Source organism: Pantoea sp. DY-5, from assembly GCF_019795955.1.
Lineage (GTDB): Bacteria > Pseudomonadota > Gammaproteobacteria > Enterobacterales > Enterobacteriaceae > Pantoea > Pantoea leporis.
The window spans coordinates 115,344-173,014 of record NZ_JAIMIE010000002.1; the positions used below are offsets into that span (position 1 = coordinate 115,344).

General features: G+C 58.0%; 46 protein-coding genes and 1 other RNA gene (2 of these 47 cut by a window edge). 9 read left to right on the top strand and 38 right to left on the bottom strand.

Features of this window, described 5'->3' with window-relative positions; genetic code table 11:
* The 11 genes from aas to K5Y30_RS08815 form a co-directional block, all read right to left on the bottom strand.
* Positions 1–323: the beginning of a bifunctional acyl-ACP--phospholipid O-acyltransferase/long-chain-fatty-acid--ACP ligase gene (gene aas, locus K5Y30_RS08765; protein ID WP_222211037.1), read on the bottom strand. 1,828 nt of this gene lie to the left of the window's left edge; the window shows 323 of its 2,151 coding nt (coding positions 1–323); its start codon is at positions 321–323; its stop codon lies beyond the left edge, outside the window.
* 486 nt (positions 324–809) lie between these two features.
* Positions 810–2,213 carry an efflux transporter outer membrane subunit gene (locus K5Y30_RS08770; RefSeq protein WP_222211039.1) on the bottom strand — a complete coding sequence of 468 codons (1,404 nt, stop codon included), beginning with the start codon at positions 2,211–2,213 and terminating at the stop codon, positions 810–812.
* Entirely contained in the window at positions 2,214–5,318 is a 3,105-nt protein-coding gene (locus K5Y30_RS08775; RefSeq protein ID WP_222211041.1) for an efflux RND transporter permease subunit, read from the bottom strand.
* The gene (locus tag K5Y30_RS08780) at positions 5,315–8,467 is read right to left on the bottom strand and encodes an MdtB/MuxB family multidrug efflux RND transporter permease subunit (RefSeq protein WP_222211043.1); all 3,153 of its coding nucleotides are present in this window, start codon (positions 8,465–8,467) and stop codon (positions 5,315–5,317) included. Before K5Y30_RS08780 ends, K5Y30_RS08775 begins: the two co-directional genes overlap by 4 nt.
* A complete protein-coding gene (locus K5Y30_RS08785) occupies positions 8,464–9,711 on the bottom strand; it encodes an MdtA/MuxA family multidrug efflux RND transporter periplasmic adaptor subunit (protein WP_222211045.1) in 1,248 nt (415 codons plus the stop codon). Before K5Y30_RS08785 ends, K5Y30_RS08780 begins: the two co-directional genes overlap by 4 nt.
* Positions 9,712–9,853: 142 nt before the next feature.
* The gene (locus K5Y30_RS08790) at positions 9,854–11,254 is read right to left on the bottom strand and encodes an efflux transporter outer membrane subunit (RefSeq protein WP_222211047.1); all 1,401 of its coding nucleotides are present in this window, start codon (positions 11,252–11,254) and stop codon (positions 9,854–9,856) included.
* Positions 11,241–14,378, bottom strand: coding sequence for an efflux RND transporter permease subunit (locus K5Y30_RS08795; protein ID WP_222211049.1), 3,138 nt, complete (start codon positions 14,376–14,378; stop codon positions 11,241–11,243). Before K5Y30_RS08795 ends, K5Y30_RS08790 begins: the two co-directional genes overlap by 14 nt.
* 9 nt (positions 14,379–14,387) lie before the next feature.
* Complete coding sequence (locus K5Y30_RS08800; RefSeq protein ID WP_222211051.1) at positions 14,388–15,524, bottom strand: efflux RND transporter periplasmic adaptor subunit; 1,137 nt, start codon at positions 15,522–15,524, stop codon at positions 14,388–14,390.
* A 291-nt stretch (positions 15,525–15,815) separates the two neighbouring features.
* A complete protein-coding gene (locus K5Y30_RS08805) occupies positions 15,816–16,004 on the bottom strand; it encodes a hypothetical protein (RefSeq protein WP_061719884.1) in 189 nt (62 codons plus the stop codon).
* A 405-nt stretch (positions 16,005–16,409) separates the two neighbouring features.
* A complete protein-coding gene (locus K5Y30_RS08810; protein ID WP_101761978.1) occupies positions 16,410–18,140 on the bottom strand; it encodes a penicillin-binding transpeptidase domain-containing protein in 1,731 nt (576 codons plus the stop codon).
* 273 nt (positions 18,141–18,413) lie between these two features.
* Positions 18,414–20,675: a molybdopterin-dependent oxidoreductase gene (locus tag K5Y30_RS08815; RefSeq protein ID WP_222211053.1), complete on the bottom strand. Its 2,262-nt coding sequence runs from the start codon at positions 20,673–20,675 to the stop codon at positions 18,414–18,416.
* 196 nt (positions 20,676–20,871) lie between these two features.
* Between K5Y30_RS08815 and galR the strand changes: the two genes are divergently transcribed.
* Positions 20,872–21,873 carry an HTH-type transcriptional regulator GalR gene (galR, locus tag K5Y30_RS08820; RefSeq protein ID WP_036649453.1) on the top strand — a complete coding sequence of 334 codons (1,002 nt, stop codon included), beginning with the start codon at positions 20,872–20,874 and terminating at the stop codon, positions 21,871–21,873.
* 151 nt (positions 21,874–22,024) lie between these two features.
* Here the strand turns inward: galR and K5Y30_RS08825 are convergent, their stop codons facing one another.
* A complete protein-coding gene (locus tag K5Y30_RS08825; RefSeq protein WP_222211055.1) occupies positions 22,025–22,474 on the bottom strand; it encodes a GNAT family N-acetyltransferase in 450 nt (149 codons plus the stop codon).
* Positions 22,474–23,727, bottom strand: coding sequence for a diaminopimelate decarboxylase (gene lysA, locus K5Y30_RS08830; protein WP_222211057.1), 1,254 nt, complete (start codon positions 23,725–23,727; stop codon positions 22,474–22,476). The genes K5Y30_RS08825 and lysA overlap by 1 nt, the downstream gene beginning before the upstream one ends.
* Positions 23,728–23,837: 110 nt before the next feature.
* On the opposite strand from lysA, the gene K5Y30_RS08835 reads away from it, so the two are divergent.
* Positions 23,838–24,758: a LysR family transcriptional regulator gene (locus tag K5Y30_RS08835; protein ID WP_222211059.1), complete on the top strand. Its 921-nt coding sequence runs from the start codon at positions 23,838–23,840 to the stop codon at positions 24,756–24,758.
* Here K5Y30_RS08835 and K5Y30_RS08840 read toward each other — a convergent pair.
* A complete protein-coding gene (locus K5Y30_RS08840; RefSeq protein ID WP_101761973.1) occupies positions 24,755–25,918 on the bottom strand; it encodes an MFS transporter in 1,164 nt (387 codons plus the stop codon). The genes K5Y30_RS08835 and K5Y30_RS08840 overlap by 4 nt on opposite strands.
* Before the next feature lie 362 nt (positions 25,919–26,280).
* On the opposite strand from K5Y30_RS08840, the gene K5Y30_RS08845 reads away from it, so the two are divergent.
* Positions 26,281–26,907 carry a hypothetical protein gene (locus tag K5Y30_RS08845; protein ID WP_101761972.1) on the top strand — a complete coding sequence of 209 codons (627 nt, stop codon included), beginning with the start codon at positions 26,281–26,283 and terminating at the stop codon, positions 26,905–26,907.
* Positions 26,908–27,065: 158 nt separating this feature from the next.
* Here the strand turns inward: K5Y30_RS08845 and K5Y30_RS08850 are convergent, their stop codons facing one another.
* From K5Y30_RS08850 to prfB, 9 genes are all read right to left on the bottom strand, one after another.
* On the bottom strand, positions 27,066–27,737 hold the full coding sequence (locus K5Y30_RS08850; RefSeq protein ID WP_222211061.1) for a DUF1989 domain-containing protein: 672 nt from the start codon (positions 27,735–27,737) through the stop codon (positions 27,066–27,068).
* Positions 27,738–27,750: 13 nt separating this feature from the next.
* Positions 27,751–28,416 carry an amino acid ABC transporter permease gene (locus K5Y30_RS08855; protein WP_222185537.1) on the bottom strand — a complete coding sequence of 222 codons (666 nt, stop codon included), beginning with the start codon at positions 28,414–28,416 and terminating at the stop codon, positions 27,751–27,753.
* A complete protein-coding gene (locus K5Y30_RS08860) occupies positions 28,416–29,066 on the bottom strand; it encodes an amino acid ABC transporter permease (protein WP_008108217.1) in 651 nt (216 codons plus the stop codon). The genes K5Y30_RS08855 and K5Y30_RS08860 overlap by 1 nt, the downstream gene beginning before the upstream one ends.
* 3 nt (positions 29,067–29,069) lie before the next feature.
* Positions 29,070–29,717 (bottom strand): urea carboxylase-associated family protein, encoded by a 648-nt coding sequence (locus tag K5Y30_RS08865; RefSeq protein WP_222211063.1) that lies wholly within the window; start codon positions 29,715–29,717, stop codon positions 29,070–29,072.
* The gene (locus tag K5Y30_RS08870; protein ID WP_192236476.1) at positions 29,701–30,333 is read right to left on the bottom strand and encodes a DUF1989 domain-containing protein; all 633 of its coding nucleotides are present in this window, start codon (positions 30,331–30,333) and stop codon (positions 29,701–29,703) included. Before K5Y30_RS08870 ends, K5Y30_RS08865 begins: the two co-directional genes overlap by 17 nt.
* A gap of 2 nt (positions 30,334–30,335) precedes the next feature.
* Positions 30,336–31,172: a transporter substrate-binding domain-containing protein gene (locus tag K5Y30_RS08875; RefSeq protein ID WP_222211064.1), complete on the bottom strand. Its 837-nt coding sequence runs from the start codon at positions 31,170–31,172 to the stop codon at positions 30,336–30,338.
* Positions 31,173–31,434: 262 nt separating this feature from the next.
* The gene (locus K5Y30_RS08880; protein WP_192236472.1) at positions 31,435–32,286 is read right to left on the bottom strand and encodes a MurR/RpiR family transcriptional regulator; all 852 of its coding nucleotides are present in this window, start codon (positions 32,284–32,286) and stop codon (positions 31,435–31,437) included.
* Positions 32,287–32,536: 250 nt separating this feature from the next.
* Positions 32,537–34,057, bottom strand: a complete 1,521-nt coding sequence (gene lysS, locus K5Y30_RS08885) for a lysine--tRNA ligase (protein WP_222211066.1) — start codon at positions 34,055–34,057, stop codon at positions 32,537–32,539.
* A 9-nt stretch (positions 34,058–34,066) separates the two neighbouring features.
* Positions 34,067–35,165, bottom strand: a protein-coding gene (gene prfB / locus K5Y30_RS08890) for a peptide chain release factor 2 (RefSeq protein WP_102135998.1) whose coding sequence is annotated in 2 segments (ribosomal slippage) — positions 34,067–35,089 and positions 35,091–35,165 — 1,098 coding nt in all. Because the reading frame shifts where the segments join, the coding sequence is not laid out codon by codon here.
* A gap of 554 nt (positions 35,166–35,719) precedes the next feature.
* Here prfB and K5Y30_RS08895 point away from each other — a divergent pair.
* Complete coding sequence (locus tag K5Y30_RS08895) at positions 35,720–38,482, top strand: autotransporter domain-containing protein (protein WP_222211068.1); 2,763 nt, start codon at positions 35,720–35,722, stop codon at positions 38,480–38,482.
* A 774-nt stretch (positions 38,483–39,256) separates the two neighbouring features.
* Here the strand turns inward: K5Y30_RS08895 and recJ are convergent.
* From recJ to xerD, 3 genes are read right to left on the bottom strand one after another with little or no spacing between them, the layout of a single operon-like run.
* A complete protein-coding gene (recJ, locus tag K5Y30_RS08900) occupies positions 39,257–40,984 on the bottom strand; it encodes a single-stranded-DNA-specific exonuclease RecJ (protein ID WP_222211070.1) in 1,728 nt (575 codons plus the stop codon).
* 6 nt (positions 40,985–40,990) lie between these two features.
* On the bottom strand, positions 40,991–41,704 hold the full coding sequence (gene dsbC, locus K5Y30_RS08905; RefSeq protein WP_101761962.1) for a bifunctional protein-disulfide isomerase/oxidoreductase DsbC: 714 nt from the start codon (positions 41,702–41,704) through the stop codon (positions 40,991–40,993).
* A gap of 22 nt (positions 41,705–41,726) precedes the next feature.
* Positions 41,727–42,620: a site-specific tyrosine recombinase XerD gene (gene xerD, locus K5Y30_RS08910; protein ID WP_008108233.1), complete on the bottom strand. Its 894-nt coding sequence runs from the start codon at positions 42,618–42,620 to the stop codon at positions 41,727–41,729.
* Positions 42,621–42,720: 100 nt separating this feature from the next.
* On the opposite strand from xerD, the gene fldB reads away from it, so the two are divergent.
* Positions 42,721–43,239, top strand: a complete 519-nt coding sequence (gene fldB, locus K5Y30_RS08915; protein ID WP_101761960.1) for a flavodoxin FldB — start codon at positions 42,721–42,723, stop codon at positions 43,237–43,239.
* On the opposite strand, the gene K5Y30_RS08920 is transcribed toward fldB, so the two are convergent.
* Both K5Y30_RS08920 and sdhE read right to left on the bottom strand, forming a co-directional pair.
* Entirely contained in the window at positions 43,236–43,595 is a 360-nt protein-coding gene (locus K5Y30_RS08920; protein WP_354467272.1) for a protein YgfX, read from the bottom strand. The two genes, fldB and K5Y30_RS08920, sit on opposite strands and share 4 nt — an antisense overlap.
* 34 nt (positions 43,596–43,629) lie before the next feature.
* Entirely contained in the window at positions 43,630–43,896 is a 267-nt protein-coding gene (gene sdhE, locus K5Y30_RS08925; protein ID WP_101761958.1) for an FAD assembly factor SdhE, read from the bottom strand.
* Positions 43,897–44,114: 218 nt separating this feature from the next.
* Between sdhE and ygfZ the strand changes: the two genes are divergently transcribed.
* Entirely contained in the window at positions 44,115–45,098 is a 984-nt protein-coding gene (gene ygfZ, locus K5Y30_RS08930; protein ID WP_222211072.1) for a tRNA-modifying protein YgfZ, read from the top strand.
* Positions 45,099–45,158: 60 nt separating this feature from the next.
* On the opposite strand, the gene K5Y30_RS08935 is transcribed toward ygfZ, so the two are convergent.
* The 9 genes from K5Y30_RS08935 to K5Y30_RS08975 form a co-directional block, all read right to left on the bottom strand.
* Positions 45,159–45,812, bottom strand: coding sequence for a hemolysin III family protein (locus K5Y30_RS08935; RefSeq protein ID WP_222211074.1), 654 nt, complete (start codon positions 45,810–45,812; stop codon positions 45,159–45,161).
* 207 nt (positions 45,813–46,019) lie between these two features.
* Positions 46,020–46,763 carry an SDR family oxidoreductase gene (locus K5Y30_RS08940; RefSeq protein WP_222185532.1) on the bottom strand — a complete coding sequence of 248 codons (744 nt, stop codon included), beginning with the start codon at positions 46,761–46,763 and terminating at the stop codon, positions 46,020–46,022.
* Between the two features lie 185 nt (positions 46,764–46,948).
* Positions 46,949–49,822 (bottom strand): aminomethyl-transferring glycine dehydrogenase, encoded by a 2,874-nt coding sequence (gene gcvP, locus K5Y30_RS08945; protein ID WP_210082042.1) that lies wholly within the window; start codon positions 49,820–49,822, stop codon positions 46,949–46,951.
* 99 nt (positions 49,823–49,921) lie between these two features.
* The gene (gene gcvH, locus K5Y30_RS08950; protein WP_110867991.1) at positions 49,922–50,308 is read right to left on the bottom strand and encodes a glycine cleavage system protein GcvH; all 387 of its coding nucleotides are present in this window, start codon (positions 50,306–50,308) and stop codon (positions 49,922–49,924) included.
* Positions 50,309–50,331: 23 nt separating this feature from the next.
* Positions 50,332–51,429, bottom strand: a complete 1,098-nt coding sequence (gene gcvT / locus K5Y30_RS08955) for a glycine cleavage system aminomethyltransferase GcvT (RefSeq protein ID WP_222211076.1) — start codon at positions 51,427–51,429, stop codon at positions 50,332–50,334.
* Between the two features lie 422 nt (positions 51,430–51,851).
* The gene (gene ubiI, locus K5Y30_RS08960; protein WP_222211078.1) at positions 51,852–53,054 is read right to left on the bottom strand and encodes an FAD-dependent 2-octaprenylphenol hydroxylase; all 1,203 of its coding nucleotides are present in this window, start codon (positions 53,052–53,054) and stop codon (positions 51,852–51,854) included.
* A gap of 20 nt (positions 53,055–53,074) precedes the next feature.
* The gene (gene ubiH, locus K5Y30_RS08965) at positions 53,075–54,253 is read right to left on the bottom strand and encodes a 2-octaprenyl-6-methoxyphenyl hydroxylase (protein ID WP_222211080.1); all 1,179 of its coding nucleotides are present in this window, start codon (positions 54,251–54,253) and stop codon (positions 53,075–53,077) included.
* Positions 54,250–55,572, bottom strand: coding sequence for a Xaa-Pro aminopeptidase (pepP, locus tag K5Y30_RS08970; protein WP_222211082.1), 1,323 nt, complete (start codon positions 55,570–55,572; stop codon positions 54,250–54,252). Before pepP ends, ubiH begins: the two co-directional genes overlap by 4 nt.
* A 50-nt stretch (positions 55,573–55,622) precedes the next feature.
* The gene (locus K5Y30_RS08975; protein ID WP_101761948.1) at positions 55,623–56,204 is read right to left on the bottom strand and encodes a YecA family protein; all 582 of its coding nucleotides are present in this window, start codon (positions 56,202–56,204) and stop codon (positions 55,623–55,625) included.
* Positions 56,205–56,374: 170 nt separating this feature from the next.
* Here K5Y30_RS08975 and zapA point away from each other — a divergent pair, with 170 nt between their 5' ends.
* The 3 genes from zapA (at position 56,375) to K5Y30_RS08990 (ending at position 57,605) form a co-directional block, all read left to right on the top strand.
* Positions 56,375–56,704 carry a cell division protein ZapA gene (gene zapA / locus K5Y30_RS08980; protein ID WP_007890288.1) on the top strand — a complete coding sequence of 110 codons (330 nt, stop codon included), beginning with the start codon at positions 56,375–56,377 and terminating at the stop codon, positions 56,702–56,704.
* 40 nt (positions 56,705–56,744) lie between these two features.
* A non-coding RNA gene (gene ssrS / locus K5Y30_RS08985) (6S RNA) lies at positions 56,745–56,928 on the top strand.
* 80 nt (positions 56,929–57,008) lie between these two features.
* A complete protein-coding gene (locus K5Y30_RS08990) occupies positions 57,009–57,605 on the top strand; it encodes a 5-formyltetrahydrofolate cyclo-ligase (RefSeq protein WP_137386396.1) in 597 nt (198 codons plus the stop codon).
* Positions 57,606–57,643: 38 nt separating this feature from the next.
* On the opposite strand, the gene serA is transcribed toward K5Y30_RS08990, so the two are convergent.
* On the bottom strand, positions 57,644–57,671 hold the 3' end of the coding sequence (gene serA, locus K5Y30_RS08995; RefSeq protein ID WP_222185525.1) for a phosphoglycerate dehydrogenase. 1,211 nt of this gene lie beyond the right edge of the window; only the last 28 of its 1,239 coding nucleotides appear in the window; its start codon lies off the right edge, out of view — the gene reads right to left on this strand; its stop codon occupies positions 57,644–57,646.

Below are 57,671 nucleotides of genomic sequence, written 5' to 3' on the forward strand. Positions count from 1 at the left end.
ATGCGCCCTTCCGGGAAGATCACCACCGGACGGCCCTGATTGATCATACGCACCAGATGTTTGATCGACATCGGCTTGGTGGGATCGAGCGGAACGAAGTCGATGATCGGCTTCAGCAGACGCATAAACCATTGATCGCTGATCGATGAATAGACCGCGAACACCGGTTTGATCGGCAGAAACAGCGCCAGTAATACCCCATCCAGAAACGACGTGTGATTGGGGGTGATCAGCACTTTCTCTTTATGCAGTGCCGCGAGGTCGCCGCGCAGTTCCACGCGCCACAGCAGGCGGAACAGGAAACGGAAAAAAGTGAGTAGCATGCCAGCTCCTTAGCAGTCTTAAAAATGGCTCTTACGATGCAGGATCTGGGGATTTTCGACAAGTGGCGTGGTGATTTAAACGCAATAGCAGTCGTAGGGCCGCTATTCATGGCGTAATGCTTGTCAGTTAAGCCAACGATGAGTGCGCAGGCCGGGGCCACTTGTGGTCCGGCCTGCTCCGAAGCTTCAGCGAGTGCTGCTAAAAAGGGCTCATTTGCCAGAGGCGCTGGCGCGTCAGCTGCGGCAAAGGGCCATTCGCAGAGCTGAGGCTTTTACGTTGGGCCAGGAGCCTCACGCAGGGATGCGTGAGGCAGTTCGGGGCGGCCAGGACGGCCGATCCACGAACGATCCGTTGGCACGACGTGGAAGCCGAAGGCACCGCGTTAGCGGCGCGAGGACGGCCCGTGACGCAGCAGATGTGTCAGAGCCCGCACCAAAAATGCTTTCTTAACTAACAAGCATTACGCCATTCATGGCGACCTGGTTTTACCGCGTATCCGCCTGCCAGCCACCGCCCAGCGCGGCGATCAGGCCGACGCTGCTGACCCACTGCGTGCTCTGCAGCGACAGCAAACTCTGCTGCGCGCTCAGGCTGCTGTTTTCGGTGGTGGCGACGTCGAGATAGTCGATCATTCCGGCGTCATACTGATTGCGCGTTACGCGCGCCGATTCCTGCGCCGCGTCGGTGGCGCGCTGCTGTGCAGCGATTTCGCCCTGCAAAGTATTCAGCTGCACCAGATAATCTTCCACTTCGCCCATGCCGGTCAGCACCGACTGGCGATAGCTGGCAACGCTGGCATCATAGGCGGCGCGTGCCTGTTCGACTTTCGCTGAGGTGGCGCCGAAATCTAACAGCGTACCGCTCAGCTCCGGCCCCAAAGACCAGACGCGATTGGGCAGCGAGAACAAACTGTTGATCGCCGATGAACTCACGCCGCCGCTGGCGCTCAGCGTCAAATCGGGATAGTAGCCGGCAATCGCCACGCCGACCGCCGCATTCGCCGCCGCCACGTTGCGCTCGGCGTAGGCGATATCGGGACGGCGCTGCAACAGCTGCGACGGCACGCTGTTCGGGATCGCGGGCAGCGCGGCCTCCAGCTTCGCCACCGGCAAGGAGAAATCCGCCGGTGCGCGGCCCAGCAGCAGCGCAATGGCGTGCTCCATCTGCGCACGCTGCCACTGGTAATCCTGCGCCGAGGCGCGGGCGCTCTCCAGCTGCATCTGCGCCTGCGCTAAGGTGGCGCGTGATTCGCTGCCCGCCGCGTATTTGTTTTCAATCACCGTCAGATAGCGTTGATAGGCCGCGATACTGCGCTGATAGAGCGCGATTTTCTCGTCGATGATGCGCAGCTGGAAATAGTCCTGCGCCAGTTCGGACTGCGCGCTCAAGGTGATATTCGCCAGCTCGGCTTTGCTGGCTTCGGCGCTGGCATGGTTCTCCTCCAGCGTGCGCCGCAGTTTGCCCCACACATCCAGCTCCCAGCTGGCGCTGAGATCGGCGGCATGGCTGTTGCTGACGCTGCGTTGTCCGGTGGCGCTGGCGCGGCTGCCGCTGCGCGTGCTGCTGGCGTCGTAGCTTACCGACGGCAACAACTCCGCGCGTGATTGCCCCGCCAGCGCCTGCGCTTCGCGGTACTGCGCGGCGTAGCTGGCAACGTTCTGGTTGGAGATGCGCACCTGCTTCAGCAGGCTATCCAGCGTGGCATCGTGATACACCAGCCACCATTCACCTTTGCTGTTTGCATCCTGCGGCGTCGCCTGCGTCCAGCCTTTGGCTTCTTTGAAATGGGTCGGCATCGCCGTGCTCGGGCGCTGATAATCGGGGCCAACCGCGCAGCCTGCCAGCAGCATCACGGTGAGCAACGGCGTAATTTTCAGGGACATTTTCATCTATCGGGATTCCACATGACGCAACCGCAGCCACTGACGTTGCGTGGCGCGGCTCAAACGATCGAGCCAGAGATAAACCACCGGCGTAGTAAACAGCGTCAGCAACTGGCTCAGCGCCAAACCACCGGCAATCGCCAGCCCGAGCGGGCTACGTAAGTCGGCATCGCCGCCGCTGCCCAGCGCCAGCGGCAGCGCGCCAAAGAACGCCGCCAGCGTGGTCATCATGATCGGCCGGAAACGCATCAAACAGGCTTGGGTGATCGCCTGCTGCGGCGTCATGCCTTTGCTGCGTTCGGCGTGAATCGCAAAGTCGATCATCATGATGGCGTTCTTTTTCACGATACCAATCAGCAGGATGATGCCGATCAGCGCGATCACCGTCAGCTGCGTGTTGGTCAGCAGCAGCAACAGCAGCGCGCCCACGCCCGCCGACGGCAGCGTTGAGAGAATGGTGATCGGATGGATGTAACTCTCATACAGCACGCCGAGCACGATATACACCGCCGCCAGCGCCGCGATAATCAGCCACGGCATGGTGGCGGTAAGCTGGGCGAATGCGGCGGCGGTGCCGGCAAAACCGGCCTGAATGCTGGAGGGTAAACCGAGCTGCGCCATCGCCTGCTTAATCAGCGCCTGCGCCTGCTCCAGCGACACGCCGTCGTTAAGATTAAACGCCACGGTGCTGGTGGCGGATTGGCCCTGATGCGCCACCGACAGCGGCGCGTTGCCGCCTTTGAAGCTAGCGAACGCGGCGAGCGGCACGCGATCGCCGCTGTCATTAATCACATACAACTGCTGCAGAATCGCCGGATCGCGCGTGTAGCTATCCTGCAGCGACATCACCACATGATACTGATTGAGCGTGTGATAGAGCGTGGCGACCTGGCGCTGGCTGAAGGCGTTATTTAGCATGGTGTCGAGCATCTGCACGTTAACGCCAAGCCGTTGGGCGCGGTCGCGATCGATGTTGATCACCACTTCCTGACCGCCGGTTTGCGCATCAGAATCGACGCTATTCAGCTGCGGGATCGCCGCCAGCGCCGCCTGCACTTTGGGCGTCCACTCACGCAGCAGATCGAGATCGTCGGCCTGCAAGCTGTATTGATAGGTGGCGTTGGCGCTACGTCCACCGATGTGCAGATCCTGCGCCGCCATCAGGAACATCTGCGCGCCAGCGATATGGCTGGTTTTCATACTCAGGCGGTTCGCCACTTCGGTGGCGGTGGCATCGCGCTTGTCAAAATCCTTCAGGCGCACAAAGAAGTTGGCGCTGTTGCGCGAGCCGAACATGCCGCTGCCCATCGACGACATCACGCTCTCTACCGCCGGATCCGACTGGATGATGTGGGTGAACTGCAGCATTTTCGGCTTCATCGCCTGGAAGGAGATGTTCTGATCGGCGCGCAGCGCGCCCATCAGCAGGCCGGTATCCTGATTGGGGAAGAAGCCTTTCTGCACCACGGAAAACAGGAACAGGTTGAGCAGCACGGTCAGCACCAGACTAAACATCGTCAGCTTTTGGTGCGCCATCACCCAGGTTAACCCGCGCGAATAAGCCGCCAGCAACGCGTTAAGTTGGTTTTCGATAAACTGATACAGCGGATGCGGGCGTTGAGTGACTTTGGGTTTCGGCTTCAGCAGGCGCGCGCACAGCATCGGCGTCAGGCTCAGCGAGACAAACATCGAAATCAGCAGCGATACCGTCAGCGTGACGGCAAATTCGCGGAACAAGCGTCCGACGATGCTGCCCATCAGCAAAATCGGGATGAACACCGCAATCAGCGACATGGTCATCGACAGCACGGTAAAACTCACTTCCTGCGCGCCACGCAGCGCCGCACGCAGCGGACTGAGCCCTTCTTCGATATGGCGCGTGATATTTTCCAGCACCACAATCGCGTCATCGACGACAAAGCCGGTGGCGATAATCAGCGCCATCAGCGACAGGTTATCGAGGCTGTAACCCAGCAGATACATCACCGCGCAGGTGCCAATCAGCGAGACCGGCAGCGCCAGCGCCGGGATAATCACCGCCTGCACGTTGCGCAGAAACACAAACACCACAGCGATCACCAGCAGCATCGCCACCAGCAGCGTCTCTTCGGTGTCATACAGCGAGGCGCGCACCGTCGGCGAGCGATCCACCACCACTTTCAGTTGCGTATCGGCGGGCAGATTTTTTTCCAGCGCCGGCAGCTGCGCTTTGATGGCATCAATGGTGTCGAGCATGTTGGCACCGGCCTGGCGCTTAATGCCCACCATCACCGATGGCATGGCATTGAGGAAACCGGCCTGATACTGATCTTCAACCGAGTCATACACGGTGGCGACATCATGCAGCCGCACCGCTTTGCCCCCTTGATACGTAACGATCAGATCCTGATACTGCGCGGCTTTATCCAGCTGGCCGTTGCTGTCCACCCCCCATGACTGGCTGCTGCCCTGCAAAATCCCTTTCGGCTTATTGCTGGTGCTGTTGGCGATGGCGCTGCGCACCGTATCCAGCGAAATGCCATACTGCGTCAGCTTCAGCGGCTGCAGATCGATGCGCACCGCCGGTAAGGCGCTGCCCATCAGCGACACTTCGCCCACGCCTTTCACCTGGCCCATCGCCTGCTCGATTTTGCTTTCGGCCAGATCGTAGAGTTCGCCCGGCGTGCGCGTGGCGGACGTCAGCGCCAGCATCACAATCGGCGCATCCGATGGATTGGCTTTGCGATAGGTCGGCAGCGACTCCATGGCGCTCGGCAGCAAACTGCGTGCGGCGTTGATCGCCGCCTGCACGTCACGCGCCGCGCCGTTGATGTCGCGATCGAGATCAAACTGCAAAATCACGCTGGTCGATCCCTGCGAACTGGTCGAGGTCATCTCGGTGACGCCGGCAATCTGCCCCAGCGAACGCTCCAGCGGCGTAGCGACGGTGGCTGCCATGGTTTCCGGGCTGGCACCGGCCAGGCTGGCGCTCACCATAATGGTAGGGAAATCCACCTGCGGCAGCGGCGCCACCGGCAGCAGCCGATAGCCCAACGCGCCCAGCAGCAGGATCGCCAGCGTCAGCAGTAACGTGGCAACCGGGCGGAAGATAAACAGTCGGGTGAGGTTCATCGCTCGCCCCGCGCCTGCTGCTGCTTGCGCTGCATGTAGCGCTTGCCGCGCTGCGCGATGCCATCAAACCACAGGTAAATCACCGGCGTGGAGAACAGCGTCAGCACCTGGCTGACAATCAAACCGCCAACAATCACCAGACCGAGCGGCTGCCGCAGCTCGGCACCGGAGCCGGACGCCAGCATCAGCGGCAGCGCACCGAGCAGCGCCGCCATGGTGGTCATCAGAATCGGGCGGAAGCGCAGCAAACAGGCCTGATGAATCGCGTCCCGCGCGCTCATGTGCTGCTTGTTTTCCGCCTCCAGCGCGAAGTCGATCATCATAATCGCGTTCTTCTTGACGATACCGATCAGCAGAATCACGCCAATCAGCGCGATCAGGCTGAATTCGCTGCCCGCCAGCAGCAGCGTCAACAGCGCGCCGACCGCCGCCGACGGCAGCGTCGAGAGAATGGTCACCGGATGGATAAAGCTCTCATAGAGAATGCCGAGCACCACGTACATGGTGATTAATGCCGCCAGAATCAGCCACAGCGTGTTGCCGGTGGCGCTTTGGAATGCCGAGGTTTCGCCCTGATAACGCAAGGTGATGCTCGACGGCAAATTGAGCTGCTGCGTTACTGTGGCAATCGCCTTCTGCCCATCTTCCAGCGAATAGCCTTTATTGAGATTGAACGACACCATCACCGCCGGGAACTGATTGAGGCGCATGTGCATCAGCGAACCGGTGCGCTGGTGAATGGTGGCGATGGACGTGAGCTTCACCATGCCGGTGGTGGTTGTGGTGGTGTCATCCGTGGTGGAAGCGCTGCTGCTCGCGCTGGTCACCGGCAAATAGACATCATCAAACGAAGCGGGCGATTGCTGATACTGCGGCGCCACTTCCAGCACCACGCGATACTGATTGGCCTGGGTAAAGATGGTGGAGACCAGACGCTGACCGAAGCTGTTGTACAACGCGGTATCGACGTCGGCGGCGGTAATGCCGTAGCGCGCCGCTTTATCGCGGTTCAGCTCGACGTAAGCCACGCGGCCCTGATCCTGCAGGTTACTCACCACGCCGTTAAACTCCGGATGCTGCTGCAAGGCGGCGACCATCTTTGGCGTCCAGCGCACCAGGTTTTCGCTGTCGGCATCATCCAGCGTAAATTGATACTGGCTCGGCGACACCTGATCGTTAACGGTCAAATCCTGCGCCGGTTGCAGATAGAGCTGAATGCCCGCCACCTGCTGCGCCGCCTGTTGCAGCTGTTTGATCACCACGTCGGCTTTGTCGTCGCGCTGGTCAAACGACTTGAGGTTGATCTGGATACGCCCGCTATTCAGGCTGGTGTTGCTGCCATCAATGCCGATGGTTGAGGACAAACTCTCCACCGACGGATTTTGCAGAATCACTTTCGCCAGCGCCTGCTGCCGCTTCGACATCTCGCTAAACGACACATCCTGCGACGCCACGGTGACGCCCTGAATCAGCCCGGTATCCTGCGTCGGGAAGAAGCCTTTCGGGATGGCGATATACAGCAGCGCGGTGAGCGCAAAGGTCGCCAGCGCCACCAGCAACGTCAGCTTCTGATGGTTCAGCACCACCGTCAGCATGCGGTCGTAGCCGCGCACCAGCTTGTCGAACAGTTCGCCGCCTTTACGCGAGAAGCGCGACTGTTTTTCTGGCGGAATGTGCTGCAACAGATAGGCGCACAGCATTGGCGTTAGGGTTAGTGACACCACCATCGACACCAGAATCGACACCGCCAGCGTGATGGCAAATTCGCGGAACAACCGCCCAACCACGTCGCCCATAAACAGCAGCGGGATCAGCACGGCAATCAGTGAGAAGGTCAGCGAGATGATGGTGAAGCCAATCTGCTGCGAGCCTTTCAGCGCCGCCTGCATCGGCGTTTCGCCCTCTTCCAGCCGCCGTGAAATGTTCTCCACCACCACAATCGCATCGTCGATAACGAAGCCGGTGGCGATGGTCAGCGCCATCAGCGACAGATTATTCAGGCTGAAGTCGGCCAGATACATCACGCCGAAGGTGCCAATCAGCGACAGCGGCACCGCCACGCTGGGAATCAGCGTCGCCGCCACGTTGCGCAGGAACAGAAACGTCACCATCACCACCAGCGCCACCGACAGCATCAGCTCAAACTGCACGTCGCTGATGGAGGCGCGAATGGTTTGCGTGCGATCCGACAAGATGCTCATCTTCACGCCGTCCGGCAGCGCCGCCTGCAGCTTCGGCAGCTGCGCTTTGATGCTGTCCACCACCTGAATCACGTTGGCGCCCGGCTGGCGCTGCACGCTGATCACAATCGCCGGACTGTTGTTGGCCCACGCCGACTGGAAGCTGTTCTCCGGTCCCTGTTCGATATGCGCGATATCTTTTAGCCGCAGCGCCGCACCGTTTTGGTAAGTGATGATCAAATTGCCGTACTCATCGGCGGTGCGCAGCTGATCGTTGGCGTCGATGGTCACCGAGTGATATTTGCCGTCGAAGCCGCCTTTCGAGCCGTTCACGTTGCTGTTGCCGATCAGCGTGTTGACGTCCTCCAGCGACAGCTGGTGCGCCGCCAGCGCTTTCGGGTCCATCTGCACGCGAATCGCCGGTTGATGGCCGCCCGCCAGCGTCACCATGCCGACGCCGTTAATCTGCGACAGCTTGAGCGCCACGCGTGTGTTCACCAGATCCTGCACCTGCGTCAGCGGCAGCGTGTCGGAACTTACCGCCAGCGTAATCACGGCGGTATCGGCTGGGTTAACCTTTTTATAGGTCGGCGGATTGGGCAGATCGCTCGGCAGCAAGTTATTGGCAGCATTGATCGCCGCCTGCACTTCCTGCTCGGCGACATCCAGCGACAGATCGAGGCTGAACTTCAGCGTGACGATCGACGATCCGCTTGAACTGGTCGACGTCATCTGGCTCAGCCCGGCCATTTGACCGAGCTGGCGCTCCAGCGGCGAGGTGACAGAAGACGCCATCACATCCGGGCTGGCACCGGGATAGAGCGTGGTGACCTGAATGGTTGGGTAATCCACCTGCGGCAGCGCCGAGGTGGAGAGAAAACGGTAGGAGAAGATCCCGGCGATCAGCACGCCGACCATCAGCAAAATGGTGGCGACCGGACGCTGGATAAACAGGCGAGACGGATTCATTTGGCCTCGGCGGTCGCGGTGGTTTTACTCTCATCCGCCAGCTGCACTTTGCTGCCGTTGGTCAGGCGATCGATGCCTTCGGTGACCAGACGATCGCCCGGTTCCACCCCGTTGAGAATCGCCTGCTGATCTTCACCAAACGTTGGCCCGGTGGTGACCGCTTTACGCGTCACGGTGTTGTCTTGGTTGATGACAAACACGAAGCTGCCGTCGCTGCTCAGCTGCAGCGCCTGCGCCGGGATCACCGTGACATTTTTCAGGATGTTGGTTTGCAGCCGCAGATTGACGAACTGGTTAGCGAACAGCGATTCGTCTTCATTTGGGAAGGTGGCTTTCAGCTCAATGGTGCCGGTCGCGGTATCGATCTGGTTGCTGATGAACTTCACCTCGCCCTGCGCCAGCGCGCGGCTGTTGTCCTGATCAAAGGCGGTGGCGGGCAGACTTTGCCCGCCGTGCAGCGCGTTGGTCAGCTGCGGAATGTTGCCCTGCGGCACGCTAAAGGTCACGGCGGCGGGCTGCATCTGCGTCACCACCACGATGCCAGTGGTATCGGTGGTTTGCACCATATTGCCGGGATCGACCAGACGCAAACCGACGCGTCCGCTGATTGGCGAGGTGATGCGCGCATACTCGATATCCAGTTTGGCGCTGGCGATCTGCGCTTCATCAGCGGCGACCGCGCCTTTGTACTGGCCAACGGTGGCGGTTTGGGTATCGAGATCCTGGCGCGACAGCGAATCCTGCGCCGCCAGTTTCTGATAACGCACCAGCGTTAACTGCGCGCTCTTCAGCAACGCCTGGTTCTGATTGAGATCGCCCTGATACTGCGCCAGCGTGGCCTGATAGCTGCGCGGATCGATCTGCGCCAGCAGCTGGCCGGCGCTGACTTTCTGCCCTTCGGTGAAGAACACTTTTTCCAGCTGTCCGGCGACGCGGCTGGTGACGGTGACGCTGGCGTTAGGGATCACCGTGCCGAGCGCGTTGAGGTATTCCGGCACATCCGCGCAGCTGGCGACGCCGCTGTGCACCAGCGTAGCACCGCCCATCATCGTCGCCATGCCCGGCGGGCCGCCCGCGCCACCGCGATGACCGCCGCGTGCGCCCGGCGGCTTTCCGCCGCCCGGCATGCCGCCATGACCGCCGACCACGCGCCAGATCACGCCCGCCACAATCAATAGCACAAGCAACAACAGGAGCCATTTCAGCCAGCGAGAAAACGGGGAGCGGGAAGCGTTGTTAGTCATCAGGATCTTCAGGTTAGCCAGAAAACGGAAAATCCCCTGTAAAACAGGGGACTATTTCAAGGGGAAATCATCACTACGCGCATTATCGGTTGAATGCCCGCGCGAATTCCATACGCGAACCGTAAGGGTTTCGTTAAGGTGATTAAGATTTCCAGCCGCCGCCTAACGCCTTGTACAGGGTGATTTTCTGGCTCAATTGCCCCAAATGCGCACTGATCAGCGACTGCTGCGCACTGTAAAGCGATCGCTGGGCCACTAACACATTGAGATAATTGTCGACGCCTTGCTTGAAGCGCAATGTGGAGTAATCGTAGTCGCGCTGATTGGCGCCAACCTCCTGTTGCAGCGCCGTCAGCTGATCCTGCCAGGTATCCTGACCGGCCAGCGCATCGTTCACCTCTTTAAACGCGGTCTGGATCGCCTTCTCATAGTCAGCAATATCAATGCGTTTCTCGATATGCGCGATATTCAGGTTGGCCTGGTTTTTACCACCGTCAAAAATCGGCAGGTTAATCGATGGCATGAATGACCATGCGCCGGTGCCGCCGCCCAGCAGGCTGCCAAGCGAGCTGCTGGTGGAGCCGCCGGACGCGGTCAGCGTGATGCTCGGTAAGAAGGCGGCACGCGCCGCGCCGATATTGGCATTGGCCGCCTTCAGCGTGTGCTCCGCCGCCATGATATCCGGGCGACGCGTCAGCAGATCCGACGGTAAGCCAGCGGGCGTGGCCGGGAACTGCCAGTTGGCGTCCAGCGTGGCGTGCGACAGCAGCGTGGCGGGCAGATCGGTGCCGACCAGCAAGCGCAGCGCATCCACATCCTGGCGCACCTGCCGCGTGTAACTCGCCACGTCCGCCTGCGCCGCCCGCACCGTGCTTTCGGCCTGCGCCAGATCCTGATCGCTGCTGGCACCGCCGTCGTAGCTGAGCTTGGTCAGGCGATACGATTCCTGCTGGCTTTGCGCGGTGTGTTGCGCCAGATGCAGCAGATCGTTATCCGAACTCAGCGTCAGCCACGCCGTCGCCACTTCAGCGATCAGTGAAATGCGCGTGGCGCGTTCGGTGGCGGCGCTCGACAGATAGGTTTCCTGCGCCTGATCGCTCAGGCTTTGCATGCGGCCGAAGAAATCCAGCTCCCACGAGGTGACGCTCAAGCCGCTGTTCAGCTCGTGATAGGTCACCGCGCCGCTGGTTTTGGTGTTGTAGAGATTGGCCGGTTCATGCGCCGAAGTCTGGCTGGCCGTGGCGTTGATCGACGGCATCAGCGCCGCGCGCTGCACCGTGACGCCCTGCTGCGCCTCTTGCACGTTCAGCGCCGCCACGCGCAGGTCGCGGTTGTTATCGAGCGACAGCTGGATCAGGTTGCGCAGCGTGGCATCGGTGAAGAAGTTCTGCCACGGCAAATCGGCGACGTTGCCGACGGGCGTCGCCTGATCGTATTTAACGTCCACCGGCAGTGCCGGGCGCTGATAGTGCGGTGCCAGCGTACAACCGGCCAATGCCAGCGCGAGCGGCAACAGCGCCAGACGGAAATTATTCATGTTCATTTTTAACCCCCTCTGCGGATGTTTGTTTTTTACGCGCAAAGAATTGCGAAACCACCACGTAGAACATCGGCACAAAGAAGATGGCGAGGAAAGTCGCGGTGATCATACCGCCCGCCACCGCCGTACCAATCGAGTGCTGGCTGCCTGCGCCCGCACCGTTGGAGATGGTCAGCGGCAGCACGCCGAGAATAAACGCCATTGAGGTCATGATAATCGGACGGATACGCAGCCGCGCCGCTTCTACCGCCGCTTCCACCAGCGTTTTGCCCTCGCGCTCATGCAGCTCTTTGGCGAATTCGACGATCAGGATGGCGTTTTTCGCCGCCAGCCCCACGGTGGTCAGCAGGCCAACCTGGAAGAAAACATCGTTCTGCAGGCCGCGCAGCAGCACCGCGCTAATGGTGCCGAGGATGCCGAGCGGCACCACCATGATCACCGAGAACGGAATCGACCAGCTCTCGTACAGCGCCGCCAGACACAGGAACACCACCAGAATCGAGATCAGATACAACTGCGTGGTTTGGCTGCCGGATGCCTGCTCCTCATACGAAATGCCGTACCACTGCACGCGGAAACCGTGCGGCAGCTGCTTCGCCAGCTGCTCCACCGCCTTCATCGCTTCACCGGTACTCTGGCCCGGCGCGGGCGATCCGAGGATCTCCTCAGCGGTTAAGCCGTTAAAGCGTTCAAAGTGCGGCGAGCCGTACACCCATTTGCCCGAGGCGAAGGCGGAGAATGGCACCATGGTGCCGCTGCTGTTGCGGAAGTACCATTTGTCGAGATCCGACGGTGTGACGCGCGAGTCCGCTTTACCCATCAGATAGACCTCTTTCACGCGGCCGTTATACATGAACTGATCGATGTAGCTGGAGCCCCACGCCACCGACAAAGTGTTGTTGATGTCGGTCATGCTCAGGCCGAGCGCGCTGGCCTTCTCATCATTGATCTCCAGCTGATACTGCGGCTCATCTTCCAGCCCGTTAAGACGGACCTGCGCCAGATGTGGATCGTTGTTCGCCAACGTAATCAACTGATGCGCGGCATCCATCATCTGCTGATGGCTGTGCGCGCCGGTATCCTGCAGATAGAGATCGAAACCGGTGGCGTTGCCCAGCTCCATCACCGCCGGCGGCACCATGGCGAAGATTTTGGCGTTCTGGTAGTTGGCGAAGTGCGCCATCACGCGGTTCGCCAGGTCCTGCACGCTTTGCCCGCTGTGCGTGCGGTCGCCCCAATCTTTCAGGCGCACAAAAGCCATGGCGTTGCTCTGGCCGCGACCGGCAAAGTTAAAGCCCGCCACGCCAAAGGTGGTGGTCACCACCGACGCTTCGTTCTGTTGCAGATAGGCGTTGAGATCGTTGATCACCTGCTGAGTGCGCTGCGATGACGAGTTCACCGGCAGCGTGATCTGCACCATCATCAAGCCCTGATCTTCACCCGGCAGGAAGGTGGTTGGTACGCGGGTGAACAAAAAGCCCGTCACGCCGACGATCACCAGATAGATCACCAGGAACAGGCCGCGACGGGAAATCACTTTGCTGACGCCGTGGGTGTAGTGCATCGCCCCGCTGTCGAACTTGCGATTAAACCAACCGGCGAATCCGGTGGTTTTATGCTCCGCCGCCGCCGGTTTCAGCAAGGTGGCGCATAGCGCAGGCGTGAAGATCAGCGCCATGATCACCGACAGCGCCATCGCCGAGACGATGGTGACCGAGAACTGGCGGTAAATGACACCGGTCGATCCGGAGAAGAACGCCATCGGCAGCAGCACTGCCGACAGCACCAGCGCAATGCCAAACAGCGCGCCCTGAATCTGCTGCATCGATTTAATGGTGGCGGCTTTCGGGTCGAGCTGCTCTTCGTGCATTACGCGCTCAACGTTCTCCACCACCACAATGGCGTCATCCACCAGCAGCCCGATGGCCAGCACCATACCGAACATGGTGAGGGTGTTAATGCTGTAACCAAACGCCGACAGAATGCCGAAGGTGCCCAGCAGCACCACCGGCACCACCAGCGTGGTGATCAGCGTGGCGCGCAGGTTTTGCAGGAAGATCAGCATCACGAAGAACACCAGCACCACCGCTTCGATCAGCGTTTTCACCACCTCTTCAATCGAGGCGCTGACCACCGGCGAGGTGTCGTACGGATACTGAATCTCGACGTTATCCGGCAGCGAATCTTTCAGGTCGGCGATGGTTTGGCGCACCGCCTTGGCGGTATCCAGTTCATTGGCACCGGTTGCCAGACGCAACGCGATACCGGCGGCCGGTTTGCCGTTCATGGTGGCATCGATGCCGTAGCTTTGCGGCCCGAGCGCGACGCTGGCCACATCTTTCAGCCGCACCTGCGAGCCGTCGCTGTTCACCTTCAGCAGCACATTCTCAAACTGCTGCACGGTGGTGAAACGGGTTTTGCCGAGGATCGTCGCCTGGGTTTTTGCGCCCTGAATGGTCGGCAAACCGCCCAGTGAACCGGACGACACCTGCACGTTCTGGTTATCAATCGCCGTGGTAACATCGCTCGGCATCAGGTTGTATTTGTACAATTTGGCCGGATCGAGCCAGATGCGCATCGCGTATTCGGATCCCAGCACCATGAAGTCGCCGACGCCCGGCGTACGCGAGATCGGATCTTCCAGTTTCGACACCAGCAGGTCGGCCAGATCGCCGTTAGTCAGCTTGCCGTCTTTGGCGATCAGCCCGATGACCATCATGAAGTTTTTCTGGTACTTACGGATGCGGATACCTTGCTGCGTGACATCGGTGGGCAGCTGCGACTCCGCTAGCGACACGCGATCCTGCACCTGAACCTGGGCGATATCGGGATTGATGCCCTGATTAAAGGTGGCGATGATCTGCGCGCTGCCGTCCGAGGCGCTGCTCGACTCCAGATAACGCAAACCATCCAGGCCATTCAACTGCTGCTCAATGACCTGCACCACGGTGTTTTGCGTGGTTTCGGCGCTGGCACCAGGATAGGTTACCGAGATGGAGACCGCTGGCGCGGAGATATTGGGATATTGATTGACCGGCAAACTGATGGCGGCAATCGCGCCGACCAGCATCACGATAATGGCGATAACCCAGGCGAAGATTGGACGTTCTATAAAAAACTTCGACATGCCGCCCCCTTATTGCGCCGCTGCGTCAGTCATCGAAAGACTCACCGCATTGGCGGATGGCGTGTCGTTGGTGTTGGCGGCGGTGGTGGTCACTTTCACCCCGCTGCGCACGCTTTGCAGGTTGTTCACCACCACGTTTTCCCCTTGCTGCAAGCCCGAGGTCACCAGCCATTCTCCTTTAATCATCTCGCCGGTGTGGATACTGCGCTGCTCGATGGTGTTGTCGCTTTTCACCACAAAGACATACGGCTGACCTTTGGTGTCATGCATGATCGACTCTTGCGGCAGCAGAATGCCTTGCTGCTGAATGCCCTGCGGGAAGCTGGCATGCACGTACATGCCAGGCAGCAGTTCGTTATTCGGGTTCGGGAATACCGCGCGCAGCACCACGGTGCCGGTGGCGGTATCGACGTTCACTTCCGAGAACGCCAGCTTGCCCTGCTCGGCGTACTGGCTGTTATCTTCCAGCGACAAGACCACGGCGGCGGTGTTGTCAGCCACTTTGGCTATTTTGCCGTCGGCCAGCGCGCGGCGCAGGCGCAGCAGATCGGTGGAGGATTCGCTGACATCGACATAGATCGGATCAAGCTGAGTGATGGTGGCGAGATAATCGGTTTGCCCGTTGGTGACCAGCGCACCGGCGGTGTACAGCGAGCGGCTAATGTGGCCGGAGATCGGTGCTTTCACCAGCGTGTAGTCGAGATTCACTTTGGCGGTTTCCACATCGGCCTGCGCTTCACGCGCGGCGGCGACCGCATCATCGTAGGTTTGCTGGCTGATGGCGTGCGCGTTGGCCAGCGGCTGATAGCGCTTCACCACCATCGCATCGTTCTGCCAGGTCGCCATCGCTTTGTCGTAGGCCGCTTTATAGGTGGCAGGATCGATTTGATACAGCGGCTGGCCGGCTTTCACTTCACCGCCCTCGGTAAACAGGATTTTTTCAATTACGCCGCTCACCTGCGGACGCACCTGCGCAGTTCTCACCGCCGTGGTGCGGCCTGGCAATTGGCTGACAAGCGTAACGGGTTGCGCTTTCAGGTTGAAAGCCCCCACTTGCGGGGTGGCGGATGCGGCGGGCTTTGCTCCGCCCTGGTCACAGGCTGCCAGTAAAAACACCACGCTGGCAGAAAGAAGTTTCAGGCGCATAGTTGTTCTCTAAAAGATAGGAGGGGAATAGTCACGAAGGTAATGACTCAAAAAGCCATTGTAGGGAGGCGGGTTAAGCGGGGTTGTTAAGGTTGCGTAAAATATATTTTCCAAAGGAAAATGGTAAACCTTTCGTGCCATAAATGGTTGGGATTTTTAGCGTTTTGCGGGTTTTGATGGCGATTCCGTCCGTGCATATCGCACCCGTAGGGTCGCCATTCATGGTGACCGTTCCGAAGGCCGCACAGTACGGCCATTGGCAAGGTCGTCATGAATGACGACCCTACGGGGTTAACCTTTGGGTTCGATGCCGCGACGGCGCAGCTCGCGGCGCGCCAGCTCTTTTAACCAGCACGACAGCGTGACGTTGTCGTCGTCGGTCACACTGCGCAGCTGCTCGTGCAGCTCCGGGTGAATACGTAACTGAAACGCCGAAGAACGGCCCTCGCCTTTTGGCGTGCGGTCTTTGGTTTTTGGCATCGCGGGTTGGCCTCAACGAGTCGCAATAAAAAATCGCCCCTTAAAGCGCTACCAACACCGTAAGGGGCTAGCGAACCGCCATGGAATGCGACATCGCGGTGCGTTACCTACAGGTTACACAACCCGATATTTTTATGTTGCCGGGGAAGTGTTAAGACTCAGACAAGAGGTGTGAGCGAGTTCGCACGGTAGTAAATTACAGGCAAAAAAAACCCACGCATCTGCGTGGGTCGGTGTAATAACAGGGTACTGCCAAAGCAGCTTGTTTCACACCCATCAATACCTCTGGGATGTCCATACTCGCACCGATGAGCCGATGAAAGACAGGTGCAAAAAGCAACGGTGTTTGGGGAAGTGAAACGAGGTGTGAATATTCTCCACACCTCACTTACACTTTTGATTTAACTAAGATTTGTCTGAGGAAGGTTTACTGTAGATTGCATCCGGTGCCACGTTCATGTGCTTGAGGACCGGGCCCATGATGTTGCCGAAGATCGGTGCCGCCACCGAGCCACCAAAGTGATCGCCAGCGGTGGGATGGTTGATCATCACTACCAGCGCCACTTCCGGATGGCTGGCGGGCGCGATGCCGGCGGTGTAGTTGATATAACCGCCATCGTACTTGCCGCTGGTGCCCATCTTCTCTGCGGTACCGGTTTTGGTCGCCAGACGATAACCCGGCACCGCCGCTCTCACCCCGGTGCCGCCCGGCAGTACGTCGCTCTCCAGCATATGCACCACGGTTTGCACCACCTGCGGATTCGCCACCTGTTTGCCTAACACCGGCGGCGTTACCTTGGTGATCGACAGCGGACGATAGACGCCGTACGAACCGAGCGTGGCGTATTCACGCGCAATCTGCAGCGGCGTGACGCGCAGGCCGTAGCCAAAGGCAAAGGTGGCGCGTTCGATATCGGCCCAGCGCTCGCGGTGCAGCGGGAAGTACCCCACGCTCTCACCGGTCAATCCCAGCCCGGTAGGTTTACCCAAGCCAAATGCCTGATAGGTATTAACCAGCGCTTCAGCGGGCATCGCCAGCGCAATGTGCGAGACGCCGATGTCACTCGATTTCTGCAAAATGCCGGTCATGGTGAGGCGCGGCCAGTGACCAACGTCGCGAATTAAGTGGCCGTTGACGCTGTACGGCGTGGTATCGATCACCGAATCGGCGCGCACCAGATGGCGCTCCAGCCCTTCCATCACCACCAGCGGTTTCACCGTGGAGCCGGGTTCGTAGCTGTCGTTGATCGCCGAGTTACGCATCTGCGCCGGCGTGGCGTTTTCGTAATTGTTCGGGTTGAACGACGGATAAGAGGCCATTGCCAGGATTTCGCCAGTATCGATTTTCACCAATACCGCCGCGCCCGAATCCGCTTTGTTAAGCAGCACGCCGTCGCGCAGCTTGCTATAGAGCGTGAATTGGTCGAATTTGTCGATGCTGAGCTGCACGGTTGGCGGCTGCTGTGGCGGCTGGTAATCGATCATCGCAATGATGTTGCCTTCACCGTCCTGACGATAAACCTCTTTGCCCGGATCGCCCTGCAGCACATGGTCGAAGCCCTTCTCGATGCCGTTCAGACCGTTGCTGTCGGCCCCCACGATACCAATCAGCGGCGCAGCCGCTTCACTCATCGGATAGAAGCGGCTGTCGTTATATACCGAGCTGATGCCTTTCAGTTTCAGCTCGGCGATATCTTTGGCGATGCCGAGTTCGATTTTGCGGCCCAGATAGAGGAAGCGTTTTTTCGGGTTGGCGGTGATGGCCGCGCGCAGATCTTCCGGACGCTGATTGAGCGCGGCCGCCAGATAAGCCCATTTGGCGCTGGTGAAATCGGGATTCGCCTCCAGCACGCGCATTGGATCGGCGATGATGTCACGTGCCGGAACGCTCAGCGCTAACGCCTGGCCGTCGCGATCCAGCAAGGTGCCACGGTTAGTTGGCAACGTTACGGTACGCAGCGAGCGCTGATCGGCTTCGTGCTCCAGCATCGGATGCTTGATCAGCTGCAGGTCACCAACGCAAATCAGCAACAGCACCAAACAGCAGAAAACGCCAAGGCAGATCAGGCGAAAACGAAACGGGTTAAAGGGCGCTTTTATCTGGTCTTTTCCCAGAAATTTTTTTATTTGAGGCATGGCAATCCGCTGCTGTAAGTGAATCTGAAGCTTATTGCTTGCAGTTATAAAGAAACGTAAAGCGAGTTGACAGGAAAACTGTGTTTCGATTCGTTAAGCAAAAAAAAACCTGCGCATCTGCGCAGGTCGGTGTAATCAAGAAAACTTTTTGATGTTCACCCATCAATACCTCTGGGACCCTGACTGTAGCAAGGTGGCACGCTGGGAAACCATCGCCTAAACGCAACAGTTACCGGCAAAATGTAACCAGCGATGAGATTATTCGTTGCCCATTCACATCAGATGTTTTTTGATTTCCACCAGGCAACTCATGGCGTTAGGGCCCTGCGTTAACGACGAGGTGCCGATATCCAATGTCAGGACATTCGGGTTGCCGGCGTGATCCCACGGCTGCCAGGCGCGACCAAATCCAGGATCGAACCAGGCGCCGGTGGCGATGATCACCACGCCCGGCGTTAAGCCGTCGGTCAGGCGCACCCCGGCCAGCATGCGCCCGCGCGCGTTGCTCACCTCAATCTCATCGCCATCCTGAATATCACGCGCTGCCGCATCCTGCGGATGCATATACAGCGTCTCATGTCCGGCGGTTTTGTTGCCTTGCACCGTGGCGGTGGCGTCCATCTGGCTGTGCAGACGATCGGATGGCTGAATCGAGATCATATGCAGCGGGAACTGTGAACTGAGCGGCGCGCCCAGCCACTCTTGCGGCTCGCGCCACTCGGGATGTCCGGCGAAATCTTCCAGCTGATAATCGGCAATAGTTTGGCAGAACAGCTCAATCTTGCCGCTGGCGGTTTGAATTGGATGCGTTTCTGGGTTAGCGCGGAAATCATCCATAAACACGAACGGCTTGCCGCCTTCGGGAATCTCGACAAAACCGCGCTCCCAGAATTCCCCGAACTCCGGGAACGGAATATCACGGCGCGCATGCGCTACCGCGCACTGCTGATACAGATGCTCGATCCACTGCATCTCATTGCGCCCTTCGGTGAACACATCACGATAGCCGAGGCGATCGGCGATATCAGCGAAGATGTCGAAATCATTGCGCGCCTGATGCTGCGGCTTGATGGCCTGATGCATCGCCAGCACGAAGCGATCGCGCGACGATCCGCCGATGTCGTTGCGCTCCAGCGTGGTGGTGGCGGGCAACACGATATCCGCCATCTGCGCCGCCGGCGTCCAGACGATATCCTGCACAATCACAGTATCCGGGCGCTGCCAGCCTTCCACCAGACGATTGAGCTGCTGATGATGATGGAACGGATTGCCGCCCGCCCAGTGCACCAAATGGATATCCGGATAGTGCTGGGTTTCACCCTGGAATGCGTACGGCTGGCCGGGATTGAGCAGCATGTCGCTGATGCGCGCCACCGGAATCGACAAATTGCCCGGATTCGGGCCGGTGCTCATCATGGGTGCCGGGCCATCCTGACGCGGATTGCCGACGCTGTTCATCGAGCCATGACCAAAGGAGAAACCGCCGCCCGGCAAGCCCGGCTGACCGAGCATTGACGACAGCGCAATCATCATCCAGTACGGCTGCTCGCCGCGATGGGCGCGCTGTACCGAATAGGAGCAGGTAATAAAGCTGCGTTTGCCGATCAGCTGCTGCGCCAGCAAAGCAATGCGCGCCGCCGGAATGCCGGTAATGCTGCTGGCCCACTCAGGCGTTTTGGCGATGCCATCGCTTTCACCGAGCAGATAGCCGCGCAGCTGCGGCCAGCCGGTACAGTGGCTGGCGAGGAAGCTTTCATCCAGCGCGTTATGCCTGGTGATTTCAAAACCCAGCGCCAGCATCAGCGCCACGTCGGTGTTCGGGCGAATCGGAATCCACTCGGCATTGACGAACGCCGGGCAGTCATCGCGCATTGGGCTGATGTTAATGATTGGCGTGCCTTTGGCGCTGAGCTGCTCCAGCGCCGGTTTCAGGCTGTGCTGCCCTGCGCCGCCGGACGCCACCTGCGCGTTTTTCAGCGCCAGGCCGCCGAAGGCGATAAAGATGTCGGCGTGCTGCACCACTTCCGGCCAGTCGGTGACGCGGCCGGTGAGCGGCATGTAGGTGCCAATCACGTACGGCAGGAAGAACTGCGCCGCGCCCCAGCTGTAGTTACCTTGCTGATCGACGCCGCCGCCGCCCTGAAAATAGAAGCGACGGATCAGCGTGCGCGCGTGGTTGACGCGTCCCGCCGATGACCAGCCGTAAGAGCCGTTGAAAATGCCCGCTGCGCCGTAGCGATCGCGCACGCGGCGATTCTCTTCCGCCACTAAATCCAGCGCGGTATCCCAATCCACCGCCACGAAGTCTTCCCGACCGCGCAAGGTGCGATCGCTGTTCTCGCGCGACTTCAACCATGAACGGCGCACCATCGGCTGGCGAATACGCTTATCCGAATAGACCAGTTCAGGAATGGTGTTAAGCATCGGCGAGGGATCGGCATCGGCGAAGAAGGGTTCACAGCCAATCAGGCGATCGTTTTCGGTGACGGCAGTGAATGCGCCCCAGTGCGCCAGGTGTGGCACGCGAGTTTTCATGGTTTTTGGTCCGGCAGGCAGGTGTGATTATGTCTGGCAGCATAACATGAGCCTGTAACCGAGCTAAAGTGCGGCTGTGAGCGCCTGATTTTCCGTGCTTTTGCGACAGCGCTGGCATTCTGCCGGGTTGCTACAGGGTGGGTTTTCCGTAACACTGGTGGCATGTGTAAACGTTTTCCCGGATGTCGATAATCGCATGGCTACCATTAAGGATGTTGCCCGTATGGCTGGGGTGTCGGTTGCGACCGTCTCCCGCGTCATCAATAATTCGCCCAAAGCCAGCGAGAGTTCTCGCCTCGCCGTTACGGCGGCAATGGAGCAGTTGCAGTATCACCCGAACGCCAACGCACGCGCCCTGGCGCAGCAATCCACCGAAACCCTGGGTTTAGTGGTGGGCGATGTTTCCGACCCGTTTTTTGGCGCGATGGTCAAAGCGGTGGATGAAGTTGCGGGCCAGACCGGCAACTTTTTGCTGATTGGTAACGGTTACCACAATGAGCAAAAAGAGCGTCAGGCGATTGAGCAACTGATGCGCCATCGCTGCGCCGCCTTAGTGGTGCACGCCAAGAAAATCCCCGATGACGATTTAGAGATGCTGATGAAGCAGGTGCCGGGCATGGTGCTGCTGAATCGCCTGCTGAAAGGCTTTGAACATCGCTGCATCGCGCTGGATGACCGCTACGGCGCGTGGCTGGCAACGCGCCATCTGATTCAGCAAGGCCACACGCAAATCGCCTTTATTTGCTCCACTCACACCATTTCCGATGCCGAAGATCGTCTGCAAGGCTATTACGACGCGCTGAAAGAGCACGGTTTGCCGTGTAACGACCGTTTGGTGGCGTGGGGCGAACCGGACGAAGTGGGCGGCGAACAGGCGATGACCGAATTGATGGGACGCGGCAAGCAGTTCACGGCGGTGGCCTGCTACAACGATTCGATGGCCGCCGGTGCGCTGGCGGTGCTGAGTGACAACGGCATTCGCGTGCCGGAAGAGATGTCGCTGATTGGCTTCGATGATGTGTTGGTGTCGCGCTATGTGCGCCCGCGTTTGACGACGGTGCGTTATCCGATTGTCACGATGGCGCAACAGGCGGCGCAACTGGCGCTGGCGTTAGCCAATGGCAGCGAGATGCCGGAAGTGACCAATATGTTTAGCCCCACGCTGGTAAGACGGCATTCGGTGAGTGGGCCGGGTTAAATCCTGGTGCGCGCTTTCCCTCACCCTAACCCTCTCCCGCAAGCGGGAGAGGGAATGATTAGGTGGAGTGAACCTCGGATTTACAGCTTGCTCGGGCTGCTCCTTCTCCCGCTTGCGGGAGAAGGCTGGGATGAGGGACAACGCGCACCCATCACAAATCCCGCGAATACACCTTCACCCGCACATCCGGGAACTCCAGCGCGTCGCATTGATACTGCCAGCCAAAACGTTCGTAATAGCCGCCAAAGGTGGACCATAACCACAGCTTGTCATGACCGCGCTGCTGCGCGAAATCGACCACATGCTGCTGCAGCGCTTTGCTCAATCCCTTGCCGCGCGCGGACTCCTCAACAAACAGCGCCGCCACCCACGGCGTGAGATCCTGACGGCTGATCAAATCGCAGCGCCAGAATCCCACCGTGCCGAGCGGTATGTCGCCGTCGAGCGCCACAAAGGTCACCGGAAAGTCGGTGCCGTTGAGGCTGCTGCGCACAATGCTGTGGTAAAACTCACGCGACGTACCGTCACCAAACGCCTGCCACAGCCAGTCGGTGATCTGCGTGGCGTGATGCGGCACCTCGCTGAGCGCGACGATCTTCATCAAATCAGCTCCAGCGCCAGCAGCTCCTGAATGGTCTGCGCACGACGAATTTCACGCACTGCGCCATTCTCGAACAGCACTTCCGGAATCAGTGGACGGCTGTTGTAGTTCGACGACATCGATGCGCCGTACGCGCCGGTATCGTGGAACACCAGATAATCGCCGACCTGCGCCACAGGCAGCGCACGGGTTTCCACTTTGCCACCTTCGAGCTGCGTGAACACGTCGCCCGATTCACACAGCGGACCGGCCACTACGCTCTCCACGGTGGCGTCGCCCAGCGCGCGGCCATCGACCGGCAGCAGAGAAATGTGGTGATAGCTGCCGTACATTGACGGACGCATTAAATCGCTGAAACCGGCATCGACCAGCACAAAGTGACGGCTGCCCATCTCTTTTACCGCGCGTACCTGTGACACCAGCACACCCGATTCAGCAACCAGGAAGCGGCCTGGCTCAATCTCCAGTTTCACCGCATGACCGAGGTGCGCAGCGATACGCTCACGCGCGCCGTTCCACAAGCCGTAATAGTGCTGGGTATCAATGGCTTCCTCGTCAAAACGATACGGAATCGACAAACCGCCACCGGCAGAAATCGCTTCCAAATCCTGCCCAAACGCCACCACCTGATCGACCATCGCGTCACACACCTGCTGCAGATGGCCATAATCCACGCCGGAACCGATGTGCATATGCAGGCCGACCAGACGCAGGCCGTGCTGCTGAATCGCCGCCAGCGCCAGCGGCAGATCGCTGTGCCAGATGCCGTGTTTACTGTTCTCACCGCCGGTGTTGGTTTTCTGGCTGTGACCGTGACCAAAACCCGGATTGATGCGCAGCCACACCGCGTGGCCCGGTGACAGCTCGCCCAGTTGATGCAGCATATCCACCGAACCGGCATTGACCGGCACTTTCAGCTCGGCGATACGCGTCAGGGTTGGCTGATCAAACACATCGGCGGTGAAGACGATATCTTCGCCGCCCGGCTGATAACCGGCGGCAATAGCACGCTCGATTTCACCCAGCGACACCGAATCGACTTTGACACCCGCCGCACGCATCAGACGCAAAATGTGGATGTTGGAGCAGGCTTTTTGCGCAAAACGCACCACGTCGAAGGCGCCGAGCTGCGCAATGCGCTGCTGAATAATCGCCGCATCATAAGCCCAGAATGGGCCGGCATAACGCTGCGCCAGCGGCAGTAAGTTGGCGGCAGTTAACGCGGTTTCGGTGTTGTTGAGTGGGCGTGGCATGTCAATTCTCCTGTGTCATTGAGGCTATTTAGCCACAGCGCATCAATTCAGAAAAATATCTGTTTTAGCGACGTCTATACAAATATGATATGGGTTATCTGGAGGAGACAATGGCAAAAATTAACTGGCGACATATCGAAATTTTTCACGCGGTGATGACCAGCGGCAACCTGACGCAGGCCGCGACGCTGCTGCACACTTCGCAGCCTACGGTGAGCCGCGAACTGGCGCGCCTTGAGCAGCAGCTCGGCCTGCAGCTGTTCGAACGGGTGCGCGGCCGCCTGCAGCCCACGGTACAAGGCTTGCGGCTGTACGAAGAGGTGCAGCGCTCGTGGTACGGGCTAGATCGCATCATGGATGCCGCCGAAGGATTGCGTCAGTTTCGTCAGGGTGAATTGTCGATCGCCTGCCTGCCCGTGTTTTCGCAGTCGCTGTTGCCGCCGCTGCTGCAGCCCTTTCTTCAGCGCTATCCGCAGGTTAGCCTGAATATCATTCCGCAGGAGTCGCCGCTGCTGGAAGAGTGGCTGTCGGCACAGCGTTACGATCTCGGCCTGACCGAAACCCAACACGCACCGGCGGGCACCGAACGCTTGCCGCTGCTGACCTGTGACGAAGTGTGCGTGCTGCCGCCACAGCATCCGCTGTGTCAGCGCGAGGTGCTGACGCCGCAGGATTTCCATGGTGAAAACTACGTCAGCCTGTCGCGCAGCGATAGCTATCGCCAGCTGCTGGATTCCCTGTTTCATGAGCAGAATGTGGAGCGTCGTCTGGTGCTGGAGACGCACAGCGCGGCGTCAGTGTGCGCGATGGTGCGCGCGGGCGTGGGGATTTCGATTGTGAATCCGCTGACGGCGCTGGATTACGCCGACAGCGGTGTGGTGATGCGTCGCTTCAGTATTGCCGTGCCCTTCATCGTGAGTCTGGTGCGGCCGCAGCATCGACCGGCTTCGGCGCTGGTCGATCACTTCTGCGACCACCTGCAACGGCACGTGGCGGCGTTTCCACAACGTATTGCCGAGCGGCTGGCTTAAGCGTTGACCGCTTCGCCCTGCCCGCCCGCTTTGCGGAAGGTGATCAGGCAGATCACCAATCCGACCGCGGCCAGCGCAGCAGCGGCAACCGGCACCGACGTCAGGCCGTACCCTTTCTCGATCACCGCGCCACCGACCCACGCGCCGAGCGCATTGCCGACGTTGAAGGCGGAGATATTCAGCGTAGAGACCAGATTCGGCGCATCTTTGCCGTGGCGCACCACGTTAATCTGCAAGCCCGGCACGGTGGCGAAGGTCGCCATCGCCCACAGGAACAGCGTGATTTCCGCCAGCCACAGCGCATGGCTGGTCCAGCTGAACAGCAGCGAGAACACTGCAATCAGCACAAAGCTGAGGATCAGGCTGAACGACACTTTCCAGTCGGCCAGCTTGCCGCCGAGGATGTTGCCGACGGTCAGACCCGCGCCAATCAGGAACAGCGTCCAGCTAACACCTCGATCCGAGATACCGGTCACCTGCAACAGCAGCGGGGCAATGTAGCTAAACAGCGCAAACATCGCCGCCGCAAAGAATACCGTCATCAGCAGCGACAGCCACAGTTTGCCGTTGGCCAGCGCGCTGATTTCACTTGCCAGATGCACCGGCTTCTCTTCTTTGTTGGTCGGCAGGCTCACCATCAGCGCGATAAAGGCGAAGATGCCGATGATCGCCACGCCCCAGAAGGTGGCGCGCCAGCCAAACATCTGACCAAACCAGGTGCCGAGCGGCACGCCGAGCACGTTGGCCAGCGTCAAACCGGTGAACATCAGCGCCACGGCAGAAGCTTGTTTACCTGGTGCGACCAGGCTCGCCGCCACCACTGCACCGATGCCGAAGAACGCACCGTGACACAGCGCCGTCACCACACGCGCCAGCATCAGCAGGTTGTAGGTGTAGGCCAATGCACAGAGCACGTTACCGATGATGAAGATGATCATCAGCAGAATCAGAGTACGTTTACGCGGCAGTTTGGCGGTCAGCAACGCCATGATCGGCGCGCCAATAGCAACGCCCAGCGCGTAGCCGCTGATCAGCCATCCCGCAGAAGGAATGGTCACTTGCAGATCGCCCGCCACCTCGGGCAGCAATCCCATAATGACGAATTCCGTGGTGCCGATGGCGAACGCACTCAGCGCCAGCGCCAGTAATGCAACAGGCATAACACACTCTCCCAATAATTTTTTGCAGGCGGGCCGCACTGCGAACGCAGTACGGTGACAACAGACGCTTATTAAAATTTGAACTGCGTCACATTGTTATTAAAGCATAGCCCTTCCATGCCAACCACCCTGCGCGCCGCAAGACTATTTTGCGCCTGTAGCAATAATCCCTGCGCGCGAAAATGTCACTGACTAACAATTGAGACAGATGGAGGTTTCCGCGCTACGCTTGAGAAGGATGTGATCGTTATCACAGTGAGTCAGCTTTTGGCGCAAAATCAAACAGTAAAGGATGGACGTGCACTGCCGATACCTCAATGGATTGCCCGGTTATGGGGTGTCAAAAATCGAGGGGAAAGCGTATGCGATGGCTCATCGCGCTAACGGTTGGCTGCCTAAGCGGCTGCTCTGTTGGGCATTACGAATACAGCAAAGAAGCAGCAAAACGCGTCGATATGACCGTCACCGGCATTCCAACGGTGCTGGGCATTGGTGCGCTTGGCACCACCATTCCTCTCACGCCCGAATACAGCCTGACGGCGGCCCACGTGGCGAAGTATTCACTCTATCGGGTGAAAGCCTGGCATCCCGAATGCGATATCGCCGTGGTGTACCATAAAAACAGCGAAGCCAATTTGCCGCCGCCGTTCCGCAATAGCCATATCGGCGACGACGTGAATCTGTATGGCTACAGCTTTATTTCCGCGATGCCGGTAGCGTCAAGCGGCAAGAATCTGATCAATACCACGCTGGCGAATGACTGGAACAAAGCCAGCTGTGTGGTGGTGGCGGCCAATGCCGGCGTGGTGAAAGGCATGTCCGGCGGCGCGGTGTATAACGCCAGCGATGATACGCTGGCGGGGGTGATTGTCGGTTACAGCAGCCAGATTGATGACAATAAAAGCGGCAAAACGCTGTTTAAGAATGTGGCGCTGTATGTGCCGTACGCCCGGTTTCAGGCGTGGCTGGATGGGGTGGTGAAGTCTTAGATCGTGCTGGCTGTCCCCCTCCTCGGTCCTCCCCCATAAATGGGGGAGGAAGATGCTGCAATATGATAGTTGGGAGCTGCATGTGGCAGCGTCTCCTTCCCCCATTCATGGGGGAAGGCCGGGATGGGGGACAGCGTGCACAGGGACAGCATGCACCATCAAGCCGGAACCCACGCCCCCTGCAACTGCACTTGCGGGAATCCGCCGGTCAGAATACGCAGCTCGGCATCGCGCGGGGTGTTGTCGCCCTGCCCCTGAATGCTGACGATATCCTGCGGACAGGCGGAAAACGCCACAAAACAATCCATCTCGGCGCGCAGCACAATATAGTCGCCCGGCTTCGTCACCACCGGCAGCGTCTTCAGCGTAATGCCATCCGGCTGCACCTGAATATTCATAAAGATATTAAACGAGGCCAGATTGCCGTGCGGCAGCGTCACGCCCAGCTCACGCATGCCTTCAAACAGATTGTCATGGCAGTTGCGATGCGGTTCGGTGCAGCCGAGCAGCTCATAACGACGTGCGTCGCAGGCCGCCATAAAGGAGTCATGCACGCCTGGCGAGGTATCCGCCACCAGCGTCAAAATCGGGTGGCGCTGGCTGGTGATAAAGCTGTCGCCCACTTTGGGATTGAGACGCTGATTCCACACGCGCGTCGCCTCCATACACATATATTCACACACATCCTCAGCGTTGTACGCCCAGCAATCCACCACCTGGGTGCCGTGCAGGTTAATCACCTGCACCGCTTCACCTTGCTTCAGCCGCACCGCTTTACCGTAGCGCGCCGGGATGGTTATCGCTTCACGATGCTGAAATTCAACCGACATGTTGTTCTCCTGATTAATGCTGCATGGCACGACGATAGCGCGTCATGCGAGATTCAAGGCCGCGCGCCAGCCAGTCGATGACGCTGTTGAGCAGCCAGTAACAGAGCGCCACCGTAAGATAGATCTCCAGCGGCGCGTAGGTATCCGAAATCGCCTGTTTGGCGGCGTACATAAATTCCTGCACCGAGACAATCGACAGCAGCGCGGAGTCTTTAATCAAACCGATCATTAGCCCGACCAGCGGCGACAGCATCTGCGGCAGCGTTTGCGGCAGCACCACGTCGCGCAGTTGTTCGCTGCGGCTCAGGCCGAGCACGCGGCACGCTTCCCACTGCCCTTTTGGCAGCGCATCAATGGCGGAGCGGATCACCTGCGCAATGTAAGGCGCGTAATAGAGCGTCAATGCCAGCACGCCCACCACCGGCGATGACAGCGTGATGTCATATTCCGGCAGCACAAAATAGAGCAGATAGATCACCACCAGCAGCGGCAGTGCAAGGGTTAAGCCGCTGTAAAGATTGAGCAACCGTAACCAGAACCGCGATGCGCGCATCAGCAATACGGCCAGCAGCGCGCCCCACAGCAGCGAGCAGAGCGCCGCCACCAGACAGAGCTGTAAGGTGGCGAGCAGGCCGTCACCGAGCGACGGCAAAGAGGTGATAATTGCCTGCCAATCCATTACGCCAACCTCCGTTTCGCTTCTAAACGGCGCGCCGCCGCAATTAACGGCATGGCGATCAGCAGATAACCGGCCGCCACCAGCAGCAGCACCTGCGTGGCTTCGTAGGTGCGGGCGATGACGATCTGTCCGGCGTAGGTCAGTTCGGTCAGCGCCACCACCGACGCCAGCGGCGTGGTTTTCAGCAGAATGGTGAACTCATTCACCAGCATCGGCAGACTGGCGCGCATCACCTGTGGATTGATGACGTACCACCACGTCAGCAAGCGGCTCAGACCCAGCGTGCGCGACGCTTCCAGCTGTCCGCGCGTCACCAGGCTGCGATTCACGCGCAGGATTTCCGCCACGTACGCGCCGCTGTTGAGGCCAATGGCAATCACCGCCGCCAGCATCGGCTGACCGCCCAATCCCAGCCGCGGCAAGGTGAAAAACACCACAAACAGTTGCACAATCGCTGGCGTTCCGCGCATTACGCTGACATAAAAACGCCCGATGGCGCGCCAGATCCAGGCACGGCGCAGCTGCAGGAAGCAGCCGAGCTGCCCCATCACCACGCTGACTAACGATGCCAGCACGGTGAGCACCAGCGTCATCAGCAGGCCGTGTCCGAGTTCCGGCAGCGCGGCCACTACCTGTTGATCCAGCCCCATGCGTTACTCCGCGTTAAAGTCGTGCAGGTTTTCCGCCACCGACAGCAGCAGCGGCGCGGGACGATCGTTGCCCTCAATGCCGGTGTTGCAGGCGGAGACGATGAACTGCGTGTCCACCACCACGCGACAGGTAATGCTGTCACCGGCTTTGGTCAGATTGGTTTCCGGCAGAATCTCGCCTTCCCGCGTCAGCTTGACGTGCATAAACAGGTTGATGGGATCCGGCAGCTTCGGCACCACCATGCCCAGACGTGCCAGCTCGCCGCGCAGCGCATCGAGGCAACCTTCGCCCTGATAGCCGCGCTCAGCGAGAAACGCTGTGGTGGACGCCGGCAGCAGCAGGTCGTGACGCTTCACGCTATCTTTGCCCAGCACCATCATTGGACGGCGACGGTTATTCACCAGACGCATGCCGGAACCGAGCAGGTAGCTGTTGCTAAACACCCGCGTGTGATGCACCGACAGCCACACGGCGGGATCGGCCAGGCTAAAGCCAAACAGCGAAGCCACCGCGCCGTCGCCCTGAGCGGTGATGCGCAGTAACTGGCCACGCAGCACGCGAATCGAACCGATGCTGCCCGCTGCAACCTGCACCGGTTCAGCCAGCGTGCGCACGGCGGTTTCTTCATAACTTTCACGCATTAACAGCATGATTCATCTCCTGAGCGTGAAAATGGTCGCTGACCACGATGTCGATTGGCGTCACCTGCAGGCCGTTGCCGGGAATAATGTCCTGCGGGCAGGATGAGACCGCGCAGATCAGATCGCACAGCGCTTCAAAGGTGATGCTATCGCCCGCTTTGCTGTTGGGATCGGTCACTTCCATGCGGCCATCGGCGGTGACCGGGCCGTTCTGAAATAGGTTGAACGGTTCCGGCAGCGAGAAATAGGTAACGCCAAACGCCTTCATCCCCTCCAGCAGGTTATCGACGCAGTTGCGATGCCCTTCGACACCGAAATCAATGCTGAAACGGGTGCGATCGCAGGCCGGCACGTTGGCGTCGTGGATGCCGATGCTGTCGGCAAGAATGCGCAGCATCGGGCGGTTTTCACTCGACCACAGCGCGTCGCCCGGCTTGAAGAACAGCGAGCGCAGCTGTTGGCGCGTGTGCACCGGCGACAGCTTCTCGTTCAGGTCATCGGCGTTCACCGCGACAAAATCGGCCGCCTGCTGCCCTTCGCTATCAATCACGGTAATAAACTGGCCCTTGCGCACGCGGAAGGTTTTGCCAAAGCCGGCAGGCACCGTCAGGTTAGAGTGGCACATAATTACTCCTGCGGAATGAAGTCGCTGGCGGGCACGGTAAAGGTGGTGCCGAGATACTGCTGCTGCAGTTTGGTCAGTTCGCCATCTTTCTGCATCGCCAGGATGTGGTCGCTAATGGCTTTGTTCAGGCTGCCATCTTCTTTACGTGTCGCCCAGCCCATCCACTGCGACGGGCCGACTTCGCCCACCTGCGCCACTTTGCCGGCATATTTTTTTGCTACCGGCGCCAGTACCGAGATGTCGTCATAAACGAAGTCGGCGCGTTTGGTCATCAGCGTGCTGACGGTTTGATCGAGTGAATCGACGTTGATGATGGTGATCGGTTTTTTACCCTCTTTCTTCAACTGCTCGTTGAAGCCCTTCAGCAGTTGCTCTGGCACGCTGGCGGTTTTCACCGCGCCGCGCAGACCCGACAAGCTTTCCGGACTCAGGGTTTTGCCGCTGAAGGTTTTTGCTTCGGCTTCACGCACCAGCACGCCGTTGACGGTTTTGCTGTACGGCACGGTAAACAGCACTTTTTTCGCGCGTTCTGCCGTGACGTTGAGGGATGAACCTTCGGCATTGAAAGAGCCCGAAATCAGGCCCGGCAGAATGCCGCTGAAGGCGGTTTTCTGAAACTCCAGTTTCACACCGAGATCGTTGGCAAAGGATTGCATGATCGCCACGCTGTAACCGGTGATCTCACCTTTGTCATTGGTGTATTCGTAGGGAGGAAAGGTTGGATCGATACCGACGGTAATTTTGCCGCTGCTTTTGATGTCGGCCAGCGTATCGGCTTGTGCCTGCGCCATGGTGCCGACGGAGAGAAGTGCGGCAATCAGCAGTGCTGTTTTTTTCATTATGGTGTTTCCCTGGTGTTGGTGAAATGTCATTTTCTACTGAGCATATTTTGTGCCAGCTTTTTCACTACCATGCAGGGAGACCTGATAAAAACCATATTTTATTGAATAAAATCAAATGGAAACATTTGTTTCTTAATTTTTATTTTTAGTTTCTATGGTTTCACACACGGTAAGACGGGGAAAACTGGATGGGTGGGCACTGGGCAGAATTGCACCGTTTTGGTGATTTTTCTGGCGCACAATGCGCCAGCAAGGCGCATTATTCCAGTTCGTCGAGGGATTGGTGCAGCGCTTCGATTTGCGCGAGATGATCGTTGCTGGCTTTACCCATTTGCCGGGCCACCAGTGAACAGAGCAGATTACACACGCCAGAGAGCGCGGCGGTGCTGTCGAAAATCAGGCTGCTGTCGGTGTGACAGCGGATTACCCACTGCGCATGGCGCGCCGGTTTGCCGGAGAGCACGTCGGCGATATACAACATCGGCACGTTGCGCTCGGCCAGCGCGTTCATCGCCGCCTCCAGCGCGGGCATGCGACGACGCAGACCGACGCAGATCACCACATCCTCGGCGGTCAACGCCGCTATATGTTCCGCCAGCGAATCGCCGGGACGCGGCAGCAGACGCACATCGGAGTGAATATGGATCAGGTCTCGATAGATCAGATGCGCGATGGTTTGGCTGTGGCGCCAACCCATTACCACCACGCGGCGCGCCTGGCTGATGGCGCTGACCGCCTGCTGCAGCTGTTCGCTGTCCAGCGTGCGATAGCTGTTGACCAGGTTGGCGATCTCTCTTTCCAGATGCTGCTGCATGATGCTCGCCAGCGGCGACGCGCTAGGTGCCGGTTGCAGATAGAGCGGTGAACCGCTGCTTTGCATGTCACGCGCCTGGCGACGTGCGGCTTCATAACTTTCATAGCCGAGATGGCGGAAGAAGCGCGTGGTGGTGGCTTTGGACACGCCCGCGCTGTGTGCCAGTTCGGTGGCGGTGTTCATGGCTAACTGGCCTGGTGCGGCGAGTAGCACATCGGCAAGTCGCTGCTCGTGGCTGGAGAGTTGATCCCAGTGCTGACGAATCCGGCCCTCTAACGTTGCCGCTTTTGCACTCATGGTGATTCCCTGAAAAAGAAAAAAACCATCCTGCACAGAGCGTGCCGGGTTGTCATCAGGAATTTTGTGTTGGGGGGAGAATGTGCTGGCTGTCCCCCATCCCGGCCTTCCCCCGCTAGCGGGGGAAGGAGATGCTGCCACATGCAGCTTCAGAACTCACATTTTGCAGCATCTTCCTCCCCCATTTATGGGGGAGGACCGAGGAGGGGGACAGCGAGCACGGACCGGGATGGGGGACTGCGGCGAAATACTACTTACCGGTCGGGCGCAGTGCCGGGAACAGGATCACGTCGCGGATGGTGTGGCTGTTGGTGAACAGCATCACCATACGGTCGATACCAATACCCAAACCAGCGGTTGGCGGCAGGCCGTGCTCCAGCGCGGTGACGTAGTCTTCGTCGTAGAACATCGCTTCATCATCGCCAGACTCTTTCGCATTCACCTGCTGCAGGAAACGCTCAGCCTGATCTTCTGCATCGTTGAGCTCTGAGAAGCCGTTACCGATTTCGCGGCCGCCGATGAAGAACTCAAAGCGGTCAGTGATTTCCGGGTTCTCGTCGTTACGACGCGCCAGCGGCGATACTTCAGCCGGGTATTCGGTGATGAAGGTTGGCTGAATCAGGTGCGCTTCAGCGGTCTCTTCGAAGATCTCTGTAACGACGCGGCCCAGGCCCCAGCTCTTCTCAACTTTGATGTGCAGCGATTGGGCAATCGCTACCGCTTTATCAAAGTCTTCCAGATCGCTCAGGTCAGTTTCCGGACGGTATTTCTTGATCGCTTCACGCATGGTGAGCTTCTCGAACGGCTTACCGAAATCGAAGCTGTGATCGCCATACGGCACTTCCGTGGTGCCCAGCACATCCTGCGCCAGCGTACGGAACAGGCTTTCGGTCAGTTCGATCAGATCTTTGTAATCCGCATATGCCATATAGAGTTCCATCATGGTGAACTCTGGGTTATGGCGTGGCGAAATCCCTTCGTTACGGAAGTTACGGTTGATCTCGAATACGCGATCAAAACCGCCAACCACCAGACGCTTCAGATACAGCTCTGGCGCAATACGCAGGTACATATCGATATCAAGCGCATTATGATGGGTGATGAACGGACGCGCAGACGCGCCGCCCGGAATCACCTGCATCATCGGGGTTTCCACTTCCATAAAATCGCGGTTAACCATGAACTGACGAATGCCAGCCATGATTTGCGAGCGAATTTTGAAGGTTTTGCGCGAATCGTCGTTGGAGATCAGATCGAGATAACGCTGACGATAACGGGTTTCCTGATCGGCCAGGCCGTGGAATTTGTCCGGCAGCGGACGCAGCGCTTTGGTCAGCAGACGCAGCTCAGTGATGTGGATCGACAGCTCACCGGTTTTGGTTTTGAACAGCTTACCGCGCGCACCGAGGATATCGCCGAGATCCCATTTCTTGAACTGCTCGTTGTAGACGCCTTCTGGCAGATCGTCGCGTGAGACGTAGATCTGAATCTGGCCGCCGACATCCTGCAGGGTCGCGAATGACGCTTTACCCATGATGCGGCGCGTCATCATACGACCGGCCACGCTCACTTCAACGCCCAGCGCTTCCAGCTCTTCATTCTCTTTCTCGTCATAGCTGGCGTGCAGCACATCGGACGTGGTATCACGGCGGAAATCGTTAGGAAACGCCACGCCTTTTTCACGCAGCGCGCTGAGTTTTTCGCGACGCGCTTTCAGTTCGTTGTTTAACTCAAGGGCGGCATCAGCGCTCTGCGGTTGTTGTTCAGACATGTCGGTTCCTTATAGCCCTGCTTTTAAACTTGCTTCAATAAAACGATCGATATCGCCATCCAGCACCGCTTGGGTGTTGCGGGTTTCTACGCTGGTACGCAGATCCTTGATGCGTGAATCGTCGAGAACATAAGAACGGATCTGGCTGCCCCAGCCGATATCAGATTTGTTATCTTCCGCTGCCTGCTTGTCCGCGTTTTTCTTCTGCATCTCATATTCGTACAGCTTGGCGCGTAACTGCTTGAAGGCCTGATCTTTGTTCTTGTGCTGTGAACGGTCGTTCTGGCACTGCACCACAATGTTGGTCGGCAAGTGGGTAATACGCACCGCAGACTCGGTTTTGTTAACGTGCTGGCCACCCGCACCGGAGGCGCGGTAAACGTCGATACGCAGATCGGCAGGATTGATATCGATATCGATGTTGTCATCCACTTCCGGGTAGATAAACACCGAACTGAATGAGGTGTGACGACGGCCGCCGGAATCGAACGGGCTCTTGCGCACCAGGCGATGAACGCCGGTTTCGGTACGCAGCCAGCCAAACGCGTAGTCGCCGATGATTTTAATGGTGGCGGATTTGGTTCCGGCCACTTCACCGTCTGACTCTTCGATAATTTCGGTTTTATAGCCTTTGGCTTCCGCCCAGCGCAGATACATACGCAGCAGCATGCTGGCCCAATCCTGCGCTTCGGTGCCGCCGGAACCGGCCTGAATGTCCATGTAGCAGTCGGCGCTGTCATATTCGCCAGAGAACATACGACGGAATTCCAGTTCGCCCAGCTTCACTTCCAGTGCATCAAGCTCGGCAACCGCTTCGTTGAAAGTCTCTTCGTCGTCAGCTTCCACCGCCAGATCAAGCAGGCCCTGCACATCTTCCAGGCCCTGACGCATGTGATCTAAAGTTTCCACTACCGCTTCCAGTGAAGCACGTTCTTTACCCAGCGCTTGCGCGCGCTCAGGTTCGTTCCAGACGTCAGGCTGCTCCAGCTCGGCGTTTACTTCTTCGAGGCGTTCTTTCTTGGCATCGTAGTCAAAGATACCCCCGAAGAACGTCGCTGCGCTCACTGAGGTCCTGGATACGATTTTTGACCGGATTAATTTCAAACATGGCTTTTCAGTCTTTTTTGACGATTCGGTGAAAGGAGATAAAAACTAACGCGCTAGTTTACCCGAAAGTGTGCGCACTTTGTAGCATTGCACGCCGCCTGAGTGAGCGCGCCTCCGCCGTAAGAAAAAAAGTTCTTATCCTTCTGGAAAGCTTTACCCGCTACGCTTTCCCAAACACCTCCGCAAATACCTCGCCTTCAGAACCTTCTTAGGAATTTTCCTGCAAAAATTAGGCAATTGGCGCCAGATGACGTCATTAAAGATCATGATTTATAACGATAAATCATTAAGAATTGTCTTGTGAGAAATTTCCTGCAAGAAAGCAGACACGTCTCAAATAACGCCATTAAGCAGCTGATATTCAGCCTATCGATTTATTAGCACCCTTTTATCATTTTGCTCAGTGACTATCCCCCCGATGGACATCACTGACGTCCAGACCGTTTGTCACCACGATCGCCAGGAATGCGCAGCTTCGACAGGGAATGACACAGTAATCAGCGCCCGTAAACGTGAGCGGGCACAACATGTCCTGAGAGACATGAAGGAGTATCGATGTTTATTCCCGGTTTGCGCACTTCACCGCGCCTGCTTGCCTTGTTAATGCCTTTGTTACTTGCCGCCTGCGGAGGCGGCGGCGGCGGCGGAGGTGGCGGTAGCGCGGCAACCTCGCCCACCACCGGCACGCCTGAGACACCCACGCCAGCTCAGCCCAGCGCTTCAGGCAATGCCAGCAAAGTCGGCATTGTTGATTCAGGGTTATCGCCCGATCGCAGTGAAATCAATTATGCCAACGTGCAGTTCACCAGCTACGTCGGCGGCGGCAGCAGTTTGAATGATAATCAGGGCATTAACGGCCACGGCACCGTGGTGGCGCTGACGTTATTGGGCCTGTCGCCGGGCAGCTCGCTGTATGTGGCGCAGGCATCGCAGAACAATATCTTTCAATACGACGATACCGCGCGTGCGGTGAGCGGCCTGCTGAGCCAGGGCGTGCGGGTTTTCAATATGTCGTACGCCTCCAGCGAGCGCTTAACCACCGCGCAGGCGCTATCCGATGCGCAGCCGCACTATCAGGTGCTGGTGCAAAGCATGCGAGAGATTGCGGCGGCTAACGGTTTGGCGGTGGTGATCACCGGCAATGGCGGCACTGCAACACCGTCGCCTAATGCGCAGCTGCCGCTGATTTATCAGGACAGCGCGTTGCAAAAAAACATGCTGGCCGTTACCGGCGTGATGGACAGCACCTCATACGACACGGCGAACCGCGCGGCGTTAACCGGGCCGTTTGATGCCTGCGGCAACGCTGCGGCATGGTGCCTGAGCGCGCCGGGATACAGCGATTATCGCTTTCAGAACGCCGATGGCAGCTGGGTGAATGCGCGTAGCTACGGCACCTCGTTTGCTGCACCGCGCGCCGCAGCGGCGGCTTCGCAAGTGTTGCAGCGCTTTCCGTGGATGAGCGGCTACAACCTGCAGCAAACGTTGCTGACCACCGCCACTTATCGCAGTGATGCTTACGCAGGCGCTGCGGATAGCGCAAACGGGCGGCCTTACAACAACACCTTCGGCTGGGGCGACCTCAACCAGGCGAAAGCGCTCAACGGTCCGGCAATGTTCTGGGCCAATGATTTTCACGCCAGCCTGGATGCGGGTAGCTATGTCTTCTCGAATGCCATCAGCGGCGATCGTGGCCTGATACTCGACGGCGCCAATAATGGCGGCGTGCTGCGGTTAACCGCTAACAACAGTTACCTCGGCCAGACCAGCGTTGCCGCCAATACGTTGCTGATTGAGGGTGCGATTGCTGGCAGTGCCAACGTCAGCGGCAGTGGCACTTTAGGTGGCAGCGGTGTGATTGGCGGCAGCTTACTCAATCAGGGAACGGTCAACGGCGGCTTGCAGGTGCAAGGCGATTACCAGCAACGCAGCAGTGGCGTGCTGAATATCGCGCTGAACAGCCCGCTGCGTGTCGCGGGTCATTCGACGCTGGACGGCACGCTTAACCTCGCGCCACCGTCATCGACCTATGTGGTGAAACAGCAGGAAACGCTGCTGACCAGCGATGCAGGCGTCAGCGGCCAGTTTAGTCAGGTCAATACTGGCGTGTTTCTTGATGGTTCGGTCAGCTACAACGCCAACAGCGTCACCGGCCAGCTGACGCGTAAAAACACCGCAGCAGCAGCGGCAGCGCTAGGCATGAACGGCGCCAGCACCCAGCAAACGGCCGCGAATCTGGAGCAGGCATTTAGCGTGGCGGATAGCTGGCAGCAACAGGGATCGCTGAGCAGTGCGCAGCAGTCAGCGCTGGGCGCAGCAGGAGCGTTTCAGTCGCTGGCAGATGCCCGCAGTGCGCAGGCCGCCATCAATTCACTTTCCGGTCAGGCGCACGCTTCCAGCAACGCGGTACTGTTTAATGCGCTGGATTATCAAAGCCGCCTGTTGAGTAACCGTATCGCCGATGCCAGCGCTGACAATCGTTACGGTTTCTGGCTGGAGAGCGGTCAACTGCGCGGTTCACTGGATCAAGCGGGCTACCTCGGCACCAATTACCGCAACACGCTTACCGCACTAGGCGTGGATAGCGATTTGGGTATTTCTGGTCTGCGCGTGGGCGTGGCCTGGACGCAGAATCAGATCGATTCCACCTACGACCAAAGCGGCGGCACCAGCCGTAATCGCCTGCAAGGCGCGATGCTGTATGGCCGCTACGATTTGACGCCAGCATGGTATCTGCAGGGCAATCTCAGCTATCAACATGGTCGCGATGAGTTAAAGCGTCTGGTGTTGCTGGATGAAGCTTCGCCGGTGTCATCGACCACCAGCAGCAACAGCTGGCAGGCGGCGCTGCAAAGCGGCTATCGCTGGACGATTGTGGATAATTATCGCCTCGAACCTTATCTCGGCTGGCGTGAAACCGGGCTGGATACCGGTGCGTTTGAAGATAAAGGCAGCGCGTTCGGTCTGAGCGGCGACGGCGACAGCTATCGACGCAGCGTCGGTTATAGCGGTTTGAGTCTCAGCGCACGGCAGGATTGGTCGGCTGGATTGTGGAGCATGCTGAGTCTTTATGGCGAATACCAGTACGCATTCAACAATCCGTCGATGGATGTCAGCGCGCGCTGGGGCGGATTTGGCGATGACCAGAACCGTTTCACGATTCCCGGCATGCAGCTCGATCGCCGTTCGCAGTGGTTAGGTGTGCGGTTGGATGTGGCGCAGACGTCACGCGCGCGCCTGTTCCTGCGCGCCGATCAGCACTTCGCCGATCGCGGTGACGAGAAAGTGCTGCGCGGCGGTGTGGATGTGAGTTTCTGAGTCCTGCGCATCAATGCGCATCCTGCGGCGCAGGGTCACCGCTAATGGCGTTATGCTTGTCAGATAAGCAGCGCGCTGACATCGCAGGGGTTCCGCCCGCTAAGCATCTGGCAGTTTCAGAATGCATGAAGCAGGCGGCCGGGCTAAGGTCCGAAGGCGCGGACCTTAGCAATCCGCGCCTTGCGCCGTCCTCGCTGTTCCCTCGCTTATCCCTCCGGCTTGACGGACCGCGCGGATTCGCCTTCCTGGCTCATGCCGCGCTTTCGCCGACGTCCTGTCGGCTCATCCTGGCCGTCACTCTGCGCTCGGCGCTGCGGATGGCGCCCAACACCGCCGCCTGTGATGACAGTGCCCGAACGGGTTTTTCGTAGGGTGAGCATTCATGCGCACCAGGTCACCATGAATGGCGACCCTACGGGATTTGTAGCGATGGTGAGTCAAAATAATGCATTGATGCAGCAGCGCGGGTGTTGAGGCGACATCCCAACCCGCTGAGCGAATGAGGGATTCCAGGGCGAGCCGCATGGATGCGGCGAGAGGCGGCGCTGAGCAGGAGCTGATCGACGCCGGTCCGTCAGGAATCGTGAATGAGTGAAGGCACCGCGAAGCGGCGGGTTGGGCTGGCGCAGGGCCCGGGAGTGCAGAGGGCGCGGCCAGGCGTCCTCTGCTCGGTCGCCGCACGAAAGTGCTGCAACTGCCTCAGCACATGGCGAACGAAAGTCGCTCTGCGCTTAACTGAGCGGCATTACGCCATTCATGGCGACCTCACTCACCTTACATCGGCCAGATATGATCGATGATCAGTTGCACCGAACGATTGCCGCGGTATTCATTGATATCCAGCTTGTAGGCCAGCTGCACCTGACGCACGCTGCTGTCTGGCCACAGCGTGGTATCCACGTTGAAGGCAATTCCATCTAACAGCGGGCCGCCGCCGAGCGGCTCGACCATCACTTTCAAATGACGCTCGCCCACTAACCGCTGTTGTAACAGCTTGAACTTGCCGTCAAACACCGGCTCCGGGAACGCCTGGCCCCACGGACCGGCTTCGCGCAGCATTTCGGCGGTGTGCAGCGTAAACTCCTGCGCATGCAGTTCGCCGTCCGACCAAATCACGCCCTGCAGCGCTTCGCCATCCAGCCACTCATCAATCAATGCGGCAAATCGCTCACGGAACTCCTCGTACTTCGCGGTTTCCAGTGACAATCCGGCCGCCATGGCGTGACCACCAAATTTGATCATTAAGCCAGGGAACAGCGTGTCGAGACGCTCCAGCGCATCGCGCAGATGCAAACCCGCAATTGAGCGGCCTGAACCTTTCAGCGTGCCGTCTCCGGCGGGGGCGAAAGCGATCACCGGGCGATGGAAGCGCTCTTTCAAGCGCGACGCCAGAATCCCCACCACGCCCTGATGCCATTCGGGATGGTAGAACGCCAAACCCAGCGGCAGATCGGTATGCTGGCGCTCCAGCTCATCGCACAGCGCCAGCGCTTCGCTCTTCATGCCCTGCTCAATCTCTTTACGCGTCTGATTCAGTGCATCAAGTTCATTCGCCAGCATGCGCGCCTGGGAAATATCTTCGGTGAGCAGCAACGCCACGCCAACCGACATATCATCCAGACGACCGGCAGCGTTGAGGCGTGGACCCACGGCAAAACCAAGATCGCTGGCGGCGAGTTGACGCGCATCACGGTTGGCAATCTCCAGCAGCGCGCGAATCCCGGCGCGGCATTTGCCCGCGCGAATACGACTCAAACCTTGCCACACCAGAATGCGGTTGTTGGCATCCAGCGGCACCACATCGGCTACGGTGCCCAGCGCCACCAGATCCAGCAGCTCCGCCAGATTTGGCTCGGCGCGGCTATCACTAAACCAGTTTTGCTCACGCAGGTGCGCACGCAGCGCCAGCATCAGATAGAAAGCCACGCCAACACCCGCCAGCGAACGTGAAGGGAATTCGCTGTCGTTGAGGTTCGGATTCACAATCGCTTCAGCGGCAGGCAAGGTTTCGCCCGGCAAGTGGTGATCGGTAACCAGCACCGGAATGCCGTGCTGATGCGCGGTATCCACACCGGCATGTGATGAGATGCCGTTATCGACGGTGAGGATCATTTCCGCACCGCGCGCTTTAGCCTGCTCAACCACTTCCGGACTCAAACCGTAGCCATCTTCGAAACGGTTTGGCACCAGATAATCCACATTACCGCCGAGGCTGCGCAGCGCCAGCACGGTTAACGCGGTGCTGGTGGCGCCATCGGCATCGAAATCGCCCACCACCACGATACGTTTGCCCGCCAGCAGCATCTGATGCAGCAACGTCACGGCGGCTTCGATGCCGCCCAGCGTTTGCCACGGCAGCAGGTGTTTAGCGCCGCGCTCCAGTTCCAGCGCCTCTTTCACGCCGCGTTGCAGATACAAGCGGCGCAGCAAAGGGGGCAAATCAGCGGGTAAGCTGGCTTCGGTCTCGGCTTCGCGCCGACGCAATTCAACAGAATGAATCACTGTGCGTTAACCGCCACGCTTCTGGCCGTCAAGCACCTGCTTCAGCTCTTGCGGTCCCTGATAGCCAGGAATCATCATGCCGCTATCCGTGAGAATGGCTGGCGTACCCTGAATGCCAAACAGGATGCCGAGTTTGTACTGCTGCTCGATATTGATTTTGCAAGTTGCCGGTGCATCCATCTGCGGCGCATCGCCTTTCATTGCTGCATCGAAAGCTTTGTTACGATCGGCGCTGCACCAGATGGCGCGCATGGCTTTTTCTACCTGACCATTCAGACCTTCACGCGGGAAGGCCAGATAGCGCACGGTGATGCCGAGCGCGTTGTAGTCGGCCATCTGCTCATGCAACTTGCGGCAGTAGCCGCAGGTGATGTCGGTGAACACGGTGATGACGTGCTGCTCTTTCGGCGCTTTATAGACAATCATGTCTGGCGCCAGCGCAGTGACTTTTTTGTCCAGCAGCTGGTTGGTAACGTTGATCGGCTGGGTGCCGCTGACATCATATAGCGGGCCCTGAATCATGTGCTTGCCGTCTTCGGAGACGTAAAGCACACCGCTTTCGGTCAGTACGGTTTTGATACCCGGCAGCGGGGACGGCTGGATTTCAGCCTGCTGCAATCCCAGTTTTTTCAGCGTTTGCTGAATAGCGTTGTCATCGGCATGCGCCAATCCAGTGAATGCACTGACCAGCAGAGCCAGCATCGTTAGCTGCTTTTTCATCTTAAATCCTTGTTACCGCATCTCAAGCGCGCGGATGATGCTGTTGATGTAACAGACGCAGGCGCTCAGTGGCGACGTGCGTATAAATTTGGGTGGTCGAGAGGTCGCTGTGGCCCAGCAACATCTGTACGACGCGTAAATCGGCGCCGTGGTTCAGTAAATGTGTGGCAAATGCGTGGCGCAGCACGTGCGGCGACAGCTTTTCGCTATCGATACCGGCAAGGGTCGCATAGTGTTTAATGCGATGCCAGAAGGTCTGCCGCGTCATTTGCTGTGCGCGCTGGCTGGGAAACATCACGTCCAGTGTTTGCCCGTTGAGCAGCCACGGCCGACCATGTTCCATATAGTATTCAATCCAGTAAACCGCTTCTTCACCTAACGGCACAAGACGCTCTTTGTTGCCTTTACCGATTACGCGCACCACGCCCTGACGCAGGCTGATATCGCTGATGGTCAAACCCACCAGCTCCGTTACGCGTAAACCGGTAGCGTACAGCAGCTCCAGCATCGCCTTGTCGCGCAGTTCGAGCGGCACATCAATGCTCGGTGCCTGCAGCAAGCGTTCGACCTGGTTTTCACTGAGATCTTTCGGCAGACGCTGCGGCAGTTTCGGTGCCGACAGCAGCGCGCTGGGATCGTCGCTGCGCACTTTTTCCCGATAGAGATATTGGCACAAGCGGCGAATGGCGCTGAGGGTGCGCGCCGAGCTGGTGGCTTTGTAGCCGCCCTCAACGCGTTCGGCAAGAAACTGCTGCAAATCAAGCGCTTCAAGCGTTAATAGCGTGCGATCGTGGTGATGCAGCCAGCCGGTGAGCGTTTGCAGATCCTGCCGGTAAGAGGCGAGCGTATTCTGCGCCAGATTACGCTCAATCCAAAGCGCATCCAGAAACTGTTCGATCAGATCGCTGTCCTGCACTGTACTCTCCGCCCGTGTGAAATCGTGCTCATTATGCCTGAAAGTAGCCTGCTTCTGGTACAATTGCCCCCGAGTCAGGTTCAGACAGAGCATTAATTGCATGAATATCGGTTTGTTTTATGGTTCGAGCACCTGTTACACCGAGATGACGGCGGAGAAGATTCGCGACTTTATCGGTGAAGAATTAGTCACGCTGCACAATTTGAAAGATGACGATCCGTCGCTGATGGAGCAGTACGATTTGCTGATCCTCGGCATTCCGACGTGGGATTTCGGTGAGTTACAGGAAGATTGGGAAGCGATTTGGCCACAGATTCCGGCGCTGAATTTGCGCGGAAAAATCGTGGCGCTGTACGGCATGGGCGATCAGGGCGAATACGCCGAATGGTTCCTTGATGCGCTGGGCATGCTGCACGAACTGCTGCAGCCGATGGGCGTGCAGTTTGTGGGTTACTGGCCGCTGGAAGGCTATGAGTTCACCAGCAAAAAACCGCTGACCGCCGATGGCACGCAGTTTGTCGGTTTGGCGCTCGACGATGTTAACCAGTTCGAACAGAGCGATGAGCGCATTGAGCAGTGGTGCGAACAGATTCTGACGGAAACCGCAGCGCTGCTTTAAGGCAGCGTTTGACCATCCCTTAGAAAACAGCAGGCGCGCAGCGTGCGCCATTCACCGGGCGGCAGGTTGTCATGCATTAACCACAGCCGCCAGCGTTTTCCCTGCTGATTACGCAGCACCAGCAAAACGCCATACGGCAACCAATCCGCATTACGTTCCGCTCGCCAGCGCACGCCGCGCCACAGCCAATTGCCCTTCACGTCCAGCACCAAATGACCTACGCGCTGAACCAAACGGCGCTCGTTACGCCAGCACTCCGCCAGCAGCAGCACTAACACCGGCGCTTTGCTCCACGCCCACGCGTCAGGCCACTCCAGCGCCAGCAGCAAACCGGTGCACAGTAGAGAAAGCGTCACATTCAGTGCGCGCGCACTGCGTGACGCTCGCAGATCACATTGCCACCGGACCGCGTTCACGGTTGCGCTGCTGAATCAGTTTCACCATACGTTTGAACTCGGGATCAACCGGTTCACCGTGATTCATCAACCAGTTGAACAGATCGGGATCGTCACTCTTTAGTAGCGCGATAAAAACCTGCTTATCGGTGTCGTTCAGCGAATCATATTCAAATTTGAAAAACGGCATGATAGCCATATCCAGCTCCAGCATGCCGCGACGGCATGCCCATTGGACGCGGGCTTTGTCGTTAATTTCCATGTCTCAGGTTCCATGACTAAAAACAGTGGGGCTCAGTGTACCTGCTTTTTTTTCTCGCTGCAGGCGCTGTGCTTAACCCTGTGCAATACCTCGGCGTTACATCCCCCAGTTTGCAATGGGTATCACGCGATTTGTGCGCCATATTCAGTAAACAGGTTGCAAAGCCGCACTGCTCTTTTACCATTGCAACCCATTACCTCATTAATCAGGAAAGAGACATGTCGATTTTTACCCTTCCACCTCGCCAGCCTGCTGCATCGTCACGCCTGCCTTTAACCCTGATTTCGCTCGACGAATGGGCGCTGGTTAAGGTGCAGGGCAACGACAGCACGTCTTATCTGCAAGGTCAGTTGACGCTGGATGTCGCGGCGATGGGCGAGACGCAGCATCGTCCCGCCGCGCACTGCGATGCCAAAGGCAAAATGTGGAGCAATATTCGTCTGTTCCATCGCAGCGAAGGTTACGCTTACGTGGTGCGTCGCAACCTGCGTGAGCAGCAGCTTACCGAACTGAAGAAATACGCGGTGTTCGCCAAAGTCACCCTCGTCGCGGATGATGAAGCAGTGCTGCTCGGCGTTGCCGGTTTCCAGGCGCGCGCCGCACTGGCGGGCGTGTTCAGCACGCTGCCGGATGCCGAAACGCCGGTAGTACAGCAAGGCGAGAGCACGCTTTTGTGGTTTGATCAGCCAGCCGAACGTTTCCTGCTGGTGACCACGCCTGAACAGGTGAATGCGTTGAAAGAGAAACTGGCGGGAGAAGCACAGTTCAACGACAGCCTGCAATGGCTGGCGCTGGATATCGAAGCGGGCATTCCGGTGATTGAAAGCGCCACCAGCGCGCAGTTGATTCCACAAGCCACTAACCTACAGGCGCTGGATGCCATCAGCTTCAAAAAAGGGTGTTACACCGGCCAGGAGATGGTGGCACGCGCCAAATTCCGCGGTGCGAACAAACGCGCACTCTATTGGCTGGCAGGTAAAGCCAGCAAAGTGCCGGAGGTTGGCGGTTCGATGGAGCTGCAGATGGGCGATAAATGGCGTCGCACCGGCACCGTATTGAGCGGTGTGCAGTTGGATGACGGCAGCGTTTGGGTGCAGGTAGTGATGAATAATGATTTGGAGCCAGATAGCGTATTGCGCGTGGAAGGCGACGAAAGTGGCAAATTGACCATTCAGCCGCTGCCGTATTCATTGACAGAATAATTGCGGGCCAGGTCGGCACTAAACACGTAGGGTCGCCATTTATGGCGACCTAGATTGAGCTTACATCACATAAAAATAAATCGCGCAGAAGTGCAATACGCTGCCGCCGAGCACAAAACCGTGCCAGATGGCGTGACTGTAAGGAATACGGCGCGAGACGTAGAATATCACCCCTAGCGAATAGACAATGCCACCGGCAGCCAGCAGCCAAATCCCGCCCGGCGACAGTTTGATCGCCAGCTGATAAATCACCACCAGCGACAACCATCCCATACCGAGATAGGTCACCAGCGACAGCGCTTCAAAGCGGTGGGCAAAGGCGATTTTAAACAGAATACCGGCCAGCGCCAGGCTCCAGATCACCACCATTAAGCCTTGTGCCAGCGGCGAATTGAGCCCCACCAGCAAGAACGGCGTATAAGTGCCAGCAATCAACAGATAAATGGCGCAGTGGTCAAATTTCTTCAGCCAGTGTTTGGCTTTTTGATGGGGAATGGCGTGATACAGCGTTGAGGCGAGATAGAGCAAAATTATGCTGCCGCCGTACAGGCTGTAACTGGTGATTGCGGTAACGTTAGCTTGGGATTCAACGGCTTGCGTCAACATCAACACCAGGCCAATGATGCCGAAAATGCAGCCGATTCCGTGGCTGATACTATTGGCGATCTCTTCGGCCAATGAGTAGCCCTGGGCAATAACTGGGGTTTGTACCATGAGGGGATTCCTGAACAACGGAAAAAGCGAGTGTGCTATTTCTGAGCAACCAGAGTAACCGGGATAATTTTCAGAGTACACATGTACGCTAAAATAAATCTGTGAGTGGGTGTGACAGGCGAGGGTTTGAATGAATCGGTCGCCATGCATGGCGACACTTCGCACGGATACTGTTTTATGGGGTCGGTATTGATACCGGCTTGGTGATTATCGTCCGCCAGCCGCATCAATAAAGGTGCCCGTCACGTAAGACGCCGCATCGCTCGCCAACCAGACAATCGCTGCAGCAATCTCTTCTGCCTGGCCGCCGCGTCCCATTGGCAATGCGCTCGCCAGGCGATCGACTCGACCCGGCTCGCCGCCATCGGCGTGCATGTCGGTATAGATAAGGCCAGGACGCACGCTGTTGACGCGAATGCCTTGCGATGCCACTTCCAGCGACAACCCTTTAGTCAGCGTATCCATCGCCCCTTTTGAGGCGGCGTAATCCACATATTCGCCTGGCGCACCGAGACGTGACGCAGCGGATGACACATTGACGATGGCGCCCCCTTTGCCGCCATGATGCGTGCCCATGCGTTTTACCGCCTCACGACAGCAGATGAACGTGCCGGTGACATTGGTGGCGAACACGCGCTGAATACGTTCGGCATCCAGATCTTCCACCCGACATTGGGTAAACAAAATACCGGCATTATTCACCAGCACTCGCAGCGCGCCCTTTTGCTGATCCAATTCGGCAAACATACGTATGACCTGCGCTTCATCGCCAATATCGGCCTGCAGCGCAAACGCACTGCCGCCCTGCGCTTCAATCTCTGCCACCACGCTTGCCGCTTCGGCTGCACGCTGACGATAGTTGATCGCCACGCGATAACCCGCCTGCGCCAGCGATAGTGCGGTTGCGCGTCCAATGCCGCGACTACCGCCGGTAATCAAAGCCAGATCCATTTTTGCCTCCACAAAAAAGGGCCGAACAATCGGCCCTTTCATAAATATCACCCGCTACTTTAGCCTAAATAATTTGAGATACAGCAAGGCGGCAAGTTCATTCATCCCCGGGAGCTTACATCAGTAAGTGACCGGGGTGAATGAGCGCAGCCAACGCCGCTGTGGCTCAAAGTATGACGGCTAAATTATTGGTATTCGCTCATTGGTACACACGAACAGAAGACATTGCGATCGCCAAATACATCATCCAGACGTTTCACCGTCGGCCAGTATTTATTGGCGCTACCGGCCGGGAATACGGCCAGCTCACGGGTATACGGATGCGCCCAGTCGCCGACGATTTCTGTCTGCGTGTGCGGTGCGTTCACCAGCGGGTTATCTTCCAGCGGCCATTCGCCATCGGCAACGCGATCGATTTCCATGCGGATGGCCAGCATCGCATCGATAAAGCGATCCAGCTCGATTTTGCTTTCTGATTCCGTGGGTTCAACCATCAGCGTACCCGCCACCGGGAATGACATGGTTGGCGCGTGGAAGCCGTAATCGATTAGACGTTTAGCAATATCCAGCTCGCTGATACCGGTCTGCTCTTTCAGCGGACGAATGTCGAGAATACATTCGTGCGCCACGCGGCCATCGCGGCCGGCATACAGAATCGGATAGGCCGATTGCAGACGGCTGGCAATGTAATTGGCGTTCAGGATCGCCACCGAACTCGCTTGCTTCAGACCTTCTGCGCCCATCATACGGATATACATCCAGCTGATTGGCAGAATCGATGCGCTACCAAACGGTGCGGCAGAAACCGCGCCTTGCTGCGTCAGCACGCCATCAATTTGCACCACGCTGTGACCCGGCACGAACGGTGCCAGATGCGCTTTAACACCGATTGGCCCCATACCCGGACCGCCACCGCCGTGCGGGATACAGAAGGTTTTGTGCAGGTTAAGGTGCGATACATCCGCGCCGATGTAACCTGGCGTGGTGATACCGACCTGCGCATTCATGTTGGCGCCGTCGAGATACACCTGGCCGCCGTGCTGATGCACGATCTGGCACACCTCGCGGATGGTTTCTTCATAAACGCCGTGTGTTGACGGATAGGTCACCATGATGCACGACAGCTGCTCACCCACCTGCGCGGCTTTCTCACGCAGATCGCCAAGATCGATGTTGCCTTGTTTATCACACGCCACCACCACAACTGACATGCCCGCCATCTGCGCCGATGCCGGATTGGTGCCGTGCGCCGAGCTCGGGATCAGGCAAACATTACGGCCGCCTTCGTTACGACTTTCGTGGTAACGACGAATCGCCAGCAGGCCGGCGTATTCGCCCTGCGCACCTGAGTTGGGCTGCATGCACAGCGCATCGTAGCCAGTCAACTGCACCAGCCATTGCGACAACTGGCCAATCATCTGCAGATAACCCGACGCCTGCTCAGCCGGGCAGAATGGATGCAGTTCGGCAAATTCCGGCCAGGTGATTGGAATCATCTCCGCCGCGGCGTTAAGTTTCATGGTGCACGAACCGAGTGGGATCATTGCCTGGTTCAGCGCCAAATCTTTTTTCTCCAGGCTGTGCATGTAGCGCATCATCTCAGTTTCGCTGTGATGACGGTTGAACACCGGGTGCGTCAGGAAGGCGCTTTCACGCACCTGACCAGCCGGAATCGCACTGTTTTCCGCAGCAACAGCGGCATCCAGCGCATCAATGTCCTGACCGTGCGCATCGCCCAGCAGAATGGCGAACAGCGCCAGCACATCTTCACGGGCGGTGGTTTCATCCAGCGTAATGCCAACCGCATTGTGGATATCGCTGCGCAGGTTGACGCCGAAGCTCTGCGCGCGGTTCAGCACCGCCGCTTTATCGGCCACTTCAACCGTCAGCGTATCGAACCAGCTGTTGTGGCGCAGCTTGAGGCCACCATTTTGCAGGCCCGCGGCCAGAATGCTGGTCAGACGGTGAATACGTGAGGCAATGCGTTTCAGGCCAACCGGACCGTGATACACCGCGTAGAGACCGGCGATATTCGCCAGCAGCACCTGCGATGTACAGATGTTGGAGTTGGCTTTCTCACGACGAATATGTTGCTCGCGGGTTTGCATCGCCATACGCAGCGCGGTGTTCCCGGCGGCATCGCGCGATACACCAATAATGCGACCAGGCATCGAGCGTTTGTGCTCGTCGCGGCTGGCGAAGAACGCGGCGTGTGGTCCGCCGTAACCCATCGGCACGCCGAAACGCTGGGCAGAACCAAAGACGATATCTGCGCCCTGCTTGCCTGGCGCCTCTAGCTGCACCAGCGCCATGAAATCTGCGGCTACGCTCACCACCACTTTGCGGCTTTTCAGCTCGGCAATCAGTGAGCGGTAATCGTGCACTTCACCGTGCGTACCCACCTGTTGCAGCAACACGCCGAACAGATCATCGTGATCCAGCGCCTTGTCAGCACGATCAATAATCAGTTCAAAACCAAAGGTTTCTGCGCGGGTGCGCACCACATCCAGCGTCTGTGGGTGGATGTCATCGGCGATGAAGAATTTGGTGGCGGTTTTCAGTTTGCTAACGCGCCTGGCCATCGCCATTGCTTCAGCAGCAGCGGTCGCTTCGTCCAGCAGTGACGCGGAAGCGATGTCCAGACCGGTCAGATCCAGCGTCAGAGTTTGGAAGTTGAGCAGCGCCTCAAGACGGCCCTGCGACACTTCTGGCTGATACGGCGTATACGCGGTGTACCAGCCTGGATTTTCCAGCATATTGCGCAGGATGACGGGCGGCGTGATCACCGCACTGTAGCCCATGCCGATCCAGGATTTATAGCGTTGGTTCTGACTGGCAATGGCTTTCAGCTCTGCCAGCGCTTGCTGCTCGGTCGCCGCAATGCCTACTGCAGGCGGGCCTGGCAGTTGGATGTCGGCAGGCACAATAGAACTGATCAATGATGAGAGCGAACTGGCACCAATCGCTTCCAGCATTAAGGCCTGTTGTTCCGGCGTAGGACCGATGTGGCGCTCAATGAAAGCACCGTTGTGTTCAAGCTGGCTGAGAGTCTGGGTCATTTGCAGTAAATCCTGAATCGGGCTGGGTTACAAAAATGGCGTTAAATCAGGCAGATAAAAAAGAAGGCGACGCAGCGCGCCACCTTCTGCCACTACCGGTTACTCGTCGATTGCGGCTTTATAGGCATCGGCATCCAGCATCGCGTCGAGTTCTGATTCGTCGCTGGCTTTGATGCGGAACAGCCAACCATCGGCGTACGGCGCGCTGTTCACCAGCTCTGGCGAATCGCCCAGATTGTCGTTCACCGCCACAATCTCACCGCTCAGTGGCGCGTAGATGTCTGAAGCCGCTTTCACCGACTCCGCAACGGCGCAGTCATCTCCGGCCGCGAAGGTGGCACCGACGTCTGGCAGATCGACAAACACCATATCGCCCAGCAGTTCCTGTGCGTGTTCGGTGATACCCACAGTGAAGGTGCCGTCGGCTTCTTTACGGACCCATTCGTGGCTATCGCGGTATTTCAATTCATTTGGCACATTGCTCATTGGCCATTTCTCCTGAAAAAAAATTACTGGGCAACCGGCTTACCGGCGCGAACAAAAATCGGTTTGGTAACTTTCACGGGCATTTCACGGTTGCGGATTTCCACAATCGCCTGCTCACCAATGCCGGCTGGCACACGCGCCAGCGCGATGCTGTAACCCAGGGTTGGTGAGAAGGAACCACTGGTAATAATACCTTGCTGCGGCTGACCTTGTTGATCGGTGAAGCGCACCGTTAACCCGTTACGCAGCACCCCTTTTTCGGTCATCACCAGGCCAACCAGCTGTTCGGTGCCGTGCTCGCGCTGCGCTTGCAGAGCATCACGGCCAATGAAATCGCGATCGGCAGGTTCCCAACTGATGGTCCAGCCCATATTGGCGGCGAGCGGCGAAACGCCCTCATCCATCTCCTGACCGTACAGGTTCATGCCCGCTTCCAGACGCAGCGTGTCACGCGCACCGAGTCCAGCCGGTTTAACGCCTGCGGCCAACAGCTGCTGCCAGAAAGCGGCGGCTTCAGTCGCTGGCATGGCAATCTCATAACCCGCTTCGCCGGTGTAGCCGGTGGTAGCGATAAACAGGTTTTCGGCCTGCACGCCAAAGAAGGGTTTCATGCCGGCAACGGCATCACGCTGAGCGGCGCTCAACAGCGTTTGTGCTTTCTGCTGCGCGTTTGGACCTTGCACCGCAATCAGCGCCAGATCGTCACGTTCGGTCAGCTCAACGCCAAACGGCTGCGCATGCTGTTTAATCCAGGCTAAATCTTTCTCTCGCGTAGCGGAGTTCACCACCAGACGGAAGAAATCTTCGCTCATAAAGTAAACAATCAAATCATCAATGACGCCAGCAGAGGCATTCAACATGCCGGTATACAGGGCTTTGCCCGGCTGGGTGAGCTTGGCGACATCGTTTGCCAGCAGATAGCGCAGGAATTCGCGGGTGCGTGCGCCGTGCAGATCGACGATGGTCATGTGGGAAACATCAAACATGCCGGCATCGTTACGCACCGCGTGATGCTCATCCATTTGCGAGCCGTAATGCAGCGGCATCATCCAGCCGTGGAAGTCCACCATGCGTGCACCACATGCCTGATGCTGTTCGAATAGAGGCGTTTGCTGAGTCATAACCATCCTGTAAAGACAAGTGAGTGTGACGCGCCTGCGTCGCCTAATGAGGCTGACGCAAACGTTCTCTTTGTGCTGAAGTTATCACCTAATGTGGCAATTAACCATGAGGAAAACGAGGGCGAAACACTACCACCTTTCATCAAATCATCGAACAACGCCCAGCATAAATCACTGCATTATTGTGATTAGCCTCGCACAAAATACGACTAAATTACTTTCATGCAGCAAATTGAGGGAATACACGCCACAGGATTAAGAAATGGTCCGGCATGCGCAGGGCTATGACATGAATTAATCTAATGCGAATTAAGGCGTCAAATTAGAATAAATCAAACGAGGCGCGATCGCGGTGCATCGCTGCATCATTGGGGTGCAGCAAAGAAAAACGGCGCCCAATGGGGCGCCGTCAGCTGAGATGATTAGCGTATCCATCTGGGTAGATCGTTAAGCCCCATCGCCTGTTTCAGCATCAGCGGTTTAACGCCAGGTAACGTGTCGGCGAGCTTGAGGCCAACATCACGCAGCAGCTTTTTCGCGGGATGGGTGCCGGCAAACAGCTCGCGAAAACCCTGCATCCCCGCCAGCATCATCGCCGCACTGTGCTTGCGGCTGCGCTCATAGCGACGCAGATAGAGATGCTGACCAATGTCTTTGCCTTCCAGATGCAATCGACGAATTTCACCAATTAATTCAGCCGCATCCATAAAGCCGAGATTTACGCCCTGCCCGGCCAGCGGATGGATGGTGTGGGCGGCATCGCCGACCAGCGCCAAACGGTGCGCGGCAAAATTACGCGCATAACGTGCCGTCAACGGGAAGGTTTTACGTTCACTCTCGACCTGACACAAGCCAAGACGCATATCAAACGCCACCGACAGCTGCTGATTAAATAGCGCTTCCGGCATTGATTGCAGGCGTGCCGCTTCCTGCGGCGCGAGCGACCAGACGATCGAGCATAAGTGTGGATCCTGCATCGGCAGGAACGCCAGAATACCGTCGCCGTGAAACACCTGACGCGCAATCGCATCATGCGGCATATCGGTGCGGATGTTCGCCACCAGCGCGTGATGCTCGTAATCCCAGAAAGTCAGCGGGATATCCGCTTTATCGCGTAGCCACGAATTCGCGCCGTCGGCCGCCACCAGCAAACGTGCGCTCATCATGCTGCCATCCTGCAACGTAATGAAGGCTTCGTTGTCGCCAAACGCCACTTGCTGCAGCTGCGCCGGGGCAAACAGCGCGATATCGCTGCTCTGACTGGCGCGCTGCCACAACGCGCTGTGAATCACTTCGTTTTCAATAATATGGCCAAGATGCGATAAACCCTGCTGCTCGTCATCAAAGCTGATTGAGCCGAAGCTGTCCTGATCCCACACTTCCATGCCGTGATAGGCGCTGGCGCGCAGCGCCAGAATGCTCGACCACACATCGAGCTTTTGCAGCAGACGTTCACTGGCAGCGTTGATGGCGGAGACGCGAATCGACGCATTGGCCGCCGGATCAAACTGTGGCTCGGGTGCTTTTTCCAGCACGGCAACGCGTAAGCCGCTGCCTTGAAGTCCGCAGGCGACGGCCAAACCCACCATGCCGCCTCCGGCAATTGCCACATCAAAAGTTTGCATTGCTGCCCCTTAATTCGTGCTTAACGCTTAACCCAGCCGAGCGTGCGCGCGGCAAGTGGATTCCGTAGCCAAGGCAGATGGTCCATCGCCACCAGCCCAAGATTTCGTCCTGCTACCAACGGCGCATAGCGGTTAGCAAACAGTCGGACTAAACCGTCAGTGACGCCAACAGTGGCGGCACGATCGGGCTGACGTCGCGCGGCAAAATGCTGTAATACCGCGAAACTGCCGGGATCTTTCTGCTGACGATATGCGCCTGCCAGCGTTTCCGCCAGCGACATCACATCACGCAGACCCAGGTTGAAGCCTTGTCCGGCGATTGGATGCAGCGTTTGCGCCGCGTTGCCCACCAGCGCCAGACGATGTGTCACCTGACGTTCAGCGGTTTGCAGCGCCAGCGGATAATGCTCGCGTTGACCGGTATGCGTGAAGCGCCCCAGACGCCAGCCGAATGCGCGCTGCAGTTCTTGCAGGAAGGTCGCATCATCCCACTGCTTAATCGTTGCTTGCGCCTCAAGCGGGTGGCACCACACCAGCGACATGCGGTTGCCGGACATCGGCAACAGCGCCAGCGGGCCGTATTCGGTAAAGCGCTCAAAGGCGCGGCAATGATGCGGCAACTGCGTCGACACGTTGGCGATAACCGCCAACTGCTGATAATCGTCGCGTTGCCAGGTGATACCGCAGGACGCGCCTAAAGGTGAACGCGAACCGTCGGCGGCCACCAGTAATGCGCCTGCCAGCTGTTCGCCGCTGTTCAACATCACCTGCACATTATCCGCCGTACGCGCTACCGAAGTTACATGATCCGGGCAGCGCAGCGTGACGCCTGACGCTTTTTGCAGGCGTTGAAACAGCCGCTGGCCGACATCAAACAGTTCAACCACCTGACCGAGCGCAGGCAACTGATGATCTTGCGCTTTAAGCGAAACGAAGCCGGTATGACCGCGATCGGAAACGTGAATATCGGTGATGGGCGTGGCGCTATCGGCCAGCGAGCGCCACAGATCGATATCTGCTAACTGCTGACAGGTGCCAGCCGCCAGGGCAATCGCCCGTCCGTCAAAGCCAGGATGTGCGCGGCTGTCGGGCTGGCTGCGCTCAATCAGAGTAACCGGCAGTTGGCCTTGCGTCAGATGTGAAATCGCCAGCGCCAGAGTCGCACCGGTCATGCCGCCGCCGGCAATCAAAATGCTCATGCGTGACGTGCCGCCGCCATCAAGGCTTCAATTGCGTCAGCGTCTTTGACTACGCTGTCGGTGAGATTTTCGTTGCCGTCGGCGGTGATGACGATGTCATCTTCGATGCGAATGCCAATGCCGCGATATTGTGGCGGTACTTTTGCATCTGGCGCGATATACAAGCCAGGCTCAACCGTCAGTACCATGCCGGGCTCAAGCACGCGGTCGCGGCTTGTCGTGCCGTAATGGCCGACATCGTGCACATCCAGCCCCAGCCAGTGACTCAAACCGTGCATGAAGAAAGGACGATGCGCCTGCTCTTCAAACAGCGTATCGATATTGCCATCCAGAATGCCGAGATCGACCAGGCCGGTAATCATAATACGCACCACCTCGTCGTTGACGTCATGGATGCTGATGCCCGGACGGAACATCGACAACGCTTTGTTGAGCGAAACCAGCACGATGTCGTAGATGGCGCGCTGCGGCTCGCTGAAGGTGCCGTTGACCGGGAAGGTGCGGGTGATATCGCCCGCGTAGCCGTGGAATTCACAGCCTGCGTCAATCAGCACTAAGTCGCCATCGCGCATTTCCGATTCGTTTTCGGTGTAGTGCAGAATACAGCCGTTTTCGCCGGAACCGACAATGGTGTTGTACGAGGGGAAACGCGCGCCGTGGCGATTGAATTCGTGATGAATTTCGCCTTCAAGCTGATATTCAAACATGCCCGGACGACAGGCTTGCATCGCTCGCGTGTGCGCCAGCGCGCTGATTTTTCCGGCGCGGCGCAGAATCTCAATCTCTTCTGCGCTTTTGAACAGGCGCATGTCGTGCACCCACGGACGCCAGTCGGTAACTGTGTCGGGCGCGCTAAGGTTTTGACGGAAGCCGCGACGCAGTTTGTCCAGCGCGCTGAACACCAGCTGATCGGCTTCTGCGTATTCGCCCTGCGCGTGGTAAACCACATCCAGGCCGTTGAGCAGTTGATGCAGCTGCTCGCCGAGGTCATCCCACGGCAAAGCGCGATCGACTCCCAGTTTCGCCGGTGCGGCATCCTGGCCAAGGCGGCGACCAAACCAGATTTCGGCCGTCAGGTCTCGCACGCGATTGAACAGCACGCTGTGATTGTGCTTATCATCACTTTTGATTAAGACCAGCAGCGCCTGCGGTTCATTAAAACCGGTGAAGTACCAGAAGTCGCTGTTTTGACGAAAGCTGTATTCGGTGTCGTTGCTGCGCGTCACTTCAGGTGCAGCAAAAATTAACGCCGCACTGCCTGGCGCCATGCGGGCAATCAGCGCCTGACGACGTTGTTGAAACGTATCCAAGGTAATCATGTTTGCACTCCCTGTTGAAGACGGGCCACAACGCACCCGCATTGACGCGCTTAATGTAGCGTAGGTTTCTGTACTTCTGGTGCCGTTGGCTGATGCGGACGCGTGAAGGTGTCATGGCACAGCAGAGCGGCAACGCGCACGTACTCAATCACCTCTTCGAGTGACTGCTCCAGCTCTTCCTGATCTTCATCTTCGTCATAGCCAAGTTGTGCGATAGTGCGCAGATCGTCAATCGCTTCGCCAGTTTCGCCGGTCACTTTCTCCAGCTTCGGCTGCGTGACACCCAAACCGAGCAGGAAGTGGTTTACCCAACCGGCCAGCGCATCCGCGCGATCGAATACCGTGATGTCATCGTCTTCCGGCAACATCAGCTGGAACATAAAACCTTCGTCTTCCAGCGTGGTCGCCAGGCTTTCATGCAGCGCCTGCAGCGGCTGAGACAGGCTCTGCGAAAACGCCATGCCTTCGTTGGTGAGATCGTGAACCATGGTTTTCCAGCTGGTATCCTGATTGCCGCCGCACAGAATCCCGGAAAGGAGACCATGCATTTCGGCTGGCGTCATGCCCACGCCCTGCTGTGAAAGGGCCGCGGCCAGCGCGTTGTAACTCGGCGTTGCGTTCTGTAAAGACATAAGCTTTGGTCGTCGTTGGCAGAATAAGTTCGTGTTATGCTACCACCAGGTGCCTCTGGGTTTCCAGAAAAGGGGTTGTAACTTATAACTCGGGTATATATAGTTTCGCACCTCCCAACCCATTGACCGGTAAGGGAGATGCGATCGAAGTAATCAGTTAGGATGGTGGCATGTCTGCACAACCAGTAGATATTCAAATTTTTGGTCGTTCGTTAAGAGTGAATTGCCCGCCTGAACAGCAAGATGCGCTGAATCTGGCCGCAGAGGATCTCAATCAACGGTTGCAAGATTTAAAAGTTCGCACTAGAGTCACCAATACAGAGCAACTGGTGTTCATCGCCGCGTTAAACATCTGCCACGAGTTGGCACAAGAGAAAGGTAAGACGCGCGACTATGCAGCAAACATGGAACAACGTATCCGCATGCTGCAGCAGACCATTGAACAAGCGTTAGTAGAGCAAGGTCGCATAACTGACCGCCAGGGCCCTAATTTTGAATAAAGCTTCATGGTCACTCATGCTATAGTGACGGTGAAGTAAATTTTCTCTGAGATGTTTGCAAGCGGGCCAGTCCCCTGAGCCGATATTTCATACCAACAGAATGTGACGCTCCACAATTTGTGCGCATGCTCGGTCCGTCCGAGAAGCCTAATAGTTGTGACGGCATGTTCACCTTGAACCAAGGGTTCAAGGGTTACAGCCTGCGGCGGCATCTCGGAGATCTCCATTTAGTAGCAAGTCTGTTTCCCCGGTTCGCATGATATAATCGCTTTTAAGAAGCGATTATTCCGGGGATTTAGATATCATGCCAGCGCCCTCCCTTCTCGACCGTCAAGACATCCGTCAGCATGTGCGCCATTTGCGCCGTAATCTCACGTCTGAGCAACAGGAACAAGCCGCCGATCAGTTGGCTGAACACGCCATCAACATTGCACCGATCGCTAATGCCCAACGCATTGCGCTGTTTTTATCTGTCGATGGAGAGATCAACACCCGCCCGCTGATCGCCAAACTTTGGCAGCAAAAAAAGCAGGTTTACTTACCGGTGCTTCATCCCTTCTCGCCGGGCAATCTGCTGTTTATCCGTTACACGCCAGAAACGCCACTCGCGCCAAATAAACTTCGCATCCCGGAACCGCCGCTGGATATCACGCAACTGGCCACGCTGGATCAGCTGGATGTGATGCTGGTGCCGCTGGTAGCGTTTGACTATGCTGGCCAACGTTTGGGAATGGGTGGCGGATTCTACGATCGCACGCTGCAAAACTGGCAGCAGCATGGTTTTCTGCCGGTGGGCATCGCACATGATTGTCAGCGCGTAGAAGCATTGCCGGTTGCCGCCTGGGATGTGCCGCTCCCCGCGATACTGACGCCATCGAAACTGTGGCAGTGGGAAGCGTGAGCAGGAAAAACAAAGGGCGCCAATGGCGCCCTGTTTAATCAGTACAGCAGACGGGCGCGGATAGTG

Bases quoted from the DNA above. Each gene is read 5' to 3' on its own strand.
- K5Y30_RS08795 (WP_222211049.1), bottom strand. From the start codon at position 14,378: ATGTCGAAGTTTTTTATAGAACGTCCAATCTTCGCCTGGGTTATCGCC.
- K5Y30_RS08800 (WP_222211051.1), bottom strand. From the start codon at position 15,524: ATGCGCCTGAAACTTCTTTCTGCCAGCGTGGTGTTTTTACTGGCAGCC.
- K5Y30_RS08990 (WP_137386396.1), top strand. From the start codon at position 57,009: ATGCCAGCGCCCTCCCTTCTCGACCGTCAAGACATCCGTCAGCATGTG.
- K5Y30_RS08805 (WP_061719884.1), bottom strand. From the start codon at position 16,004: ATGCCAAAAACCAAAGACCGCACGCCAAAAGGCGAGGGCCGTTCTTCG.
- K5Y30_RS08840 (WP_101761973.1), bottom strand. From the start codon at position 25,918: ATGCCTGTTGCATTACTGGCGCTGGCGCTGAGTGCGTTCGCCATCGGC.
- sdhE (WP_101761958.1), bottom strand. From the start codon at position 43,896: ATGGAAATTAACGACAAAGCCCGCGTCCAATGGGCATGCCGTCGCGGC.
- K5Y30_RS08875 (WP_222211064.1), bottom strand. From the start codon at position 31,172: ATGAAAAAAACAGCACTGCTGATTGCCGCACTTCTCTCCGTCGGCACC.
- ubiI (WP_222211078.1), bottom strand. From the start codon at position 53,054: ATGCAAACTTTTGATGTGGCAATTGCCGGAGGCGGCATGGTGGGTTTG.
- ygfZ (WP_222211072.1), top strand. From the start codon at position 44,115: ATGTCGATTTTTACCCTTCCACCTCGCCAGCCTGCTGCATCGTCACGC.
- K5Y30_RS08825 (WP_222211055.1), bottom strand. From the start codon at position 22,474: ATGAAGATCGTCGCGCTCAGCGAGGTGCCGCATCACGCCACGCAGATC.
- K5Y30_RS08815 (WP_222211053.1), bottom strand. From the start codon at position 20,675: ATGAAAACTCGCGTGCCACACCTGGCGCACTGGGGCGCATTCACTGCC.
- lysS (WP_222211066.1), bottom strand. From the start codon at position 34,057: ATGTCTGAACAACAACCGCAGAGCGCTGATGCCGCCCTTGAGTTAAAC.
- gcvH (WP_110867991.1), bottom strand. From the start codon at position 50,308: ATGAGCAATGTGCCAAATGAATTGAAATACCGCGATAGCCACGAATGG.
- gcvP (WP_210082042.1), bottom strand. From the start codon at position 49,822: ATGACCCAGACTCTCAGCCAGCTTGAACACAACGGTGCTTTCATTGAG.
- K5Y30_RS08880 (WP_192236472.1), bottom strand. From the start codon at position 32,286: ATGAGTGCAAAAGCGGCAACGTTAGAGGGCCGGATTCGTCAGCACTGG.
- K5Y30_RS08785 (WP_222211045.1), bottom strand. From the start codon at position 9,711: ATGACTAACAACGCTTCCCGCTCCCCGTTTTCTCGCTGGCTGAAATGG.
- K5Y30_RS08850 (WP_222211061.1), bottom strand. From the start codon at position 27,737: ATGTCGGTTGAATTTCAGCATCGTGAAGCGATAACCATCCCGGCGCGC.
- K5Y30_RS08835 (WP_222211059.1), top strand. From the start codon at position 23,838: ATGGCAAAAATTAACTGGCGACATATCGAAATTTTTCACGCGGTGATG.
- K5Y30_RS08790 (WP_222211047.1), bottom strand. From the start codon at position 11,254: ATGAACATGAATAATTTCCGTCTGGCGCTGTTGCCGCTCGCGCTGGCA.
- K5Y30_RS08940 (WP_222185532.1), bottom strand. From the start codon at position 46,763: ATGGATCTGGCTTTGATTACCGGCGGTAGTCGCGGCATTGGACGCGCA.
- fldB (WP_101761960.1), top strand. From the start codon at position 42,721: ATGAATATCGGTTTGTTTTATGGTTCGAGCACCTGTTACACCGAGATG.
- zapA (WP_007890288.1), top strand. From the start codon at position 56,375: ATGTCTGCACAACCAGTAGATATTCAAATTTTTGGTCGTTCGTTAAGA.
- K5Y30_RS08775 (WP_222211041.1), bottom strand. From the start codon at position 5,318: ATGAACCTCACCCGACTGTTTATCTTCCGCCCGGTTGCCACGTTACTG.
- K5Y30_RS08935 (WP_222211074.1), bottom strand. From the start codon at position 45,812: ATGGTACAAACCCCAGTTATTGCCCAGGGCTACTCATTGGCCGAAGAG.
- galR (WP_036649453.1), top strand. From the start codon at position 20,872: ATGGCTACCATTAAGGATGTTGCCCGTATGGCTGGGGTGTCGGTTGCG.
- dsbC (WP_101761962.1), bottom strand. From the start codon at position 41,704: ATGAAAAAGCAGCTAACGATGCTGGCTCTGCTGGTCAGTGCATTCACT.
- K5Y30_RS08855 (WP_222185537.1), bottom strand. From the start codon at position 28,416: ATGGATTGGCAGGCAATTATCACCTCTTTGCCGTCGCTCGGTGACGGC.
- gcvT (WP_222211076.1), bottom strand. From the start codon at position 51,429: ATGACTCAGCAAACGCCTCTATTCGAACAGCATCAGGCATGTGGTGCA.
- K5Y30_RS08780 (WP_222211043.1), bottom strand. From the start codon at position 8,467: ATGAATCCGTCTCGCCTGTTTATCCAGCGTCCGGTCGCCACCATTTTG.
- K5Y30_RS08870 (WP_192236476.1), bottom strand. From the start codon at position 30,333: ATGTGCCACTCTAACCTGACGGTGCCTGCCGGCTTTGGCAAAACCTTC.
- K5Y30_RS08845 (WP_101761972.1), top strand. From the start codon at position 26,281: ATGCGATGGCTCATCGCGCTAACGGTTGGCTGCCTAAGCGGCTGCTCT.
- K5Y30_RS08770 (WP_222211039.1), bottom strand. From the start codon at position 2,213: ATGAAAATGTCCCTGAAAATTACGCCGTTGCTCACCGTGATGCTGCTG.
- pepP (WP_222211082.1), bottom strand. From the start codon at position 55,572: ATGATTACCTTGGATACGTTTCAACAACGTCGTCAGGCGCTGATTGCC.
- lysA (WP_222211057.1), bottom strand. From the start codon at position 23,727: ATGCCACGCCCACTCAACAACACCGAAACCGCGTTAACTGCCGCCAAC.
- K5Y30_RS08865 (WP_222211063.1), bottom strand. From the start codon at position 29,717: ATGCTGTTAATGCGTGAAAGTTATGAAGAAACCGCCGTGCGCACGCTG.
- K5Y30_RS08860 (WP_008108217.1), bottom strand. From the start codon at position 29,066: ATGGGGCTGGATCAACAGGTAGTGGCCGCGCTGCCGGAACTCGGACAC.
- K5Y30_RS08975 (WP_101761948.1), bottom strand. From the start codon at position 56,204: ATGTCTTTACAGAACGCAACGCCGAGTTACAACGCGCTGGCCGCGGCC.
- K5Y30_RS08810 (WP_101761978.1), bottom strand. From the start codon at position 18,140: ATGCCTCAAATAAAAAAATTTCTGGGAAAAGACCAGATAAAAGCGCCC.
- ubiH (WP_222211080.1), bottom strand. From the start codon at position 54,253: ATGAGCATTTTGATTGCCGGCGGCGGCATGACCGGTGCGACTCTGGCG.
- K5Y30_RS08895 (WP_222211068.1), top strand. From the start codon at position 35,720: ATGTTTATTCCCGGTTTGCGCACTTCACCGCGCCTGCTTGCCTTGTTA.